The sequence below is a fragment of the Gordonia jacobaea genome (genome assembly GCF_965344965.1).
GTDB lineage: Bacteria > Actinomycetota > Actinomycetes > Mycobacteriales > Mycobacteriaceae > Gordonia > Gordonia jacobaea.
This window is the reverse complement of sequence record NZ_CBDRLS010000004.1, coordinates 519,045-575,722: the sequence shown is the minus strand read 5'-3', so window position 1 is coordinate 575,722 and position 56,678 is coordinate 519,045. Positions and strand designations below refer to the sequence as shown.

Here is a 56,678-nt window from a genome sequence, read left to right as displayed (position 1 = left end):
TCGGCGAGCGATCTCGAGTCGGCATTGACCGCCCTTGCACAGTCGGCCATCGACCACCGCAGGACCGGCGGCCTCTATCGCTGGGATCAGCGCTACCTTGACGGCGACGACGCCACAAAGGTGAAAACCGTTTTGGTGAACCAGCATCGGCGAATCCGCGCAGCACTTCTCGATACGCGTCCGAGCATCCCCCGTCCCCACGCCGACCTTCTCGTCGCGGCGATGATCAGTGTGGTGGCGAGTCCCACCACGCATCGAACTACGTTGGCAGACCGCGACATTCGCCGACTTCTCGTCACCAGCGCGCTCTCTTTGGCCGACATCGCGCCGACAAGCGTCACCGACTCACCCGACCATCCCCCGCAGCGCGGGTTGGCACCGGCTTCCAAACGCGAACTCGTACTCTCCGAATCGATCTCGCTCTTCGCCACCAAAGGCTTCCGAGACGTCACGATCGACGAGATCGCTTCTGCTGCAGGCATTCCCGCATCCGGCGTCTACCGCCACTTCGAGAGCAAGGCCGCGATCCTCTCGGCAGCATTCTGGCGAGCTTCCGACCGCGTCAGCGCCGCCAATTCCGACGCACTTGCGGCGTCGACGACCAATCGCGCCGCGCTCGAGTCGCTCGTCGCACGGTATGTCCGACTCTTCGTGCACGACAACGCACTTCTGACGGTGTACCTGAGCGAATTCGGACACCTGGCCCCGGCCGAACGCAGCGCGTTGCGCCGCCAACAACGCGCCAACGTCGACGAGTGGGCCGCATGGGTCACCCGCGATCGCGGCGATGCGATCACTCGCGGACAGGCGCGCTTCCTCGTGCACGCGGCGCTGAGTGTCATCTCGGATCTGCTCCGACTACGCCGCCCGCCAACCGCCGAGCAGGTCACCGCGATCGGCTGCGCCATCCTCGTAGGCTCCCAGCAGCGGCGTTGACGTGCCGGCTGCCTGATGTCAGACGGTCGCCAGATCGTCGAGCAACCAGGTGCCGTTCCTCTTGGCGAGCGTGACCTCGACACGCGATTGGTACGGGATGCCGTCGGGAACCTGCGCGGCGATTTCCGTCGACTTCACCGTCTGGTCCAACGCCACGAGAACCACCGCACGGTCGGCGGTCATGGATTCGATCCCCGCGCGCTGCGCCTTCGCCGTCGACACTCCCTTGGCGTTCGCGTTGCCCTCACGCGCGTCCTGCGACGACGCTATGTAGGTCTTACTGAACTCGGGAGTGGATATCTTGCTGATCCGACGATCGAGATCGGCATAGTCGGCGGGATCGTAGGTGGTCAGCTCGACGGCGTAGCGACGCGCGGTGTCGAGCACCGTAGTGCGATCGGCCTCCGACGGCCCGGCGTCGGACACTCGGCGATCTGCCTGCGCGTACAGGTACGCGAGAACTCCGGTCGAGATCGCGAGAACCACCACGAGCGCTGCCAGTACTCCGACGAGTACCCGTCCACGACCCGGTCGCTTCACTCGTCCGGCGGCCTCCTCTGCATCGGCTCGCGCGCCGCCTCTCTTCGTGGTGTCGAGTTTGCGCGGCACCCGGTCGGCGGCCTCGGCGCGCAACTGCTCACGCTTACTGCGATTCGCCGCGAGGAACTCATCGCCGTCGAGCGGCGAAACGTCGGCGCCCGACGTGCGCGCCACGTCGGTCTGCACGCCGTCGTCGGACGGGATACGCGATTTGGGCATGGCAACCAATCTAGCCATCGATTATGTGGTCCAGACCACGGCCCGACATATCACATATATGATCTTGCCCAGGCCGCCTACAGGCTTCGCCAATCGAGAGGACAGCAGTGAACTTCACTGAGGAACAGCGCGCATTCGCAACGTCGGTCGCCGATTTCTGCCAGCGCGAGGTCGGGACCCGCGACCAGCGCAATCGCTACACCAAGGTCGGGACGGAGTTGCACTCGCGCGAGCTCTACCAGAAGATGGCCGACCTCGGCTGGGCGGGCATCATGCTGCCCGAAACCTACGGCGGGTCGGGCGCGGGCAACGTCGAGATGTGCATCCTGCTCGAAGAAGCGATGCGTGGCATGGCACCCATCGGCGGGATCGGCCCCACCTTCATCACCGCCCTGGCCTACAACCGGTTCGCCGACGACCAGCTCAAGAAGGAAGTGCTGACCGGCGTCGTCAACGGTGACGCGCTCTCGATCTCGATGTCGGAGCCCGAGGCGGGTTCCGACGTTGCCAACCTCACCTGCCGTGCCGAGAAGGTCGACGGTGGGTGGGTCATCAACGGACAGAAGACCTGGTGCTCCAATGCGCACTTCGCGCGATCGATCTTGCTGATTGCCCGTACGTCGACCACCGGCAAGAAGCACGAGGGAATCACGCAGTTCCACATCCCCGCCAACACACCGGGTTTGGAGATCAAGGGCATCGACACGCTCGGCGGTCGCGAGGTCAACGACCTCTACTTCACGGACTGTCGGGTGCCCGACTCCGCGGTCGTCGGCGAGGTTGGCAATGGCTGGAATCAACTGATGGCCGGACTCAACACCGAGCGGCTCATCCTCGCAGCCATGCAACTCGGTGTGGCCGAGCGCTCATTCGCCGACACCCTGGCGTTCATCACCGAGCGCAAACAGTTCGGACGTCCCATCGGGTCGTTCCAGGTTCTGCGGCATCGCATGGCCGATCTCGCGACCGAGATCGAGTGCACCAAGCAACTCGTCTATTCGGTGGCTCAACTCGCGGACGACAACCCCACAAAACTCTTCCCCCGCGAGGCGTCGATGGCGAAACTCAAAGCCACCGAAACCTCCAAGCGCATGACCATCGATGCCATGCAGATGATGGGCGGCTACGGCTACGCAACGGAATTCGACGCCGAGCGCTTGATGCGTGGTGCGATCATCTCGACGGTCTACGGTGGCACGAATGAGATCCAGCGCGACATCATCGGCAAGACCTTCGGACTCTGACGGGTCGAGGGCGCCGCGGCGGATTCCTCGGCGCCCTCAACTGTCCGAAGAGGTCGCCGCACACCTGCGCCACCGCATCATGACGGCCGACATCAGGCCGGGTGAGTTCATCAGACTCGACGACGTCGCGGCCGAGTTGGGTGTCAGCGTGACCCCCGTGCGCGAGGCGCTGCTGACCCTGCGTGGCGAGGGCATGGTCGACCTCGAGCCGCATCGCGGATATCGCGTGGGCCCGCTGGACCGCGTCGACGTCGACGACCTGTTCTGGTTGCAGGGCGAGATTGCGGTGCGGCTCGCGCTGCGCACCGCGTCCGCCGTTACATCCGACGATCTCGACGAATTGCAGTGGTGGACCCGACGACTGCGCGCGGCTGTCGCGAGTGGCGACGACGACGGCGTCATCGAGGCCGAGTTCGAATTCCACCGCGCGCACAACGTCATCGCGGGAGGCACCAAGTTGGCATGGTTCCTCCTCGCGGCCACTCGTTACACACCGGCGCGGCTTTATGCCAACGACCCCGAGTGGGGCCACACAGCGGTCGACAGCCATGAACGGCTGGTCGACGCCTACCGTTCGGTCGACATCGACGAGGCAGTGGTGCAGACGCGTCGCCAGTTCATTGATGGCGCAGCACGTTTGACGCACCACCTCGAACAGAGCGGCATCTGGGGTACGACCGACTCAGATCGAACCCAGGTCTGAAGCGACCCACTGCTGCGGCCGCACAACGACTTTCGTTTGTGAACCATGCTCGGAGGAGGCGAACTCGACGTAGCCCGCGACTTTGTCGGCAGGCAGATACCGCGCGGCCATCTCGGTGAGATCGTCCTTGGTTCCGTCGACGATATCGATCACCGGACCCGACGCCGCGGCGTACGCGATCGTCGGAGACAGCACCTCGGCCATCACCGTGCAGCGCCCCGCAGCACGCAGTAGCGAGATCTTGCGTGACTCCGCACCTGTCAGGAACCACAGGTCGCCGCCGGGACTGTACTGGTACCAGATCGGCACCACGAGAGGCGCGCGGTCGGCACCCGCCTCGATCGAGAGCGCGCCGATGTGCGGCTGCGCGAGAAATGCTTGCCGTTCTTCTTTGTTCATCGCCATGAACCCGAGGCTAGTGATTTCCTTCGCCGAGCGTCGGCACCCAGCTTTGCGGACCAGCACTCAGTGGGCGAGCTTGAGCCCGACCACTGCGACGATGATGAGAAAGATCAAGCCCGCCTTGACAAGTGACGCCGATTCCGCGCCGGTCACCATCGCGTATGTCACGGTCAACGCGGCACCGATACCCACCCAGATCGCGTAGGCGGTGCCAGTTGGCAACTCCCGCAACGCATAAGCCAGACCGGCCATCGATCCGATCAGCGCAACGGCAAAAGTAATTGTGGGAACAATTTGGGTGAACCCCTGGGACTTGCCGAGAGCAGTAGCCCAGACAGCTTCCAGCACACCAGAAATGATCAACACGATCCACGACACGAGACGTCGAACCTCCGAGCGCCGTCTTGTCGCTGGCCGGGTACGGCGCGCCTCGTCCGGGTGTCAGCATTGACTATGTCAATAGTAGCAAATCGGACACCCGCAAAATTCCCGCCGGGCGGGACGCTACTCCGACGAACCGCCCTTGCCGACTGCGACCACGCCGGCCCCGACGACCACGACCGCCAAGCCGAAGATCGTGTACAGCCATGCGGCGACCCCGCCACCATAGTTGGCGATGTCGCCGATACCTGCCGCGGCGAAGATGAGTCCCATTGCGATTGCCAAACCGGGAAGGACATAGAAGAGCGGTGAATGCGCTGACATGGCGTTGACCTCCTCGACAGTTCCGTCGCGCTTCGACGGAAGCTTGGTCGCGATCTACGTTAGAACGAGCACAACGCCGGTGCCAGGGTCTTTGGTCGAATCCGGCGATACCGGAGGAAAACAAGAAAGTCCCGGCGGATGCCGGGCATTTCCGGCTCTACCTCTGTTCGCCAACTGGACTCAGACCGCTGCGCGACCGAGATGAGTATTGAAGCGGTGTGGCCTTCGCGTAGCCTGATCGGCCGACACCCAGACCGGGAACTCCTCGCGTATGCTCCGCGAATGACGCAGCAGCAGCCAATGCCGCCGGGTTGGTATCGCGACCCGCAGACGCCTCAAGTCGAGCGGTGGTGGGATGGCCATGCCTGGACCGCACAAACCCGTGCTGCGCCGGTACCGCCGGCGAAGCAGAAGCGCTCCACGGGCGTGGGCTGGTGGCTTGCGGGCGCCTTCGCCTTCCTGCTAGTCGCGCTGGTGGTCGCCGTGGTGATTACTTCGCAAGCGCCAGCGCCTGACAAGACGAACAGCGCGACGACCAAGTCCACGCCGGCGGAGCATGAGACTCCCACGACCAGCACCCCCGTCGACGCGGCCGAAGCCTCACGGTCATCGGCGGCGATGTCGTCGGCGATGGCCGAGGCCACCGCGCGAGAACAGGACAAGACTCAGTTCAAGAACATCGGCGATCGCGACTGGCAATTGATCGCGAAGAACCCCGACGCACACCTCGGCGAGAAGGTCGTCATCTACGGCAAAGTGACGCAAGCCGACTCGGTGACCGGCGACGACTACATCCGCGTTTCCACCGAGGCGCAGCCTGCCGATTACTACACGATCAACACCATTGCCAAGGAGGGCGTGAACGGCGTGTTCGCCAACGTCGTCGAGGGTGACATTGTCACCATGTGGGTGCGTGTGTGGGGAACAAAGACTTACGACACCACCCTCGGCGGATCGACGACCGCCCCCGAAGTCAAGGTCAACGTCATCGAGGTCACCGGGCACGAGTGAGCGTCTGACTGCGTGGGCCGGAGAATGAGTCCGTATCGCGCACTGGCGCTGCTGTCGTTCACCGCGACCGCGCTGCGCCGCCGGATTGGCCGCGGCCTGCCGACCAACAATGATCTCGTGTTCCCCTCCCGGGATTTCCGGTGGGTATTGGGTGGGTGCGGCCGGAACGAAAAATCCCGCCACCTGTTTGTGCAGGTGGCGGGCTCTTCAGTGCTCCCCCAACTGGACTCGAATTAGTTTCGACGCCGCGCCAGAATATCCCGCCTACCTGGCCATTCAACGCTCTGAACAGCCTAGACATGCCAGATCTCGTTCTAGCACTGGAGGTTTCGCGTGGGACTCCGGGGAGACGACAGCGGCGTCAGTATCGGCTGCGTGTTCGACAGCGAGATGACCTCGCACGGCTCGGGACTTGATCGTCTTTGCGTCCGTCGCACGCCTCACCGAATCTCGGTGGGGCGTTCGTCGTTTGGCTACTCGGTTTCGTTGTCCCCGATCGGATCATCGACGCCACTCTCCCGCACCTCAATGATGCGGAGCACGGCGCCGATAGGCCCGTAGATGTTCACCCGCACCACCGGGTCCTCGTCGTCGTGGAGGTCGTCCCCGCGCTCGTCGCGGTACCGTCGGATACGCTCCCGCGCCCACGCGATGGCCGCTCGGGCCGTGGCCTTGGTGCCGTCCCACACGGCCCCGCCAATGAACCCGGCTGCACCGCTGGTGACGACGAACAGTGCGATGGTTTCGAGACCGAAGCCCATTCCTCCGGGCTCTCGAAAATAGACGGCCTCAGTCCCGACGCCCTCCGCGTGGAGATAGGCGGGGAGCTCTTCAAGGATCGCGGCCTGTCCGGGCGTCAGGTAGTCGCTACGCCCGAGAACTTCCACACGGACGGTTCCCAGATCATTGGTCTGCGGGTCGGTCGTCATGTCCTCCAGCTTGATCGTGTCTGTCATCGCGACCACGGCCAGCGCAGCCACTTCGCCCCGGAACTGATCAGTTCCGGCATTCCGTCGTCAGTTCGTCGCCACTGAAAGCCCGCCTCATCCTCGAACGAGATTGTCACTGTCAGTGTGCGCACCGCCTCGACGGCCTGCACCGCCATCGAAACCTCACGGGTTGGTGTGAGTGTCGTCGGCCACTCAGAAGTGAAGATGGCGCCGATCGCCTGCTGTAGCTCGGCCTTGGGGTTGGGTTGCTGCTGGGCCGCGAGCATGTGCGCGGGAAATGGCCCTCGCCTCTGCATGGCGGCGAGCTGCTCCGAGCTGAGGACCCGGCTAGGGTCCATCGCCGGCATCGGGTTCAAGACCATATCCATCAGCTTGGCGAACCCTGGAGGCATTGCCTTGGAGAACGCTTGCGACAGATCCACCTTGTCGTCGGCCAGTTCGGTCGCGTTCTCTACGATCTGGCCCTCGGCGTCGTAACCAACGACCTCGACGCTCAAGTGGCGAACCATAGCCTCGGATCGGTTGAGGACCGCGAGGACCCACATTCTCGCCCCGAGGATCTCGGAGTGAGTAGCCGCCGGAACTACTTTGCGGGCCTGGGCCGCACGCAACTCCTCGCGCTCCCTCCGGTTCCTGCTGACATTCCAAAAGGCGACGAATAACGCCACGAGCACGCCGACCGTCGTCGCCAAGGCAACTGAATAGGCCAGCCAATCCGGGAGTTGGAAAGCGTGCTCGGCGGCGACGGGGCTCTCGTTGGTCATGAGCCGCAGCATAGGACTGGGGACCGACATTCTGGACCCTCCCAGGAGCCTCGGAAGGGCACCCCAGGGCATGAAACAGGAAAAGCGCCCTAAAAGGGCGCTTGACCTGCATATTTTCTGCTCCCCCAACTGGACTCGAACCAGTAACCGTTCGATTAACAGTCGAATGCTCTGCCAATTGAGCTATGGGGGATTGCTCGTGATCCGGGCGCCGCGAACAGCACCAGAACCGAACGCTGACTCTAGCGTATCGACTCGCGTCAGGACAAAACGACTGGTCACAGGGGTGCCGTGCAGGGCCGCCTTGCCACGCCTCAGGGCGTTTGCGGGTGCTTGAGCGAGGCGAGATGCTCGCTCACCGCGGCGCGGGTCTGATCTCGGGAATCGGTGCCCGCGAGCAGGAGGTGCATGGCGAGGCCATCGATGAGGGCGTGCAGTCGTAGGGCTTCGGCGTCCAGATCGCGATCGCCGTCGACGAGACCATGTTCGCGCAGATCTGAGAGCACCCGCACGCAGAGTGCGCGCAGACCCTCGTGTGCCTCCACCGCCGCAGTCGCCAGGCCGGGATGGGCCACGGACTCCGTCACCATCGCGAGGTTCACATGCATCTCGACGCGCCGATTGTCGTCGAACGGCAGTAGCTCGGCCAGGATGGCATCGGCACGGCGCAGCGGATCGCGGATGCGTGCCCGCTCCTGAATCCGTGCGGCGACACGGTCGTAGATCAACCGCATGGAGAATTCGAGCAACTCCTCCTTGTCGGCGAATACATGACGCAGCGAACCCGTAGAGATGCCCGCCTCGGCGGCAACCTCGCGAATCGAAACGCCAGATACCCCTTCCCGCAACGCAATCCGCCAGAGCGCCTCAGCTATTTCGGAGCGCCTCTCGGTGTGGTCGATCAGCTTGGGCATTGACTTATGCTAGCTCACTCGTGTTAGCTTATCCACCAAGCCTTGGTAGCACACTCGTATCACCTACTCCGACGACTGGAGCACAGCATGGGCGACACACGACGACACGTCTCCCTCGATGTCCTGCGCGGCATCGCGATCCTGGGAACCCTCGGCACGAACATCTGGATCTTCACCAATGTCGACGGCCTGATCGGCTACATCCTGGGCGCCAACGAGGCGTCGGGCACCTGGGGCACCGTGCAGTCCGTGCTGCAGCAGATCACCCAGGGCAAGTTCTTGGGATTACTCACCATCATGTTCGGCGTCGGGCTCGCCATCCAGCAACGCTCCGCCGTCAGACGCGGGCACAGGTGGCCCGGCAAGTACTACTGGCGCGCAATCTTGCTCTTCATCGACGGCACCGTGAACTACTTCCTCTTCACCGAGTTCGACGTGCTGACGGGATACGCGGTCACCGGGCTCATCGTCGCCTATCTCCTCGCGATGAGCATCCGTCGCCAACGGATCGCGCTCTTCACCGCAGCGGGCATACACGTTGTGCTACTGACGCTAGTGGTGTGGGCGCTCGCCACCACTACTCCTACTACCGTTGCGCAACAACAACTCTCACCGAATCCGTATGCCGATGGCTCCTTCTTCGAACTCGTCGCCTTCCGTGCCGAACACCTGGTGCTGTTCAGAAGCGAAGTGATCTTCATCCTGCCGATGTCCATCGCGCTGTTCCTTGCGGGAGCGGCACTACTGCGCGCAGGTGTGCTCGAACCGCATGGTGCCGCGCTCCGGAGTCGACTGATGATCGCAGGCGCGATCGCGTTGCCACTCGACTTTGCGGCAGGCCTCTTCGGAGGCGATGCCGGGCTCGTCCTCGGCCGCTACGGATTTGCCCCGATCGTTGCGTTCGGCATCCTGGCATGGGTGGCACAGTTCTACGTCGACGGACGTGCACCCGGTGCTATTGGTCGTGCACTCGCTCCCGTAGGACGCACAGCCCTGACGTGTTACGTCCTGCAGAACGCGCTCGCAGGCGCGGTCTGCTACGGATGGGGACTCGGCCTTGCGGCCAAACTCGACTCCACCACGGTTGTCCCGGTCACCGTGATGCTGTTCCTCGTGATCGCCGGACTGCTGATGGTGGGATCGCGCCTGTGGCTGGCACATCACGAGCGCGGGCCGCTCGAGTGGATGTGGCATCGCGGGTATGACGTTCTCAGTGGTGCTACGCGCGAGCGGGTGCGCAACTGAATCACCAAATGTGGTGGGGCGGGCGGGGCTCGAACCCGCGACCTACGGATTATGAGTCCGCGGCTCTAACCAACTGAGCTACCGCCCCGTTCGGGCACGTGCCCGGTGGCAGATTACCCCACGGCCTCCTCGCCCAGGCTCGCGCGGGTCGTCTCCGTCCCCCTGCTGCCGTTACCAGGAGGGGTTCTCTCCCCCACTTCCTGCGGGGCGCCCGGCGCCGAGCAGCACCGGCGCGGCGTCGAGCAGCTGAGGTCCCGGGGCGCAGAAACTAGGGGAAGCGTTCTTTCCGCGGGTCTCTTCGATTTCCCCGCGCAACTTCTGGCGCAAAGGTCAGCAACTGCGGGAAGAGTTCTTTCCCCTACTTTCTGCGCGCAGCCCAGCCTCAGCACCCCAACCGCCCGCCCGGTGACACGACCCACATTCGCGCAACCACGAGTGAAACCTCGCGTCAACTGGCCGACCGGTCAGGTGTCGCCCCATACTTTCGGTAGGCCATCGAGCCGAGAATCCCGGTCGCTTCGCTGTCGCAGCGCCGCCGTCGCCCACTGTCCGAGCCCGAGGAGGCGAGCCGATGAGTGCAGACCATATCTGGGGACGCCCGCGCCCAACACCCGACCGCTGCCAAGGCACCCACACGTACTCCGGTGGCTGCCGATACAACTCCGAGGACCCCCACCGGCCGATGTTCCCCGAGGAACTGCGACCCGGCGGCAGGCTCAACGCCGCCTGACCACCGTCATCCGACGTCGACGACAGGGTCGACGGCCTGCTCGAGCAGACTGCGTCGATACGCCTCCAACGCCACGAGATCGCCGAATACCGCGTGATATCCGTCGGGGTCATCGCCCGGGGCCATGCGTCGCAGGCGCGACTTGATGTCGGCGATCTGCGCGCCGACCCAGACCTCCTGCAGTCGGGCGAGCACGCTGCCGATGTAGCGCGAGATGTTCTGCTCGCTGACCGGCATCGGTTCGACGGCGAGTTCGGTCACCATCGGCCCGACCACGGGGTTGTCGACCTCGTGGTTGACGGCGTCGATCCACTCGGTGCCGCCCATCCCCGACGACGTGCCGCCCAACGCCGACATCGCATTTCGGACGACGGTGTACGCGGGTTCGGTGAAGCACTCCTCGGGCAGCGAATCGAAGACGGTGCCCGCGATGGCCGGGTATTGCAGTGCGGCCTTGAGCGCCTCGCGCTGCGGCCACAGGCGGGGGTCATCCGGGTTGGGTCGCCCGGGTCCCGGCGCCTTCTCCGCTTCGGGCCGATCACGACGCATCTGTCGTCCGCGCCCGGATGCCGTCGCACGTCCGTTCACCCGGGCGACGCGCGCGCCCTCCTCACGGACTCGCGCGAGCACCTGCCCGACTTCTTCCCAGCCAACCCAGCCTGCGAGCTGACGGGCGTACTCGTCGCGCAGCGCCACGTCTTTGATCCGGGCCACCACCGGCACCGTGTCGCGCAGGGCGTGAACGCGACCCTCCGCGGTGTTCAGATCGAACCCGGCCAGCAGTGCCTTGATCGCGAACTCGAACATCGGCACACGACGCGCGATCAGATCACGGACAGCGGCGTCTCCCCTGTTCTGCCGCAACTCGCACGGGTCCATCCCCTCCGGCGCGATGGCGACGAAGGTCTGGCCGGCGATGGACTGCTCGCCTTCAAAAGCCTTGAGCGCCGCGGCTTTTCCGGCCGCGTCGCCGTCGAACGTGTAGATCACCTCGCCGCGAAAGTACGAGTCGTCCATCATCAGTCGACGGATCAGCGCCAGGTGATCCTCACCGAACGCGGTGCCACACGATGCGACCGCCGTCGTCACCCCGGACAGATGCATCGCCATTACGTCGGTATATCCCTCGACCACGACGACCTGGTGACTCTTGGCGATGTTCTTCTTGGCGTGATCGAGTCCGAACAACACCTGAGACTTCTTGTACAACATGGTCTCCGGCGTGTTCATGTACTTGCCGAGGTTGTCGTCGTCGAACAGCTTGCGCGCGCCGAAACCGATGATGTCTCCGCCGAGATTGCGGATCGGCCACAGCAGACGGCGGTGGAATCTGTCGATGGGACCCTTGCGGCCCTGCTTCGACAGGCCGGCCGCCTCCAGCTCGGCGAACTCGAAGCCCTGCGCCAACAACGCCTTGGTCATCGTGTCCCAGCCTGCGGGTGCGTACCCGCAACCGAAGGTCGACGCCGCAGCGGCGTCGAAGTTCCGTTCGGTGAGGTAGTCGCGCGCGATCTGGGCGTCGGGGGTTCGCAACTGCTCGGCGTAGTACTTCTGCGCGGCGGCGTTGGCGGCCACCAGGCGTGCACGGGTACCGCGATCTCGTGCGACCGACGTCCCGCCACCCTCGTAGTGGATCTGATACCCGAGCCGGTCGGCGAGTTGCTCGACGGCCTCGACAAAGCTGACGTGCTCCTGCTTCTGCAAGAAGCTGTAGACGTCGCCGCCCTCGCCGCAGCCGAAGCAGTGGAAATGACCGTGATGCGGACGGACGTGGAACGACGGCGTCTTCTCGTCGTGGAAGGGACACAACCCCTTGAGCCGGTCCGCACCTGCCGGGCGCAACGCTACGTAGTCGCCGATGATCTCCTCGATACGTGTCTGTTCACGGATTGCCGTGATGTCACGATCGGGAATTCGGCCTGCCACGTCCCCAGTGTAGTGACCTCGGCGGTTCGGCCGTCCGCTACATCCACAAGCACGCGGACCGGCGCCAACCCGCCCGGCTTGCGACGACGGATCGGCTACGGTCGAGACCGGGGGGCACGAGTCGTCGCACCGAGGAGTACCTATGGCTACACCGTCGTTGTCCACAGCAGAGCAGGCCCGACTCACCAGCGGCAAGAACTTCTGGCAGACCAAGTCCGAAGGCGGCCTGCCGTCGATCGCGATGACCGACGGCCCGAACGGACTGCGTAAACAAGAGGGCTCGTCGGACGCCCTCGGGTTGTCGGAGAGCGTTCCCGCGACCTGCTTCCCGCCGGCTGTCGGACTCTCCCAAACCTGGAACCCCGACCTCGCCGCCCGCATCGGCAAAGCCATCGGCACCGAGGCACTCGCCCGCCAGGTCTCGGTTGTTCTCGGCCCCGGTATCAACCTCAAACGCTCCCCACTCGGCGGCCGCAACTTCGAGTACTACTCCGAGGATCCTGTTCTCTCGGCAGCATTCGGCGAAGCGTGGGTATGCGGCGTGCAGAGCGTCGACGTGGGTGCGTCGCTCAAGCACTTCGCGGCCAACAACCAGGAGACCGATCGCATGCGGGTGAGCGCCGCGATCGACGAGCGCACACTGCACGAGCTGTACCTTCGAGCGTTCGGCCACATCGTCCGCACCGCCCGACCGTGGACGGTGATGTGCTCGTACAACCGCATCAACGGCGTCCACGCGAGTGAGAGCCGCGAACTGCTCACCGACATCCTGCGAGACACATGGGGATTCGACGGCGTGGTGGTCAGCGACTGGGGCGCAGTTGTCGACCGTGTCCGCTCGGTGGCCGCCGGACTCGACCTGATGATGCCGTTCGGGGGCGACGAACTCGACGACGACGTCGCGGCTGCCGCAGACGACGGCCGCCTCGACCCGCAGGCACTGCGGGAGTCTGCCGACCGGATGATCGCGCTCGTCGAACGAGCAGCACCGCACATCCGTTCGGAGAACGGCACATTCGACGTCGACGCCCATCACGCGCTGGCACGCGAGGCCGCTGCCGAGGCAATCGTGTTGTTGCGCAACGACGACAATCTTCTCCCCTTCGACACCTCCGAATCGCTGGCTGTCATCGGCACGATGGCCTCGCAACCGCGCTATCAGGGCGGCGGGTCGTCGAAGGTCAACGCCACCAAGGTCGACATCCCGCTCGACGAGATCAAGAGCCATGCAGGCTCGGAAGTCGTCTACGCCGCCGGCTACACCACCGACGACAACGATTCCCAGAACCGCAGCGACCTCATTTCCGATGCCGTCGCCGCGGCGCGATCGGCCACCAACGTCGTGCTGTTCCTCGGGCTCGCCGAGCACCAGGAGTCAGAGGGATTCGACAGGACCACCATCGACCTACCCGCCGATCAACTCGAACTCGCCGAGGCGGTTCTGGCAGTGAATCCCCGTACGGCCGTTGTGCTCTCACGCGGCGGAGTGCTCCGCGTCGCGCCGCTCCTCGCACCCGCGATCCTCGACGGTGCGCTTCTCGGCCAGGCAGGCGGAGGCGCCATCGCCGACGTTCTGTTCGGTAGCGTCAATCCGTCCGGGCGACTGTCGGAGACCATCCCGCTGCGCCTCGAGGACAACCCGAGCTACCTGAACTTTCCTGGCGAATTCCAGCACGTCACCTACGGCGAGGGACTGTTCATCGGCTACCGCTGGTACGACGCACGCAAGATGAACCTCTCCTATCCGTTCGGACATGGCTTGTCCTACACCGACTTCGACTACCGCGACCTCGCGGTCACCGAGACCGCCGACGGCCTGGCCGTCGAGGTCACCGTCGCGAACGTCGGCAGCGTCGACGGACGCGAGGTCGTGCAGGTCTATTCCGGCATCGAGACCTCGTCCGTCTCGCGACCGGTGCGCGAACTGAAGGCCTTCGCCAGCGTTGACGTCAAGGCCGGCGAAGAGCAGCGCGTCACCATCAGCGTGCCGCGGGATGTGTTGGCGTACTGGGATATTCGCGTCCACGATTTCGTCGTCGAAGGCGCGACGTATCGGATCGACGTCGGAGCGTCGAGTCGCGATATCCGCCTGCACACCGATGTCGAGGTCAAGGGAGACGAGATCACCATCCCACTGACCACCAATTCGACCATCGCCGAGGTGGTTTCGGTCCCCAGCGGCAAGGATGCGTTGACCGACCTGGTCAAAAGCTCGTTCCCCGACGTCACCGAGGCCGACGGACCGGGACTGCTGGCCATGATCGGCTCGGTTCCTGTCGACAGACTGCCCGAATTCACCACGGGCGCGGTCACCAAGAGGGCGCTGGCCGAGAAGCTCGACGCCGTCAACGTCGACGCCGGAAACTCATCCGACGAGTAGTCGCCGATCGACGGCTACTCGCCACCTGTCGCTGAGGCATCCGCCGCACGGGCAGGAGCTTCGGACGGCGCCCCAGTCGTCGCGCCCTCAGTCGTCGCACCCTCGGAGCCGGTCGACCCCTCCGTTCCGCTCGGCACGGTCGGACTGCTCGGCACAGTGGGTTCGGTGGGCACCGCGGGTTCGGTGGGCACAGCGGGTTCGGTGGGCACCGGTGACGCGGGCGGCGACTCCACGACGCTCGATTCGGTTGCAGCTTCGGATGTTCCAGAGCTGTCCGAGGATTCGGTCGTGTCGACGGATTCGGGGGCAGTCGCTCGCGGTTCGGATGTGGCTGCGGCTCTCGACAGACCCGTGGTCGTGCGTGCCGCTGCAGTCGCGGCGCCAGAGTCCGCCGCGTCGGCCGCCGTGGCGGAAGGCGTTTGGGCTGCGACGTCGGAGGAGCTCTGCGGATGGTCGTAAGCGCTGTCGACGATCTTTTTGAGCGGATCGTTGAGCGCGTCTGCGACAAACCCGAGTCCGATGAATCGCAGCGGCTGCAGCAGCGGGAGGTCGTGGGACGGAATCATCACGTAGGTGGTGTTGCCGTCGGTCCACCTGACATTGTTCGGATCGTCGGGATCGGCGTCCACATAGGCGAACGGGTGGACGTACAACATGCCTGCGATGGCGTTCGCGTAGGCGATGAGGTTGAAGTGCGTCGGCCAATCCGCCCACCCGTCGTACTGCCGCCACAACTCGGTGACTTTGTAGCCGGTGTCAGTTGGCGTCTTCGGCAGCCAGGGCGGGCTGTAGGTGTTCTCCGGGTTGCCAACGAGCAGAAACGACGTCGTCGACGGCGGCGCGTACGAGGATGCGTTCTGGCTCAGGTTGCGCAACCAGAATGCGGCGACCTGTCCGCCCTGTGAGTACCCGAGAACCACGACATTCTTGTCGCCGTCGCTACGGAATGCAGCGTCGAGCGCAAAGGCGCCGATCGAGATCGGACCAACCTCGCCGAGCACTCCCCGCAGATGCGACGGGTCAAGCGCTGCCGGAGTCCAGATCTTCGTGCAGTTCGGTCCAGCTTTCAGACACGCTCCCCGCAACAGTGTTTTCATCACGGGAAAAAGGTTGTAGTCGAGTGGTTCGAGCGTGTAAATCGATGTGTCCGACGACGGGGCGGGCAGAACCGCCGCGGTCGCCCGCGGACTACCACTGAACAACGCGAGACTGACCATGCTGCAGGCGAAGAATGCAATGATTCCAGTGTTGCTCAATCGACTCCGGAGGCGGGCCATCCGCGTCATTCCTTTCGACAGCCCCCGAAGGTCTCCCAGAACAAACTGTACGCATAGATAGCTAACCAGACGCGCGTTAACCCGAATTGGAATTGCCTTTTACGTCAAATAGATTTGCCAAAATCAGATACCGTAAGAATCCGCTTGTACAAACCGCGGCGAATCACAATGCACACGCAACTAGTCGATACATTCTGAAACCCTGGCGTATCCCGATTCCGGGCGCATCCGAGTCCTGCCGCTCCCGAGTGCCGGTGCACGCCGAGGCCCGGCCAGTCTGAACCTCAGCCGAGGTGCGCCTGAGCTCCGGAGTTCTGCTTGTCCATGCGCTCGAGGCGCCCCTCGGTCATCGACGCGATCTGATCGACGATGACGCGCAGTCGCGCGGCGTCGGTATCGGCGGCCTGCCAGGTCGGGACGAAGATCGGATCGAGTCCGCCAGGAGCCGCGGCCATCAACCAGCCCGCGACCCGATGGATACGCTCGCGTTGGCGGGCCTGGTGCGACTTGTGGCGTTCGTTGGAGAAGATGAATCGCAGCGCCAAGGTCTTGAGGATCGCAACCTCGGCAGCGATCAGCGGCGGCACCGTCAGATCGGCGTCGTAGCGAGCGATCGAGCGCCCACCGACCTGCTCGCGGGTACCCGTGATGGCGGCGGACGCAAACCTGCCGATGAGTTCGCTCGTGAGTCTCTTGAGCCGCACCGACGCGTCGAGGCTGCCGTCGAACACCCCGACTGCACGCACGATGTCCATTTGCGAGAGCCTGCCCGCGGCGTCGATCAGCGGTTCCGGTTCCAACTCGGGAAACTCTGCGACGCCAATCTCCGCCAGCGTGCGTTGATCGTCAGGATCGCCGAGTGACCGGAGATCGATACGGTTGGCGATGACCCCGTCTTCAAGGTCGTGCACCGAGTATGCGACGTCGTCCGACCAGTCCATGACCTGTGCTTCGATGCACTGCCGATCGCCCGGCGCACCCTTGCGAACCCACGCGAGGGTGTCAGCGTCGTCGTCGTACGCACCGAACTTGCGGGCCGGTGGCCGGCGCAGCCACGGGTACTTGAGCGTGGCGTCCAGCGACGCGCGGGTCAGGTTCAACCCCGCGGAAGCACCGTCGGCGTCGAGCAGTTTCGGTTCGAGTCGAGTCAGGATGCGCAGGTTCTGCGCGTTGCCCTCGAACCCGCCGATGTCGACGGCAACCTCGTCGAGCGCTCGTTCGCCGTTGTGCCCGTACGGCGGATGCCCGATGTCGTGAGCGAGACCGGCGAGTTCGACGAGATCGGGCTCGCAGCCGAGACCGATCGCGATCCCGCGTCCGATCTGTCCCACCTCGAGCGAGTGCGTGAGGCGGGTGCGCGGAGTATCACCCTCGCGTGGTCCGACGACCTGGGTCTTGTCCGCAAGCCGACGCAATGCGGCCGAATGGAGTACGCGCGCACGGTCGCGCGCGTACTCACTGCGGTGATCTGTCCTGGTACCGGGCAGGCTGGCTGTCTTCGCGCCCTCACGAACGATGCGCTCGACAGCCTCCTCGCCGTACTCAGCAGTCGGAGGTATACCGGTCAGGCCAGAGAGCGGGGTACTAGTCAAGCACCCAGCCCCGACCGACCGCGAAGTCGGTGACGCGTTGACGGATGGCGACGATCTGCTTGGCAGTCAGGTCACCGGAGGCGTCGAGGAGCAGTTCGGTGATCTCCTCGGTGAACGCCGCTGCATCGAGTGACCCGCCGCCTCCACGGGGACGTCGACGGTCGGCTCCATGCGAGCGGTCGGAACCGTGCGACCGACCGTGGTGATCGTGTGAATCGCGACGATGTGGGCGCCCCGATCCCGACTCGTCGGCAGGCGCTTCTTCGGTGACCGCGACGTTGACCGCCTTGGCTCCGCGGTCGGTTTCCTCGATGTCGAACGAGACCTTGGCGCCCGGCTTCAGCGAATCCTCGTCGATATCGATGTCATTGATGTGCAAGAACACATCGGCACCGCCGGACTCCGGAGCCAAGAATCCGAAACCTCTGTTCGTGTCGTAATGAACAACTTTCCCGCTGACCGCCACGACTCCACTCACTCTCCTCGCCGCCCGGTCGGACCCCGTGTCCGACCGCGCACGGCAACTCTTCTCAATTGTGACAGACCACCGCAGGTCAGGCCTACCCAACGACCGACTGGCGAACCGTAGACGTCACGCCCCGAGCAGTTTGCTCCCCAGATATTCGACGACGCGATCGAGCGCGATCCGCTCCTGGCTCATCGTGTCGCGTTCGCGAATCGTCACGGCCTGATCGTCGAGGGTGTCGAAATCGACCGTTACGCAGAACGGCGTTCCGACCTCGTCCTGCCTGCGGTAACGCTTTCCGATCCCCTGGGCGTCGTCGAAGTCGACGTTCCAGTACTTGCGCAGTTCCGCGGCGAGGTCCTTGGCCTTCGGCGACAGCTTCTCGTTGCGCGAGAGCGGCAGGACCGCCACCTTCACCGGGGCGAGTCGACGATCGAGGCGGAGCACAGTACGAGTATCGGTGCCGCCCTTGGCATTCGGCACCTCTTCCTCGGTCAGCGCGTCACACAGGAACGCCATCACCGAACGTGTCAGACCGGCGGCGGGCTCGATCACGTAGGGGGTGTACCGCTCGCCCGTTGCCTGGTCGAAGAAGGACAGGTCTTCACCCGAATGCTTGGCGTGGGTGGACAGATCGAAGTCTGTGCGATTGGCAACGCCTTCGAGTTCGCCCCACGGGTTCCCCGAGAAGCCGAACTTGTACTCGACGTCGACGGTGCGCTTGGAATAGTGCGACAGCTTTTCCTTGGGATGGTCGTAGAGCCGCAGGTTCTCCGGATTGATACCGAGATCGGTGTACCAGGCGAAGCGTTGATCGATCCAGTACTGGTGCCATTCCTCGTCTTCACCCGGCTTGACGAAGAATTCCATCTCCATCTGCTCGAATTCGCGAGTGCGGAAGATGAAGTTGCCCGGGGTGATCTCGTTACGGAAGCTCTTGCCGATCTGTGCGATGCCGAACGGCGGCTTCTTGCGCGAGGTCGTCATGACGTTCTTGAAGTTGACGAAGATTCCCTGGGCGGTCTCCGGACGGAGGTAGTGCAGCCCCTCCTCGTCGTCGACCGGCCCGAGGTAGGTCTTCATCAATCCGCTGAACGCACGCGGCTCGGTCCAGTTGCCCGGCTGACCCGTCTCCGGGTCGTTGATGTCGGCGAGCCCGTTCTCCGGAGGATGTCCGTGCTTGAGTTCGTACGCCTCGATCAGGTGGTCGGCGCGGTAGCGCTTGTGGGTGTACAGCGATTCGACGAGCGGATCGGTGAACACCTCGACGTGGCCACTGGCTTCCCACACGGGCCGCGGGAGGATGACGGACGAATCGAGTCCGACGACGTCGTCGCGACTGGTGACCATGCTTCGCCACCACTGCCGCTTGATGTTCTCCTTGAGCTCCACTCCGAGCGGCCCGTAATCCCATGCCGACCGTGTTCCGCCGTAGATCTCGCCGCTCGGGTACACAAGACCCCGACGCTTGGCGAGGTTGACGACGGCTTCGACTTTGGCAGGGGCAGCATTCGACGGGCGGGAGGCCACAGGGATCTTTCTCCACGGACGTTGGGACAGGTCACAAACTTCTCGCCGGCACGCTGGCCGGCAACCCTTACAGCCTAGCCGTCCGCTGACGACGCCTGACCAGCGCCGTCGAGCATCCTCCGGTCCGAGCAGCGCGACCAGTGGGGCGTCGACCACAAATGACAACCACTTCCCTTAAGATGGAGAGATGGGAACTCGCGGCCAGTGTTCAGACGGCCTCGGCTCGCGCGGCGTCGGTGCCCGCGACGTCGCTGCGCGTGAGGCTGCCAGCGACCTGCTCCGGGCACTCGCATCGCCCATGCGGATCGCCATCGTGTTGGCACTGCAGGAAGACGCCCGCTGCGTGCACGAACTGGTGGGCTCGCTCGGCGTGAGCCAGCCATTGGTCAGCCAACACCTGCGCGTTTTGAAGGACGCCGGCGTCGTGAGCGGCGAACGCAATGGCCGCGAGATCATGTACTCGCTGATCGACGACCACCTTGCACACATCGTCACCGACGCCCTCACACACGCAACCGAACCTCGTCCGACGCCGCAGACAAGCGGCCCCGACGCGCCCGCCACGAACACCACGGCCGCAGCGACAACACAGCGATCGACCGCGCACAGCGACGAAACGAAACGATGAGCAGCACCGACACCACTGACAACGCCGCGACCACCGACACCACGGGCCGCGAGCGTCCCGTCACCGGAATCCGTTCCACGCGGCAACGCGCGGCAATCGCCGACGCACTGTCGGAGGGCGACGACTTCCGCTCGGCACAGGAGCTTCACGAGCAACTCAAAGCCCGTGGCGAATCGATCGGTTTGACCACCGTCTATCGCAACCTGCAGGCGCTGAGCCAGGCCGGGCAAATCGACGCCCTCTGGGACGGTTCGGGCGAGATGCGTTACCGCAACTGTTCGTCGGTGCATCACCACCACCTGGTGTGCCGGGTGTGCGGCACGACGGTCGAGGTGCAGGCAGATCCGGTGGAGCGCTGGGCGTCGAAGATCGCGGCAGAACACGGCTTCAGCGACATCCACCACACCGTCGAGGTGTTCGGGGTGTGTGCCGACTGCCGCGCCGCGCGCTGACTTGAGTCGGCGCGAGTATGTTCGGCGGGGTTCAGCTCGCGTCGACGAGCTTACGGGCGATGTCGTCGCCGCCGGACAGTACGATGTGCAGCACCGTCAGCAATGGGATGTCGGTGAGGCCGTCGGCCGGAAATGTGTAGTACTGCAACACATCTGTGGTCACGCCGGTCAGATCGGAACGTCGTAGGTTACCGAAGCTCAGCGTCGCGTCGAGTTCTTCGACGTCGGAACGGAGCGCGTCGGTGTTGGGAAGGTTGAGCGCGAGCAACTGTGTCACCGAGACCACCTGAAGGTCGTCGGCCAGCGCGATGACACGAACCGACGCCCGCGTCGAGCCGACAGCGACGACCACTGATTCGGCGTCGGCGTCGGTGACGTCGCCGATCTCGGTCAGGAGCGTGGCCACTCTTTCGAGTAGAACCTGTTGCGCGGCAGAGGAATTGGGGCCCGACTCATCACTCATCGACTCATCGCTCACCGACCACTCACGCTCACTCCGTCGTCATCACGCCGCCGAAGCGGCGGTCGCGTGATGCGTACTCGACGCACGCTGCCCACAGGTCGCGGCGATCGAAGTCGGGAAACAGCTTCTCCTGATAGACCATCTCGGCGTATGCCGACTGCCAGAGCAGGAAGTTCGAGATGCGCTGCTCCCCCGACGGACGCAGGAACAAATCGACGTCGGGCATGTCCGGCTCGTCGAGATACTTTGCGAACGACGCCTCGGTGATCCGCTCGGGATCGAGCTCGCCCGCCGCGGCGCGTCGAGCGATCTCCTTTGCCGCATCAGCGATTTCGGCCCGCCCACCATAGTTCACACACATGGTGAGGGTCATGACCGTGTTGTCCTTGGTCAGTTCCTCGGCCACTTCGAGTTCTTTGATCACGCTGCGCCACAGGCGTGGTCGGCGTCCGGCCCAGCGCACGCGCACACCCATCTCGTTCATCTCATCGCGACGGCGGCGGATCACGTCGCGGTTGAAGCCCATCAGGAACCGGACCTCATCCGGACTGCGAGACCAGTTCTCCGTCGAGAACGCGTACGCCGAGAGCCACGTGACGCCCATCTCGATGCAGCCGCAGACGGTGTCCATGAGCACCGCCTCGCCACGCTTGTGCCCCTCGGTGCGTGGCAGCCCTCGCTCGGTGGCCCACCGGCCGTTGCCGTCCATCACGAGCGCGACGTGGCGAGGGATCAGTTCGGCGGGCAATGCGGGTGGTGTGGCTCCGCTCGGATGCGGGTCGGGTGGACGAACCGCGCGTCGTTCCTGTGCTGCGGCTTGCTTTGCCCGTTCATCCCGAGCCGCGGACCGCGACCGTAGCGCCATCGCCGGCTCCTCTCACATTCGGTGAAACCAGACTATGAGGGGTTGCGCGTTCGATGAGCGGCAGGGTGCGCAATTGACGCTCGAGATGCCATTGCAGATGCGCGGCGACCAATCCGCTGGCTTGACGTCGTAGCGACTCGGTCGCGTCCGTGGTGTGCTCCCACTGCCCTCGGTACAGCGAGTCCATGAGATCGAGGACTCCGGGCGACGGGGTCGCGGCTCCCGGCGGACGACAGTGCAGGCATACCGCACCGCCGGCAGCGACGTGGAACGCCCGATGCGGGCCAGGCGAAGCGCAGCGTGCACAGACATCCAAGGCGGGCATCCAGCCGGCGCAGTGCATCGCCCTGAGCAGGAAGGCGTCGAGGATCAGCCCTCCCGGGCGCCGATCATCTGCCAGCGCCTCGAGGGCACCGACGGTGAGCCGGTGCAACTGTGGGGCGGGAGCGCGTTCCTCACCGGCAAGGCGTTCCGCGGTCTCGAGGACGGCGCACGCCGTGGTGTAGCGGGCGTAGTCGGCGACGATCGCGTCGGCGAACGCGTGGATCGAATGAACCTGTGTGACGACGTCGAGGTTGCGTCCCGGATAGAGGTGGATGTCGACGTGGGCGAACGGTTCCAGCCGGGCACCGAACTTCGACCTCGTCCGACGCACACCCTTGGCGACCGCACGCACCAATCCGTGCTCCGCGGTCAGCAATGTGATGATGCGGTCGGCCTCGCCGAGCTTGTGCTGACGCAGCACAACCGCTTCATCCTGGTAGAACCTCACCGTGCCATTGTTCCACCGGGCACCGACATGGTCCGTCGAGACATGCCGCTAACCGCTGCCACTTCCGGAGTCGTCCGGTTCGCGCTCGTGGGCACCGACGTGAGTACCGGTCGACGCCTCGCGCTTGCGCACGCTGGCGCCCGCGACCCCGGCCACATGCTGTGGTGCCGGCGTGGTGATCGTCGGGAGACTGCCGCTACCGCCGTCGAAGATCTTGGCCATCCGCGGCGAGAGCCGCATGCCACCGGGGAAGCGATGCCAGCCCTTGTGGTCGTAGTACTTGGTTCCCACCCAGCCCAGCAGTCCGCCCACGATCAGTCCGACGATCGTCTGGATCACGGCGCGGCCGAGGCCCGCATCCCAGTCGGCATCGAAGTACAGAATCGACCGAACCCCGAGGTACACCAGATGCATCGGCTCGACGGACGCGATCCAGGCGAACAGTCGCGGGCTGGCCTCCAGCGGCACGGTGCCGCCCGACGACGGCAGGCCGAGAATCACGAAGAACACCAGATTCAGGATCAGACCCGGGTTTCCGAAGACTGCCATCGCCGACGCCGCCGACACACCGACGGCGAAGATCACCAACACCGAATACGTCCACAACACAAACGCATTCGGTAACGAGGTCCCCACCGCCGTACACACCCCGACATACAGCGCCGACTGGATGAACGCGATCAGCAACATGATCGTCCACTTGGCGGCGAGAGTTCCCCAGCGCGAGATCGGCAGTCGCAGACGCAGTTGGTAGAACGGGCCGAACTCGATGGGCGTCTGGCCGAGCGCGGCGTCGACCACGATGCTCACCATCATCGCACCGGTGAAGCCGGCGAGAATCAACAGAAGTGTGTAGTAGAAGGCCGACAAGCCGTTCCCGGAGCCCTCGGGCAGCGGATTGGGTTCGACGGTCCGCACGTCCACCGGCTGCGAGAGAGCAAGCTGAGCCGCACCACTGAATGGCACGTTTGCCTTCGCGAGTTGTTCACTCACCGACTGCGTGAGTTGGTCACCCACCTGCTTGTTGACCTGCGTCGACACGCGTTCGGAGAACTGTGTCGTGATGGCTGAGGCGAACGTTCCCGAGCCGCGATTGATGTAGATGTCGATCGGCAGCTTCTCGGGCTTGGCCTGCAGCACCGCCGATTGGCCAAGTGCCACAGCCCGATTGGTGAAGTTCGGGCTGATGATCACGACGCCGTAGACCTTGCCCGTGTTCAACTCGTTCAGCGCGGTGGTGCGGTCGGTCTTGTGCACCGCGATCCCGCTCTTCGCCGCCTCGTCGATGATGCCCTTGGCGATCTGGTCGCCGTAGTTCTGCTTGTCCGTCCCGCCGTCGGCGTTGGGAACCTCGCCACCGTTGTCCTGGTTGGCCAATGCGATCGGGAAGTCGTGCAGATTGCGTTCCGGATCGGCGATAGCGCCCATGTACAACGCCGCCATGAACGACATGATGACGACGACGAGCAACACCGGTAGGACCCAGAACTTGGGCGCACCCAGCACCTCTGAGATCGTGCTGACCGCCTGCTCCTCGTGCGGGTATCCGTCAGCGCCGGTCTGCGCGGACCCACTCTCGTCGGTGAGAGTCTCCGTGCTGTGACCGTCTTGATCGTGACCGTCTTGATCGTGACTGTCGTGATCGTGACCGTCTTGATCGTGACTGTCGTGATCGTGACCGTCTTGATCGTGACTGTCTTGCGTCGAATCGACCGCGTCGGCTGGTGCCGATTCGTCCGATCCCTCGTGCTTGCCCACCGTCGTACCTCCTGAAGAGATCGGCCGTCAGAAGCCCATTCGTCCCAGCTGTTTGGGGTCTCGCTGCCAGTCCTTTGCCACTTTCACGTGCAGATCCAGGTAGACCTTCACGCCGAGCAGGTTCTCGATCTGCGCCCGAGCAGTGGTACCCACCTGCTTGAGGCGCGAACCCTTGTGTCCGATGATGATGCCCTTCTGGCTGTCGCGCTCCACGTAGAGAATCGCGTGGACGTCGACCATCGGTGCCTGATCGGGGCGTCGGTCCTCGCGCGGGATGACCTCCTCGATCACGACCGCCAGCGAGTGCGGCAACTCGTCGTGCACACCCTCGAGGGCGGCCTCGCGGATGAACTCCGCCATCAGGACCTGCTCGGGTTCGTCGGTCAGCTCTCCGTCGGGGTAGAACGCGGGGCCCGGTTCCATCAGCGAGACGAGGACGTCTGTGAGTACGTCGAGCTGCGCGCCGCTGGTCGCCGACACCGGAACCACCTCGGACTCGCTGCCGAGCAGGTTGCTCAGTGCGAGCAGTTGGGCCGCGACCTTGTCGGGTGTGACACGGTCGATCTTTGTCACGACGCCGAGAACCGTCGTCTTGGGTGCCATCTGTCGCACCTGCGACACGATCCACCGGTCACCGGGACCGATCGCCTCGTCGGCCGGGATGCAGATCCCGATGACATCGACCTCCGAGTAGGTGTCGCGGACGAGATCGTTGAGTCGTTGCCCGAGGAGTGTGCGCGGTCGGTGCAGACCGGGGGTGTCGACGATGATCAGCTGAGCGTCCGGCCGGTTCACGATTCCACGAATGGTGTGCCGTGTGGTCTGAGGACGATTCGACGTGATCGCGATCTTCTCGCCGACGAGGGCGTTCGTGAGCGTCGACTTTCCCGTGTTGGGCCTGCCGACGAAACAGACGAATCCTGAGCGGAACTCGTCGCTCATGAGTCGACGCGATCGACGACGGCGCCGCTTCCGTCGGCGACGATCAGAGGCGCCGACGGGCTGATCTCGTGCAGCGTCGCCAGGCCGGGATCGTCTGCGCGGCCGCCGACGACGACGGCACCCTCGAACTCGGCCGCTCCGCTGCCGAGTGCCGTCGCGAGCGCGACCTGAAGACCCGTCAACTGCAGCGAGCGCGTCTCGACGTCTGCCCCGGCGTAGGTACGCCCGTCACCGTCGCGGACTGCCGCCCCCGATGCGGTCTCCGCGCGGGCGCGCGCTCCCCTGGCGAGCACGACGAGTTTGTTGTCCTCGTCGTCGAGTGTCTGGGTCACCTGTGATCCTTGCCGTTGCGTGCGTGAACCGACGTGCCGCGGTCCGAGCCGTTCCGCTCAGAGTATTCCCCATCGGTGTCGGTGTCGGCGTCACGCACTCGGCGCAGCGCGCCCGCGTCGGAATCCGCACGGGCGTCACCGCGTCGTCGATCACGCCGTGCGTCGTCGTCATCCCGCGAGGTAGCGTCTGCGTCGTCATCATCGGCAGATTCCAACTTGGTCACCAACACAGTGGTGATACGTTGACGCCCTTGCTGATTGGGGCCTCCCTCTGCGACCAGCCGCAGTCCGTGGGATTCGACGTCTGCACCTGGCAGCGGCACGCGGCCCAACTCCAGCCCGACGAGTCCACCGACGGTTTCCACCTCGTCGTCGTCGATCTCGATGTCGAAGAGTTCGCCGAGATCCTCGACGGGCAGCCGTGCCGACACCCGAACACGGCCATCACCCAGATCTTCGATCGGAGCGACCTCGTCGGTGTCGTACTCGTCGGTGATCTCACCCACGATCTCCTCGAGTACGTCCTCGATGGTGACCAGGCCTGCGATGCCCCCGTACTCGTCGACCAGGAGCGCCATGTGGTTGCGGGTGCGCTGCATGTCGGCGAGGACCTTGTCCAGTGGCTTCGAGTCGGGCATGAACTCGGCCGGACGCATGAGGTCTCGCACCCGGATGACCGTGATCGGTTCTCCCGCATTCAAAGTCGACGCGAGATCTTTGAGATATACGACGCCGAGCACGTCGTCGGGATTCTCACCGATCACGGGTATGCGCGAATGCCCGGACCGCAGTGCGAGATTCAGCGCCTGCGCGACGGTCTTGTCGTCCTCGATCCAGATCATCTCGGTGCGCGGGACCATCACCTCACGGGCGTTGGTGTCTCCGAGGTCGAACACGGATTGGATCATCCGGCGCTCATCTGCCGCGACCACACCGCTTGCCTCCGCGAGGTCGACGACCTCTCGCAACTCGACCTCGGTGGCGAACGGCCCGTTGCGGTAACCGCGTCCGGGGGTCAACGCGTTGCCGATGAGGATGAGAAGTCGGGTGACCGGTGTCAGCAGCACACCGAGGGCCTGCAGGAACACCGCCGAGGCCAGCGCGACGCTGTAGGCGTGTTGCCTGCCCAGCGTGCGAGGTCCGACGCCTGCCGCGATGTAGGAGAGCACGGTCATGCCCGCGATTGTGACGACGAGCCCCCAGCCGACCCCGAGCGCATCGACCGCGGCGACAGCGGCGAGTGCGACCGCCGCTGTCTCGCAGGCGACGCGAAGGAACACGGCGAGACCGACGTAGGTGGCGCGCGCATCCAACACCGACACGAGCCTGCGCGCACCGGCACGCTGCTCTTTGACCATGTCTTCGACACGAGCGATGGACACCGTCGACACCGCGGTGTCGACCGCGGCGAACACGCCTGCGAAAGCGAGCAGTACCAGAGCGACGATGAGGAACCAGATGTCTTGCGACAAGGTCACGTGTCCTTGGCCGGGGTCTGACCCGAGTCGGGGGCGTCGGGAGCCGCGTCGACCGACGCGACGTCGGAGAAGCCGATGTTGGTCAACAGCTTGGTGTCACGATCGGACTGTCGCTGCACCTGCGCGACGCGGTGACGTTCGGCGTAGAACTCCTCGAGGATGCTGTTCTGCAGCCCGAACATCTCCTTTTCCTCCTCCGGCTCGGCGTGGTCGTAGCCGAGCAGGTGCAGGACACCGTGGATCGTGAGCATCGCGAGTTCATGGTCGAAGGAGCGTCGTGCCTCCTTGGCTTGACGCTTCGCGAAAGCGGGACAGATCACGATGTCCCCGAGGATCGCCGGACCGGGTTCCGCGGCGTCGGGGCGGCCGCCGGGTACGAGTTCGTCCATCGGGAAGCTCATGACGTCGGTCGGGCCGGGCAGGTCCATCCACTGGACGTGCATGTCGGCCATTGTGTCCTCGTCGACGAGAAGCAGCGAGAGCTCGGCTGCCGGATTGACATCCATCGCCCCCACGGCGAACCGCGCGGCGCCGATGATCAGTTCCGCCGGGGCCTCGACGCCCGACTCGTTGGCGAGTTCGATACTCATGAGCGTCGTCCCTGTCCCGCGGCGCGTCGAGCCGCACGATTGCCACCTTGGGCGCCGGCGTCACGCAGCCGACCCGACGAACGATGTGCCTCGTCGTCGCGACCGTATGCATCGACGATGTCGGCCACCAGCCGATGACGCACGACGTCGGAGCTGTTCAGATGCGAGAAGTGGATGTCGTCGATGCCCTCGAGAATGCGCGTCGCGGCGTTGAGGCCGCTCTGCGCTCCGCCGGGCAGGTCGACCTGCGTGACGTCGCCGGTGACGACGACCTTCGACCCGAACCCGAGACGGGTCAGGAACATCTTCATCTGCTCGCTGGTCGTGTTCTGCGCCTCGTCGAGAATGATGAAGGCGTCGTTCAACGTGCGTCCACGCATATATGCCAGCGGCGCGACCTCGATGACGCCCGCCGCCATGAGTTTCGGTATCGACTCCGGATCGATCATGTCGTGCAGAGCGTCGTACAGCGGCCGCAGGTACGGGTCGATCTTCTCGCTGAGGGTTCCCGGAAGGAAGCCGAGCCGCTCCCCTGCCTCGACTGCCGGGCGCGTGAGGATGATGCGGTTGACCGCTTTGCCCTGCAGCGCCTGGACCGCCTTGGCCATCGCGAGGTACGTCTTGCCGGTTCCCGCTGGTCCGAGCCCGAACACAATGGTGTTGTTGTCGATGGCGTCGACATACTTCTTCTGGTTGAGCGTCTTGGGCCGGATCGTCTTTCCGCGGCGGGAGATGATGTCGAGCGACAGCACTTCTGCCGGCGACTCCGACGACCCTTCGCTCAACATCGACACGCTGTGCCGCACGAGATCGGGGGTGAGCGGAGTCCCGCGTCCCACCAGGTCGACCAGTTCGGCCACAACTCTTTCCGACGCCGCGACGTCGGTCTGCTGACCGCTGAGCGTTACCTGGTTGCCGCGAACATGGATATCGGCGGGGAGCAGCTTCTCGAGGGTGCGCAGGTTGATGTCACTGGCCCCGAGCAGGCCGAAAACCACCTCGGGAGAGATTTCCACGTTGGAGGTGACCACAGGTCTGCCCCCTGATGTTCCGCTGCTCGGCGCGTTCACGTCGGGGGTGCCGTCACTCACGTATGCAATCACTCCTGGTGTCTGGGGCTTTGGGCTCTATGCGTGCACTCGGATTCGGATCGAAACCGTGTCCGATACGAGTCTATCGCGCCACAACGGCCGATCAGCAGGCAATATTCCGGGCACGGTGGTGCCACGCAACACCGCTCCCGGCACTCAGATCCCGAGAACGCGCAGTGTCTGCCGGTTACACACGCTTCGCGGATCGACGAAGGCATCGTGCCCCTCGTCGGGCACCACGATGAGCTCCGCGGATTGCCCTCGCGCACAGACTGTTTCGACGTAATGCCTGCTGACGTCAACGGGGATCGCGGTGTCGAGGGTGCCGTGAATGGCGACGACGTGCGCGTCGAACGGCTCCTGTTCGATCGGCGACGCCTGCCGGTAGCGCTCTGGCATGGCGTCGTACGGGCCTCCCATCAACCCCTCGACGGAGGGTCGCGCGGCACGACCGGCACCCACGAGATCCAGTGCCGATGCCTGCGCGACGACCGTGGTGATCGTCGTCGACGCTGTCTTCGCTCCGAGCTGCGCCACCGACCAGAGCGCGAGTTGCCCACCTGCGGAATGCCCGACGACGGCCACGTCGGTCCAGTCGACGCACGCCCGCAGGTCGGGTTCGAGTGCGTCGGGAATCTCGGTATCGAGCGCCTCGATCGCGGAGCGGACGTCGGTTCCCGTCGCGGGCCACCCGGCACCCGCTTCACCGATACGTCGATACTCGACGTTCCACACCAGTGCGCCCCGCTCGGCGTACTGCCGCGCGATCGCCGATTCGATGGTCAGGCTGAACTCGGTTGTCCAGTAGCCACCGTGCACGAGGATCACCGGGCGCATCCGGTCCGGACGGTCGTCGGCGCTTGCGACGTGGTAGAGGTGACCGAACTGCGACGGCTCGGGTCCGTACGCGATCTTCGTGCGGTGCACCGCGCACCGCTTCACCGCTCCCACCTATCGGTGAGAACGCCGATCGCTCCGAGCGCGACAGCGGCGGCGGCCGACGTCCGCAGAACCTCGGGACCCAGGACCACCGAGGTCGCCCCCAGCGCCGTCAGATCGGCGATCTCGGCGTCGTCGAGTCCACCTTCCGGCCCCACCACGAGGGCGATCTCGGAGGCACCTGCCAGCGGTAGCGACCGCAGCGGCACTGCGCCGTCCTCGTGCAGCACCGCGACCGCGCCACCGTCTGCCGCGACGCCCGCGCAGATCGCGCGCACATCCATCGTCGTCGCGAGGTCGCCGATGTCGGGAATCCATGGGCGTCGACTCTGCTTTGCCGCCGCGGACGCCGCAGCCTTCCACTTCGCAATTCCCTTGTCCGCCTTGCCAGTCCATCGCGCGACGCACCGCGCGGACTGCCAGGGCACGATGCGATCCGCACCCGCCTCCGTCGCAAGGTCGACGGCGAGCTCCGAACGCTCGGCTTTCGGAAGCGCCTGGATGACCGTGACGGTCGGGCGCGGACGGTCGATGAAGGTGTATCCATGAGCGCGCGCGACAAGCGTGTCCTTCGAGCGGATCGCCTCGACAGCGCAGTCGGCGACAGAACCCCGGCCATCACCGACGAGAAGTTGCTCGCCGACTCCGAGGCGCGTCACGGTCACGGCGTGCCTTCCCTCGCTACCGGCGAGCACGACTTCACCGCCCACGCGAGGCACCTCGTCGACCCAGAACAGCGGAGGACTCACCGACGTCGACCCTTCAGCTCACGATCCACTCGTCGCGCCACTCCGCTGTGACCTGTCAGCGTCCGGCGAAGGCGTTACGAAGCCGCGAGAACAGACCGCCAGGCGCTGCGGCGGCAGTGGTGGTGACCAGATCGATCTGCTCCCCCGACGTCTCGCGATACGCCGAGAGCGCCGCCGACTGTCCGGCGTCGAGCTTCGTCGGTACATGCACGTCGAGGTGCACGTGCAAGGTGCCACGCACACCGCTGTTCACATGCGGCATACCCTGCCCGCGAACCTTGACCACCTGGCCGGGCTGAGTACCCGGCTCGATGGCGACGGTGATGTCGTCGCCGAGGATCGATGCAACCGTGAACTCCGCACCGAGCGCGGCGTCGGCCATCGGCACCCGCAGCGTGCAGTGCAGATCGTCCTTGTCGCGGATGAAGACGTCGTGCGGACGCTCGGAGACCTCGACATACAGGTCGCCTGCGGGTCCACCACCCATACCGACCTCGCCCTGACCTGCCAGGCGGACCCGCATACCGCTCTCGATACCCGCGGGGATGCGCACCGTCATGGTGCGGCGCGAACGCACGCGGCCATCGCCACCGCACTTGTGGCACGGATCCGGGATGACCTCACCCGTGCCGTGGCAGGTCGGGCATTCGCGGACGGTCATGACCTGGCCGAGGATCGAGCGCTGCACGGCCTGGATCTCGCCCGCACCCCTACAGGTGTCGCACGTGACGGGCTTGGAGTCGCCGTTGGTGCCCGAACCCTGGCACACGTCGCAGAGGATGGCCGTGTCGACGGTGATCTCTTTGTTGACACCGGACGCGCACTCTTCGAGCGTCAGCTCCACCGACACGAGGGCCGGTTCGCCGGGCTGCACGCGTCCCTTGGGTCCGCGACTTCCGCCGAAGCCGCCGCCCCCACCGAAGAACGCCTCGAAGACGTCGCCGAGGCCGCCCCCACCGAAGCCTCCGGCGAATCCTCCAGCGCCGGGCCCGGCCAACGGATCGCCGCCCGCGTCGACGATTCGACGCTTCTCCGGGTCACTGAGCACCTCGTAGGCGGTGGTGACCTCTTTGAAGCGCTCCTCCTCGTTGGGGTTCACGTCGGGATGCAGTTCTCGGGCCTTCTTGCGATATGCCCGCTTGATCTCCTGGTCGCTGGCACCCTTCGCCACGCCAAGAACTCCGTAGTAGTCAGTTGCCACGCTGTCGTCCGGTCCTCTGTGTCCGGGCCGGTCTATCCGGCCCCGCTATGTACGGTCTCGATTCCCAGCATGCGCCGGGGGTCGATTCCCAGCATGCGCCGGGACTGGGCAGTCCGGCTCGGTGCCGGGAATGTGACGGGATGGTTCGCTGCGCGTCGCGCCGATCAGCGCTCGGCGAGGACCTCACCCACATACTTCGCAACGGCCGCCACCGAGGCGATTGTTCCCGGGTAGTCCATGCGGGTCGGGCCAACCACGCCAACGCTGCCGAATATCGTTCCCGATGCACCGTACCCTGTGGAGACCACCGAGGTTCCACGGAGGTTCTCGGTTTGCGTCTCCTCGCCGATCTGCACGGTGACGCGGCCCATCCGCTGTGTCGTCGCCAACAACTTGAGCACGACGACCTGCTCCTCGAGCGCTTCGAGCACCGTGTCCATGCCGCCGTTCATCGGAGCAAAATCGGCGGCAGAGCGCGCCAGATTCGACGTTCCGCCGAGCACAAGACGGTCGACGCCGCGTTCGACGAGGGTCTCGACCAGGACGGTCGCGAGCCGGATGACCTCGTCGCGAATGTCGCCGGGGGCCTCGTTGGCGAGTTCGGCGACTGCCGCGGACGCCTCCTCGAGACGCTTGCCGTGGAGTGCCGCCGAGAACATGTCACGCAGCCGTGAGATGTCGTCCTCGGAACGGTCGGCACCGAGCGCCACCATCCGCTGCTCGACGCGACCGGTATCGGTGATGACCACCAGCAGCAGACGCGACGGCGACAACGTGACCACCTCGAGGTGGCGGACCGTCGCCGTCGACAACACGGGATATTGGATGACCGCGACCTGCCTGGTCAACTGTGCGAGCAGGCGCACAGACCTCCGCAGCACGTCGTCGAGGTCGACGCCGCGGTCGAGGACGGACAGGATGGCCCGACGTTCCGCCGCCGACAGCGGCTTGACCTCGCTGATCCGGTCGACGAACATCCGGTAGCCCTTGTCGGTGGGAACACGACCCGAGCTGGTGTGCGGCTGCGCGATGTAGCCCTCCGCCTCGAGCACGGCCATGTCGTTTCGGACCGTCGCACTCGACACACCGAGATGGTGTCGTTCGACCAAGGCCTTGGAACCGATGGGTTCCTGCGTGTCCACGTAGTCGGTCACGATGGCACGCAGCACCTCGAACCGCCGATCGTCGGTCGCCGACACGTCCGCCACACCTCCTCGGGGCCTACTGTGCAATAAGCTTCAGGGCAAATGAGCTCTGGGCAATAAACTCAGGGCACATACAGTCTGGTCAATCCAGTTCGCAGACTCCATCCTAAGCGACGGCCGACGACGAACCGGGGCCATCGCGCGGGCGTAAGTCGCCGTGAGCCGGCCCGGACTACTCAGGAGCCGGGACGACTCGAAAGAGAAAGACAGTGAGAGCGTCGGGATGATTTTCAAGGGTGTGCGGGAGGGGAAGCCCTACCCCGACCACGGATTGTCGGTCCGCGGGTGGGCCAAGATACCTCCTCGCCAGCTACGACTCGACGAACTCGTCACCGTCACCACAGTGCTGGCTCTCGACAAACTCCTCAGCGAGGACTCCACGTTCTACGGCGACCTGTTCTCCCATGTCGTGCGCTGGCAGGGCGACCTCTATCTCGAGGACGGCCTGCACCGCGCGGTGCGTTCGGCGCTCCGGAACCGGCACATCATCCACGCGCGGCTACTCGACCTCGACGCCTACGACCTCTCACCTGGCGCTCTACCCCTCGAGGAACAACTCGACGACACCGCCGAGATTCCGACGACGTCGAGCCGTCCGACCCGACCGGTCGAGCCACCTCGAAGCCCCTCCGGCCAGGGCGGCGCGCATCGTCGACCGACCCGCGGCACGGGCTGGTCGACGCCGCCGCGCCGGCCCTGATCCGACGCTCCCCTACCTACCAGCCCTCACACCTCCATCGTCTTCTCGGTCGGCAGGTCGTAGACGGGACACTCCGCGACTCCGATCGTGTCGCGGGTGATCGCCTCCACGGCCGCCTGCGTTGCCTCGGCGTCGTTGACCCAGTTCTTGTAGAAGTCGAACGGGCAGTCGGCAACCCCCTTGTCGCCGTCACCACCGGCGAGCACACCGGTGTAGCCGCGATGGAGAAGTTTGAAGAGGTGATTCTGCGACTGGTCGTATTTGCGGGCATCCCGGATGGTCGACAGTGACAGTTGCGCGAACTGGATGCCGTAGTCCTCCTCGCCGCACTCGCCGAGTGTCCGACCGTCGAATCCGATGATCGAGCTGTGACCGAAGTAGGTGTAGACGCCGTCCCATCCGGTGGCGTTCGCGACCGCGACGTAGCAGTTGTTCGCCCACGCCATCGCCTTCGCCATCAACACCTGCTGGTCCTTGGCGGGGTACATGTATCCCTGGGGACGCACGATGAGTTCCGCACCCTTCATCGCGCAATCGCGCCAGATCTCCGGGTAGTTGCCGTCGTCGCAGATGATCAACGAGATCTTCATGCCCTTGGGTCCGTCGGTCACATACGTCTGACCACCGGGGTACCAGCCCTCGATGGGCGTCCACGGCAGAATCTTTCGATACTTCTGCACGATCTCACCCTCGTCATTGATCAGGACGAGGGTGTTGTACGGCGGCTTGTTCGGGTGATCTTCATGGCGCTCACCGGTGATCGAGAAGACACCCCAGGTCTTTGCATCACGACACGCCTTGGCGAAGATGTCGGTCTCGTCGCCCGGGATGCTCGCGGCCGTCGCGTACATCTCGTCGTTGTCGTACATGATGCCCATCGTCGAATACTCCGGGAACACAACGAGATCCATGCCCGGGAGGCCGGTCTTCATCCCGACCACCATGTCGGCGATCTTGTGTGCGTTCTCGAGAACCTCGGCCTTCGTGTGTAGGCGCGGCATCTTGTAGTTCACCACCGCGACGCCGACCGTGTCCGGACTCGATGAGATGTCTCCGTGCCGCATGTTGCCTCCTCCAGCCGCGTGGGCTTCGACTTTTCGCTTCCACTTGGAAGTACTATCACCGCCAGAGTAGGAGGCAGGGCATTACCGTCGGATTGCGTCGATGTTCGAAGATGGTTACCCGGCAACAGTTGTGGGCTGTCTTCGACAGCAACACACTGCACGACGCCCGCACATCTGCTTTCATTCGAAAGTAGGTGTGGATCTACGAGACCGAGCGAAGCGACGAACGACGAAGGGACCAACAGTGTCGGGATACCTGTCGCAGAAGGTCGACGACCTCAACTCCGGTCACCTCACCACGGGACGCGCGCGATCGTTCCGCATGGGCCGAGCGTCGTCGCCCGAGCAACTCTCGGCGTCGCTGCGAGCCGCGATCATCGGCCAGGATCACGCCATCGACGCCGTCGTCCGTGGATTGACGATCGCCGCCGCGGGAATCCGGGATCCCCACCGGCCCATCGCCTCCCTGCTCTTCGTCGGACCGACGGGAGTCGGGAAGACAGAGCTCGCCCGCCGACTCGCCGCCGAGATAGCAGGCGATCCGGACCGACTGTGCCGCATCGACATGAATTCGCTTGCCCAGGAGCACTACGCCGCGTCGCTGTCGGGCGCACCGCCCGGATACGCGGGCGCCAAGGAGGGTTTCACGCTCTTCGACCGAGAGCTGGTGGAGGGCAACATCTCCCGACCGGGCATCGTGCTGTTCGACGAGGTCGAGAAAGCGCACACCACCGTGTTGCGCTCGCTACTGCAGATACTCGACAGCGGCACACTGCGATTGACCGCGGGCACGTCGAGCATCAGCTTTCGCAACAGCGTGGTGCTGCTGACGTCCAATCTCGGATCCGCGGAACTCGCAGCGAAGACCCGCACCCAGAATCCCTCGACATTGCGACGTTTCCTGTCCGGCGTCGGCCGGTCTCCCGACACGACGCACTCCGACGGTGAGCTCGTCGATCGAGCCGTCGAGGAGTTCTTCGATCCCGAGCTCTACAACCGATTCGACGAGATCGTCCGGTTCACCCCGCTCGACGAAGAAAACGCGGGAGCCATCGTCGACCTCGAGCTGCGGCGACTGACCGAGACGCTCGGCGACCGCGGAATCACTTGGGCAGCAGATGATTCCGTGCGCCGCCATCTGCTCGCGCACGGCTTCGACAGGGTGTACGGCGCGCGCAATCTCAAGCGCGTGATCCGACGTGAACTGCACGCGTCGGTCGCGCAGGTCATCGTTCATCACGACGCCGACGGTCCACTCTCGATGAGCAGTACGGTTCGTGGCGGCTCGATCATCACGTCGCAGCAATGACGACGCAGAGACGACAACGCGGGAATCACGCAACGTGGATACGTTCGAGCACGTCGAGGTCGAGATGACGCGCCGCGGCCACGTAGACGTCCTGATCCGTATGACCGGCGCCGAGGCGCAGGGCACCGCGCGAGCCGTCGATCGTCGCACCGCGAGCCGCGGCCTCGAGCGCCGGAACCGCGAGCGAGCCGGCACGCGTGGCGATTTCGCCGAGCACGTTGATCGCCTCGTAGCAGGACTGACCAATGCTGTTGAGCATCGGTGCGTCGACACCGTGGAATCGGTGGTAGCGGGCACCGAAGTCGAGCGTCGACGTGGTGGCGAGCGAATCGAAATAGCCTGCGGCAGAGTACATGTTGGCAGTTGCCGACGCCCCCATGCCGAGTACCTGGTTCTCCTCGAGAATGGGACTGAATCGCAGACTGATCTCGTCGAGGCCGCGACGAGCGAACGCGCGGCCGAACCGGACGGCGTCGTCGCCGATCAGCAGTACGAGCACCGCGTCGGGACCATGCACCTCCAGCCAGTCGAGTGTCTCGGTGAAGTCCGACGTTCCCAGCGGCGTGAAGGTCGATCCCAGGTGCGACATGCCCGCACCGGCCAGGTGCGCCTCGGCGCGCGCCGCGATCTGCCTCGGCCACACGTAGTCGTTGCCGACGACGCACCACGTGTGCGCTCCGAATTGGCGGCGCAACCAGTCGAGTGCCGGCAATACCTGTGCGCCCGGCGACTCGCCGGTCATGAACAAACCCGGTGTGCGAAACTCGCCTTCATGCAGTGCCGCATACACGTAGGGCAACTCGCCGCCGACGTACCGGAGGATCTCCTTGCGCACCGCGGAGATGTGCCAGCCGACGACGGCGTCGATCGCACCTGCTCGCCACAGAGTCGCCACCTCCTGCGCGACGACTGCGGGACGTCGGCCCCCATCGACGATCACCAGTTGGATTTCACGGCCCAGAACTCCTCCGCCGCAGCTCAATTCGGCGACGGCGAGATCACCGCAGGCCTCACACGACGGCCCGAAGATGCCCGCGGATCCCTGCACGGGAACTACATAGGCGATGCGTATCGGCAACTCGCGATGGGTCATTGGACTCCCCTGACATCCGCGATCGCGGCCTGCGTATGAGCGGCAAGACTACACGCGCATCGACGCAGCGGCGCGCGAACGAAGCCGAGCTCCCGCTACTCCTACGCCTGCTCAGCGCGGCGCGCAGCGTCGAATCCGGCATCTCGGAGGCGCTGGCGGCGGCGGGTGTGACGCCCGAGCAGTGGCGCGTCCTCAGCGTCCTCGAGGCGGGTGGGGGCCGCACCATGAGCGATCTCGCGCAGACCGCGGTGGTGCCGGCGGCCACCGCGACGCGCATCGTCGATCAGTTGGTCTCGAAGGGCCTGGTCTATCGCCGCGCCGATCCCGCCGATCGACGTCGGGTCGTCGTGCATCTCAGTGCTCGGGGACGTCGCACGGTGGCGCCGATCCTCGACGCCGAGGCCACGCTCGAGCGTGCGGTTGTCGAGGAATTGGGACCTCGTGGGTACCTCGGCGTTGCGACGTCACTCGACCTGATCGCTCACATTCGACCCGACGACCACGCGGGCACCCCTGATGCGGCCGTCGCACCCCCGGGTTCGCTCAACCGTCCATGAGCAGGATGTCGCGAATCACGCCGTCGGCGAGGAGCCTGCCGCGGTCGGTCAGCACCAGTCGCTCTGCGTCGTCGTCGCGCAACAGCCCCGCCGCGCGTGCGCGCTCCGCCGCCACCAACTCGCCCTCGCTGAGGGCCTCGGTGGGCAGTCCCTCACGGCAGCGCAGCGCGAGCATGACCTGCTCTTCGTGCCTATCGGTCGCCGTGAGCGTCTCGGAGTCGTCGACGGCAAGACCACCCATCTCCAGGGCCCGCGCATAGCGCGCGGGATGCTTGACGTTCCACCAGCGCACACCGTTGACGTGCGAGTGGGCGCCGGGACCGATTCCCCACCAGTCGTCGCTGCGCCAGTAGCCGAGGTTGTGTCGGCACTCGCCCGCCGGTGTGCGCGACCAGTTGGAGACCTCGTACCAGTCGAACCCGGCGTCGTGCAGTCGTTGATCGAGCAGAACGTAGCGGTCGGCGAGCACGTCGTCGTCGGGCGCGGGCAGTTCGCCGCGGCGGATTCGACGTGCGAGCGCTGTGCCGTCCTCCACGATCAGCGCGTACGCCGAGACGTGGTCGACAGGGGTGTCGAGGACGGCGTCGACGCTGCGATGCAGGTCGGCGTCCGTCTCACCGGGCGTGCCGTAGATGAGGTCGAGGTTGAGGTGCTCGAACCCCGCTGCCGACGCCTCGCGCGCGGCTGCGACCGCCCGTCCCGGCGTGTGGGTGCGATCGAGTGTCGCGAGCACGTGCGGAGCGGCCGACTGCATGCCCAGCGAGATCCGGGTGAATCCCGCCTCGAGCAGACCGTCGAAGAACGCAGGCGACGTCGACTCCGGGTTGGACTCCGTCGTGATCTCGGCGTCGGCATCGAGGTCGAAGCGTCCGCGCACCGCGTCGAGCAATCGACGCAGACCGTCGGCTCCGAGAAGCGACGGCGTCCCACCGCCGACGAAGATCGTCGAGACGGGGCGCCGGGGACTCAGCAGAGCAGCCGCCGTGTCGAGTTCGCGGCCCACCGCCGCGAGCCACGATTCCGGCGACGACGACGAGCCGAGCTCCCCCGCCGTGTAGGTGTTGAAATCGCAATACCCGCAGCGCGTGGCACAGAACGGCACATGCAGGTACAGGCCGAATCCGGTATCCGGATCGACCCGAGAACACGCATCGACGATCGGTTCGGTCACGCGAGCGGGCGCATCGCCCCGCAGCTCGACAATCGTCTCGACATCCACCCGTCCATGATGCGCGTCGCCTCACGTCGACTTCTGTGCGGGGCAGGCCGTCGGCCGACTTTGCCTCAGCATGACGCAAAATAAGTGCAAGTAGACGACGGGTGCCCTCCCGTGGCACTATGGATGGCGTGAATTTCCCCGGGGTGTGGCTCGCAGCACGACGCCACGTCGATTTCAAGCGCGTCTGTAGCGCTAGCTGTCGTCCTTAGACGACGACCGGCCCCGAGAGTTCCCCGCACGCTGCGGGAATGCCGGCAGATACCCGGTGGAACACCGACGGTGTCGCCCGACGGAACACCACCGTTGCGCCCACACGGAACCGCCCAGTCACAGCCAAGACCGCGCGAAAGCCGGTGCCCGTGCGCCCGGCATCAGGAGACTTCATGACGTCCACGACAGACATCACGCCCGACAGCGGTGCAGGCTCGAACGAGCAGCCCGGTGACGGCGCGTCGGGTCAGAACGGCGATCGCCGCACGACCCGCGAACGTCCTGCCCGCACCCCCCGTGCGCAGAACGGCGACCGCCCAGCTCGCAAGCCTCGCCCGACCAAGCGTCGCGCGGAGGGCCAGTGGAAGCTCGGGTATCGCGAGCCGCTGAACCCCAACGAGCAGGTCAAGAAGGACGACAACCCGCTCAACGTGCGTGCCCGCATCGAGAACATCTACTCCAAGCAGGGCTTCGACTCGATCGACAAACAGGATCTGCGCGGCCGGATGCGCTGGTGGGGCCTCTACACGCAGCGCGCGCAGGGCTACGACGGCACCTGGACCGGCGACGAGAACATCGACATCCTCGAAGACAGCCACTTCATGATGCGCATCCGGTGCGACGCAGGCGCGCTCAACGTCGAACAGCTCCGCACGCTGGGCCGGATCTCCACCGAGTTCGCCCGCGACACCGCCGATCTGTCCGACCGTGAGAACGTCCAGTACCACTGGATTCGCATCGAGGACGTCCCGACGATCTGGGAGCGCATCGAGGGCGTCGGCCTCAAGACCACCGAGGCGTGCGGCGACTGCCCGCGCATCATCCTCGGGTCCCCGCTGGCGGGCGAGGCCATCGACGAGGTCCTCGACCCGACCCCCGCGATCGACGAGATCGTGCGCCGCTACATCGGCGATCCGCAGTATTCCAACCTGCCCCGCAAGTTCAAGACGGCCATCTCAGGTCTGCAGGACGTCAGCCACGAGACCAACGACATCGCATTCATCGGTGTCGAGCATCCCGAGCACGGCCCCGGCCTCGACCTCTGGGTCGGCGGCGGACTGTCGACGAACCCGATGCTGGCCCAGCGTGTCGGCGCCTGGATTCCGCTCGACGAGGTCCCCGACGTCTGGGAAGGCGTCGTGTCGATCTTCCGCGACTACGGCTACCGCCGTCTGCGCGCCAAGGCCAGGCTGAAGTTCCTCATCAAGGACTGGGGCATCGAGAAGTTCCGCCAGGTGCTCGAGGACGAGTACCTGCACCGCAAGCTGATCGACGGCCCCGCCCCCACCCCGCTCACGCAGCCGCGTGACCACGTCGGCGTGCAGAAGCTCAAGAACGGCCTCAACGCAGTCGGGTTCGCCGCCATCGCCGGGCGCGTGACCGGCACCAAACTCACCGCCGTCGCCGACGCCGCCGAGCGCGTCGGCTCCGACCGCATCCGGTTCACGCCTTACCAGAAGCTCGTCGTGCTCGACGTCGCCGACGACAAGGTCGAGGAGCTCATCAGTGATCTCGCCAAGCTCGGACTCGTCGCCCGTGCGTCGAACTGGCGTCGAAACCTGATGGCGTGCAGTGGAATCGAGTTCTGCAAGCTCTCGTTCACCGAGACGCGCAAGCGCTCGCAGGTCCTCGTTCCCGAACTCGAGGAACGCCTGGCAGACATCAACTCCGAGCTCGACGTCCCCATCACCGTGAACATCAACGGCTGCCCCAACTCGTGCGCGCGTTCACAGATCGCCGACATCGGGTTCAAGGGCCAGCTCGTCGAGGACGCCGACGGCGGACAGACCGAGGGCTTCCAGGTACACCTGGGCGGCAGCCTCGGCCAGGATGCGGGCTTCGGCCGAAAACTGCGCCAGCACAAGGTGACATCCACCGAGCTCGGCGACTACATCGAACGCGTGGTCCGCAACTTCGTCGACCAACGCGAAGAAGGAGAGCGGTTCGCACAGTGGGCAGTGCGGGCCGACGAGGAGGCATTGCGATGACGACGAGCACCCAGAGCAGAACCGGACGGCGGTTCAACGAGGACGAGTTGCGTGAGATCGCTGCGCGCGGCGCAGCCGAACTCGGCGACAGCGCGACTCCCGAGGAGTTGCTGCGCTGGACGGCAGAGACGTTCGGCGACAACTTCGTCGTCGCGTCGAACATGCAGGATGCCGCGCTGGTCGATCTCGCCGTCAAGCACGTCGACCGCGCCCTGCTCGACGGCGACCCGGTGAAGGTGCTGTTCCTCGACACGGGCTACCACTTCGCCGAGACCATCGGCACGCGCGACGCCGTCGAGCAGGTCTATGGCGTCGACATGATCAACCTGACACCACAGCACAGCGTCGCCGAACAGGATGAACTGCTGGGCCGCAACCTTTTCGCCCGCAATCCCGGCGAGTGCTGCAGGCTGCGCAAGGTGGTTCCGCTGAAGGCAGGCCTGGGCAACTACGACGCGTGGGTCACGGGCATCCGACGCGTCGAGGCTCCGACACGCGCCAACGCGCCGCTCATCTCGTTCGACGAGGGATTCGGTCTCGTCAAGATCAACCCGATCGCCGCGTGGTCGGACGAGCAGATGCAGGACTACATCGACGCCAACGGCGTCCTGGTCAATCCCCTTGTCGACGAGGGCTATCCGTCGATCGGCTGCGCTCCGTGCACCGCGAAACCCGAACCCGGATCCGATCCGCGCAGCGGCCGCTGGGCCGGTCGCGCCAAGACAGAATGTGGGCTCCACGCATGACCATCACCGAACCCTCAGCGAGCGCAGGACGTGCTGTGACCGAACCGGACGATTTCACCACTCTCGACGCACTCGAGTCCGAGGCCATCCACATCTTCCGCGAGGTGGCAGGCGAGTTCGAGCGCCCGGTGATCCTGTTCTCCGGCGGCAAGGATTCGACGGTGCTGCTGCATGTGGCACTCAAGGCCTTCTGGCCTGCGCCACTTCCGTTTTCGCTGCTCCACGTCGACACCGGCCACAACCTCCCCGAGGTTCTCGAGTTCCGCGACCAGGTCGTCGAGCGGCACAATCTGCGACTGCACGTCGCCAAGGTCGAGGACTACCTCGCAGACGGCAGGCTCACCGAGCGCCCCGACGGCGTGCGTAACCCGTTGCAGACCATTCCCCTGCTCGACGCCATCACCGAGAACCGATTCGACGCGGTGTTCGGCGGAGGCCGTCGCGACGAGGAGCGTTCGCGCGCCAAGGAGCGGATCTTCTCCCTGCGCAACGCATTCGGCCAGTGGGACCCCAAGCGTCAGCGCCCCGAACTATGGAACCTCTACAACGGTCGCCACGCTCCGGGCGAGCATGTGCGCGTCTTCCCGCTCTCCAACTGGACCGAGCTCGACGTGTGGCGCTACATCACGCGTGAGCAGGTCCTGCTCCCACCGATCTACTACGCACACGAGCGTGAAGTCTTCAATCGCGATGGCATGTGGATGACATCCGGCTCGTGGGGCGGTCCGCGCGAAGGTGAAGAGGTGCAACGACTCTCGGTGCGTTACCGCACCGTCGGCGACGGCTCGACGACCGGCGCGGTGCTCTCCGATGCCGCAACCAACGACGCGGTCCTCGCAGAGGTCGCCGCCTCCCGACTGACCGAACGCGGCGCAACCCGTGGCGACGATCGCGTCTCCGAAGCCGCCATGGAAGACCGCAAGCGCGAAGGATATTTCTGATGGCATCGACCACCCAGCACGTCCCCGACCTGCTCCGCATCGCGACCGCGGGCAGCGTCGACGACGGCAAGTCCACGCTCGTCGGCCGGCTCCTCTACGACACGAAGTCTGTGCTGGCAGACCAGATCGACGCGGTGACCAAGGCATCGGTCGACCGCGGCCTCGAAGGACCCGACCTCTCGCTGCTCGTCGACGGACTGCGCGCAGAGCGCGAGCAGGGCATCACCATCGACGTCGCGTATCGCTACTTCGCCACGCCGGCACGGTCTTTCGTGTTGGCCGACACCCCGGGCCACGTCCAGTACACCCGCAACACGGTGTCCGGCGCGTCCACAGCACAGCTCGTCATGCTGCTCGTCGACGCCCGCAACGGGGTCGTCTCCCAGACGCGCCGTCACGCCGCGGTCATGGCGTTGCTCGGTGTGCCGCAGCTCGTGTTGGCGGTCAACAAGATCGACCTCGTCGACGACGCCGCGTCGGTGTTCGCCGAGATCTCCGCCGAGTTCGGTGAGCTGACCCGCACGCTCGGCTGGTCGCCCGAGCAGGTGACCTCGATTCCCGTGTCGGCACTGCACGGCGACAACGTCGCCATCCGTTCGGAGAACACGCCGTTCTACGACGGCCCCACGCTGATCGAGCATCTCGAGACCGTGCCGAACGCCGTCGAACGCCACGACGAGGTCGGACTCCGCTTCCCGGTGCAGTACGTCATCCGACCGCGCACCCCCGAGTACCCCGACTACCGCGGTTACGCCGGACAGATTGCTGCCGGGCGTGTGTCCGTCGGCGACGAGGTCACCGTTCTGCCCTCCGGCGTGCGCACCACCGTGACCCAGATCGACACCGCCGACGGCCAATTGGCAACGGCACACACCGGCCGCAGCGTCACCCTGCTGCTCGCAGACGACGTCGACATCTCGCGCGGCGACCTCATCGCCGCCGTTGCCGACGCCCCGGAGCCGATCGCTCAGTTCACCGCGACGGTGTGCTGGCTGGCCGAGAAGCCACTGCGTCCCGGCGCGCGGCTGCTCCTCAAGCACGGCACCAAGACCACGCAGGCCATTGTCGGTGGGCTCGACGCCCTGTTCGACGAGCAGAACCTCACACTCGTCGACGCCCCGGACACCGTGGAGCTCAACCAGATCGGCCGCATCACGGTGCAGACCGCGGAGCCGATCCCAGCGGACGACTACCAGGTGAGTCGCGAATCGGGCAGCTTCCTGCTGATCGATCCGCAGGGCGGCAACACCCTCGCGGCAGGCCTGGTGGGCGACGCGCTGTCGACGCTGCACCTCAAAGAGTTGGTGTGACAACGACACTGCTTCTCGTCGCGCACGGTAGCCGCGATCCACGCTTCGGCGACACCGCACAGCGCGTGCGGTCAGTCGTGGCACGCAGACTACCGTGCGTCGACGTCCGGCTCGGCTTCCTCGATCTCGATACCCCTTCTGTCGCAGCACAACTCGCGGCACTGCGGGGCGAGTGCGTCGTCGTGCCGCTACTTCTCGCGCCCGGCTACCACAGCGAAGTCGACCTGCCTGCCCTGGTGGCCGAGCACCGTCGGGCGAGTGTGACGACCACACAGGTCGTCGGATCGTACCGACTGACCGACGCACTCGCGGATCGACTCGACGAGGCGGGCGCACAACCCGGCGACGGCATCGTCGTAACGGCGGTCGGTTCGACGAATCCCACTGCCGCGCATGTGGTTCGACGCCGCGCCATCGAGTTGTCGACACGCCTGCACCGTCCGGTCGACGTGGTGTTCGCGACGAAGCTGGGCACCGGAGACATCATGCTGCGCAACGCGATTCGACGACTCCGGACTGCCGGAGCGGAACGCATCGCGCTGAGTCCGTACTTCTTGTCGGCGGGACTGCTCACCGAACGCGTGGAGACCGCGCTCGATCGGCTGGTCTCCGACGCCGTCGTCGCAGGTCCGATCGGAACGCATCCGGTGCTTGTCGACGCGGTCGTCGACAGCTATCGCCGCGCATGCGCCGACGCGGCGGTCGACATGGACTCTGCCGCAAGCTGAGTCGCCAGCCGCCGCGCGCTCACGCTCTCACACCTCGCTGAGTGCAGGCACTTTCGTCGCACGGGCGTAGATGGTCTCCCCCTGCTGCAGGTGCAGCGCGTTGGCGTCGCCGCGGGTGATCTGCGCCTGGAACTCGTCACCGGTCGCAGCGGCGACCAGCTCCACCCTGGTCTCGAATCCGAGGTTCACCACGCGCTGAACCGTCGCCTTGATGACGCCGGTGTCGAGTGAGGCATCGGCCGCGGGAAGCGCGAGTTCGGGGTTGCGTCCGATACGAATGTCGTGCGGGCGCACCAGTTCTCCGTTGAGTCGCACGGTAGAGCCGAGGAACGACGCAACGAACGGGTTGATCGGGCGGTCATAGAGATCATCGGGTGCGCCGATCTGCTCGATCTTGCCCTTGTTGAGGACCGCGATCCGGTCGCTCACGTCGAGCGCCTCCTGCTGGTCGTGCGTGACGAGGACCGTCGTCACCTGCATGTCCTCATGCAAGCGGCGCAACCACTTTCGCAGATCCTCGCGCACCTTGGCGTCGAGCGCGCCGAACGGCTCGTCGAGCAGCAGCACCTTGGGGTCGACGGCCAGCGCGCGCGCGAGCGCCATGCGCTGACGCTGTCCGCCGGACAACTGCGCGGGAAAACGCTTCTGGAAGACCGTGAGTCCGACGATGTCGAGCAGTTCGTCGACCTTGGCGTCGATGTCCTTCTTGGCACGCTTACGGATCTTGAGTCCGAACGCGATGTTGTCGCGCACCGTCAGGTGCTTGAACGCCGCGTAGTGCTGGAACACGAAGCCGATGTCGCGCTTCTGCGGCGACGCGCCGGAGACATCGTCACCGTTGATGACGATGGTCCCCGAGTCGAGGTCGTCGAGACCTGCGATCGCGCGCAGGAGCGTCGACTTACCGCTGCCGGACGGACCGAGCAGTGAGGTGAGAGAACCGGCCGGGATCTCGATCGAGACATCGTCGAGTGCGGCGAAATCGCCGTATCGCTTATTGGCACCAACCACCGAGATGGACATGTCAGACTCTTTCTTTCTCGTGAAGCACCTGTTGCGAATCGATGGACTCGGGAGCATACGGCGGGGTCAGGTGGATGTCGTCGGGTTCGACCTCGTCGTCGCCGGTGGTCGTACTCGCCTCCGCGTAGCGGTTCCGTGCGCGTCGATCGACGAACGACATCGCGACCAGCACGAGCACCGCGACCAGCATCAGGAGTGTCGCGGCGGCGTAAGCGCCGTACTCGTTGTAGTCGTCGGTGTAGCGGGAATGCACGAGCAGCGTCAGCGTCTGCGAGATGCCGGGGTAGTTCGACGACACCATCGTCACGGCGCCGTACTCGCCGAGCGAGCGTGCGACCGTCAGCACGATGCCGTAGGTCAGTCCCCAGCGGATCGCGGGAAGCGTGATCCGCCAGAAGGTCTGCCACCCGCTCGCGCCCAGGGTCGCGGCCGCCTGTTCCTGCTCGGTACCGATCTCACGGAGGACCGGCTCCACCTCACGCGCAACGAATGGCAGTGTGACGAAGAGCGTCGCCAGAACAAGGCCGGGGAAGCCGAAGATGACGCGGAAGCCCAAGCTCTCGACACCGCCGAACCACCCCCCATATCCCCACAGCAGGATCAGCGCGACACCGGCGACCACGGGTGACACCGCGAACGGGAGGTCGACGACGGCCTGCAGAACGCCCTTGCCGGGGAATCGTCCTCGGGCGAGCGCCAACGCGATGATGATGCCGAAGATGACGTTCAACGGCACGACGATCACCACGATGAGCAGGCTCAGCTGCAACGCCGAGATCGCGGCCGGCGTGGTGATCCATTCCCAGAACTGGCCGAGGCCGTGTTCGAAGGACCGCCAGAAGATCAGTGCCACGGGAACGATCAGGAGAACGAACAGGTACACGAGCGCGATGGTGCGGAGCCCGTAGCGGGTCGTCGCCGATAGTTTCATCGGTCCAGTTCCTCACGCTTGGTCTGGCGCCGACCGACGATACGCAGCACCAGAAGTGCGACGAAGGCGATCAGCAGGAGTACGACCGAGATGGCTGCGGCGTTGACCGGCTCGTCGATCTCGATCTGCTGCTGGATGTACTGCGAGGCGACCTGGGTGTCGCCGGGGATGTTTCCGCCGATGAGGACGACAGAACCGAACTCACCGATCGCACGGGTGAATGCGAGGCCCGCACCCGTGAGGATCGCGGGAAGCAGCGAGGGCAGCACGATCTTGCGGAAGATGGTGCCGTTCCGTGCCCCGAGAACCGCCGCGGCCTCTTCGACGTCGGTGTCGAGTTCGATCAACACCGGCTGCACCTGGCGGACGACGAACGGCAACGTGACGAACGTCAGCGCGATGATCAACGCGGGCTTCGTCGCCGCGAGATGGATGTCGATAGGACTGTTCGGCCCGTACAGCGAGAGCAGCACGAGGCTGGCGACGATGGTCGGCAGTGCGAACGGTAGATCGATGATCGCGTTGACAAAGCCCTTGCCGCGGAAGTCATCTCGCACCAGCACCCAGGCGATGATGGTGCCGAACACGACGTTGATGAGAGCGGCAACGATGGAGACGAGGACGGTGATCCAGATCGCGTCGATCGCGTTTTCGGCGGTGACCGCATCCCAGAAGCCGCTCCAGCCGTCGTCGAAGGACTGAACGGTGATGGCGGCCAGCGGCAGCAGGACGATGATGCTCAGCCAGAGCCACGCCGTACCGATTGCCGCGGGACTCACACCCGCGAAGGTCCGTGAGCGACCGAGAAATCCCTTGGGCGGCTGCGAATTCGACGACGCTGCGTGCTGCACCGACGCGTTGTCGGGAGCGCTCGCGACCTCTCCCGCGGCGGTCATTGCTTGCCACCTTCGTTGTAGATCTTGGTGATCGAGCCCTTGGTACCGAAGAGTGCGTTGTCCACGGCTTTCCACCCCTTCAGGTCTTTGCCCTTATTCTTGGCCGCGGTGCCTTTACCCAGGGTCTTACCGAGTTCGTCGATTGTCCATAGTTTCGTGATGTCGCCGGGAAAAAGGGGTTTCGTCTCGGCGATCACCGAAGGCACGACCGGACGGAACCCCTGCTTTGCCCAGATCTGTTGTGCCTCATCGGTGAACAGGAAGTCGACGAAAGCCTTGGCCGCCGGCAGGTCCTTCGACGTGTTGACCACGGCGACAGGATTTTCGATCTTGAACGTCTGTGGCGGAATCAGGTACTCGACCTGTGAACTCTCCACCGCTCCGGCGTTCTTGCGCTGCAGCATGATCGCTTCGTTCTCGTAGCTGATCAGCACGTCGCCCTGGCCCTGCTGGAACGTGGTGGTCGCCTCACGTCCCGACTTCGGGCGCACCTTGACGTGGTCGCGCACGAGGTCGCCGACGTAGTCGAGTCCGGCCTGCGGATTCTTGCCGCCCTCGCTCTTCGCCGCATACGGCGCGAGCAGGTTCCATTTCGCCGAGCCGGAACTGCCCGGGTCGGGGGTGATCACCTGAACACCCGGCTTGAGCAGGTCGTCCCAGTCGTGGATGTTCTTGGGATTGCCCTTGCGAACCACGAGTGCGACGACCGAGCCGAACGGGATGCTGTTGTGCGGTTCGGCCTTCTTCCAGTCCTCGTCGACGAGTCCCGCCTTGACCAGGCGCGTCACGTCGGGTTCGACGGAGAAGTTGACGACGTCCGCCGGCACGTGCCGAGCGACCTTGCGCGACTGGTCACCCGATGCCCCGTACGACGCCGAGAAGCCGATGTCCTTGCCCTCGGGAGTTGCGCGGAAGGCCGGGATGATCTTGTCGAATCCAGGCTTGGGAGTCGCGTAGGCGACGAGATCGAGGTGACGGCTTCCGCTGGAGATGTCGACACCGTCAGGCGTGTCCGTCGAGCCGCCACCACACCCGGCGACCAGTGCAACAGTTAGCGTTAGTAAGCACGCCACAACTGGTAGGCGCCATCTGCGGGCCAGACTTGGACTCACGGATCCTCCACGATGATTCCCGGCTTCGCGGGACGTCGCGGCCGGAGCAGGATCACGCTAGCAACGCCGAGCGCCTCCCCCAAGACGAGATCCGACGCCTCGCAGTCGGTCCGGGCCGATCAGCGCGTGAGGAGCCAGGCGAGCACGACGAGAACGATGAGCGCCAGCAGCGCCCAGGTCACCCGTGACTTCATCATTGCGGTCACAGCCCCTTTCCGTCGTCGTCGGCGAACCGTCGACGATCGAACACGTTCATCACCGCTTCGACCAGCACATTCAGGATGAGTGCGATGCCGATTGCGACTGGGACCACCACTGCGAGAGTGACCAGGAGCTGCGGGACGAACGACAATCCGGTGAGCCACTCCTCCACCGAATCCCACCACGCGAGGAAGCTGTCCATGCCTGTCTCCTCGCGTCTGCCCGGCCTCCGCCGAGTTTGGATCAGTGTGATTCGAATTCCGCGCTCGAGGCTTCACCATCGCATCGCGAAACCAGCTCGAGTCGAGAGCCGCGTTCACGCGGCCACTCGATCGTATCGAAATGCGCCGGACCGGCTCGCTCCCCCTCTGCCCGAGTGGGTCAGCTCGCGGCCGCGGCGTCGGCGTCACCAGACGCAGGCGCGGCCTCCAGGCGCAAGCTCCGGTGCGTCACCTTCCGATACACGATCTCCACGACGAAGCTCGCAATCAGTACGACGATGAGGGTGATCCACGTACTCGCGGGTCCGGTGTGGATCGCGTATCCGAGCAGAAGGCAGAACAACGCGAGATTGAGGGTGACCGCCGCGATCAACAGCCATGCCTTTGCGCCCGTCTGGTGCCGGACCCGCATGTGACCGGCGCTGACTGCCCCGTACACGATCAAGAAGGCAAGACTCGCCATCTGCCCGACCGACGACAGCGGAAAGAAGACGACGAATGCGCAGGTGAGCGCACCAGCCATCAAGAGTCCCCACGTACCGCTCCGCCACACCCCACGCGCGAAGTCGGCAGGCATCTCACCGGACTTGGCGACGGTGAAGGCAAGGTTGGCGTCTCCGAACAACGTGGCGTTGACGCCGGACGCGGTGGCGAGCAGCGCTGCGGCACCGATCACGATGAACCCGACCTGTCCGAGCACCGCGCGCCCGGCGTCGGAAAGCACATGGCCCTGGTTCGCCTCGATCTCGGGGAGCGTCATCACCATGACGATCAGCGAGCTGATCACGACATAGATGACGATCACAATGAACAGCGCCTGATACATGGCACGCGGAAGCTCTTTGGCGGGGTTCTTCATGTCGCCTGCGGAGTTCGTCACGACGCCGAATCCCTCGTAGGTGACGTAGAGCAGACCGGCAGCGAAGAAGATGCCGATCACACCTTCTCCACCGCTCTGCTCGAAGTTCGACCCGTCTGCCTTGAACGACGCCGCGACCACAAATGCTACGAGGATGGCCACCTCGATCGCCACGACGAGCATCTCAGATCTGCCAACGAGTTTTGACCCGATTGCGTTCACACCGATCAGCACGATGACCAGCCCGACGCCGATGGCCTTGCCCGACCAGTCCGGGGTATCGAAGGGCAGTAGGTGCCGTGCATAGCCCGCGAACCCGGAGGCGTACAGGGCCATCGCGATGATCCAGCCGAGGAACTGAAAGATGTTGAGCCCGCCCGCGATGACACCGTCGCCGAAACAGCGGATCAGGAATTGCGCCGCGCCGCCGCGACTCGGAAACCGAGCGCCCAGTTTGGCATACGAGTACACGCTGAACAGTGAGACCAGACCACCGACGAGGAATGCCACCGGAATCCACACGCCCGCTGTGGTCGCGGCGAGTCCGACGAGTGTGTAGAGACCGGCACCCATCATCCCGCCAACGCCGATGGCCGTCGCCGACGCGACCGTGATGGACGCCTTCTGCGAGGAGCGGTTCTGTGACGAACCTTTTTGGGAGGAATCCTTGTGGGTCATCGACGTAGGTCCCGCCGCCGATCAGCAGTGACGCGGGCAACACTGCGAGTCATGCGATGCAGTATTGCACAGCTTATTCTCACTGGCAGGGCCTTGCGGGAACGGTTGCGCTAGTGGGGGTTTGAGTCCAACCTCCACGACTCATATGCGCGCGGATCCTCGATCGGCTCGATATGAATGCTCACCCGCAGATGATCGAGAGCCGCGTGCAGTTCGTCTTCGACGCGCTCGGATACGTCGTGGGCACGGTCGACGCTCCACACCCCCGGCACCAGCATGTGCATCTGGACGTACCGCTCGTGTCCCGATTCGCGTGTGCGCACATCGTGAAATGCCACCTCGTCGGTACGGAACCGGTCGAGGACGTCGTTGACCGTCGTGAGGTCGACGGCGGGAAGCGCGGCGTCGAGAAGCCCGTCACCCGAGCGCCAGATGAGTCGCGCCCCGACGACGATGATGTTCACCGCCACGAGGATGGCAACGATGGAGTCGAGCGGCAGCCAGCCGGTGACAGCAACAAGGAACACGCCAACGATGACGCCGACAGTGGTCCAGACATCGGTGAGGAGATGCTTGCCGTCGGCTTCGAGCGTCATCGAGCGATACCGCCTACCCGCCCGGAGCAGGATCACCGCCACGGCACCGTTCAGCACGGTTGCGGCGACGGAGATGGCGAGTCCGAGTCCTACCGCCTCCAGTTCGGCGGGATGCAGGAGCCGGTCCACCGCAGCCACGATGATCGCGATGGCCGCCACGACGATCAGGATGCCTTCGAACACCGCGGAGAAGTACTCGGCCTTCGCGTGCCCGAAATTGTGTTCTGCGTCAGCGGGTTTCGCGACCACCCGCAGTGCAAAGAACGCGGCAATCGCGGCAGCGAGGTTGACCACCGATTCGAGTGCGTCGGAGAGCAGACCAACCGACCCGCTGACGCGCCATGCGATCAGCTTCATCACGATCACGACCAAAGCCGTGACAATACTCAGGAGCGCGTACCGCGTCAGATCGGGACGCGAAGTCGCGGATGCATTCGCCACTGACCAATTGCACCACAGGACGGGTGACTCGCGCCGCCATTGAATCGGGCAGCGACGTCAGATCTCCGCAGCGACCATCCCGTCGAGGGCGCCGTAGTACGCCGACGTCAGCAGACGCATCGTCTGGTCCAGCGACAGGCCGCTGGCCAAGAGATCGAGTACCTCGCGTGGATCGAACATCTGGTTGTAGAGAAACAACGCGTGATCGAAGTGGGAGTCGTCGATTCCCTTGCTGCGCAATACCGCCCGAATCGGACGCTCCCAGGCGTCACGTACCGTCTGGATCGTCGGGTCGCCCTCGCGAAGTCGGGTGAGGAAGCCCACCGGCCGACGCAACCGGACCATTGCAGGACCGTTGATCACAAGAAGCCGACCGAGTTGAGCGACGACGTCCTCGAACAGCGCCGTGCCGGTTTTCGTCGAATCCTGGCTGTAGTCACGCAGTTCGACGATCACGCCCTGCAGATACTCACGGACGAGCGTCTCCAACGAGGGAAAGTAGCGGTAGACCGTCGCGGTGCCGACCCCGGCGCGCTCCGCGATCACCGGAATGCTGACGTTCTCATAGTCGTCGCGCAGCACTTCTCCCGTTGCGACAAGAATTTTCTTACGATTCCGTACGGCGTCTTTGCGCGTCGGCATGGGAGCAGCGGTCGCCATCGCGATACACCTCCCGCCGCATCAACACCCGTCGAACCCCAACCTACCCCAGCTCACGCAACCGATTCTCCGGGTCAGATCAGTCGGCGAGCAAGCGCCGTCACAGCCCACGCCGCGCCAACAACGGCTCGATATACGGCTTGCGTCCGATCAATTCCTCGTGCGCGACAAGCGGGTCGACGCTGTCTCCCCGAGACAGCGTCGACTGTGCAAATCGTCGACCGTTCTCGCGCTGCAGGCCACCCTCGGACAGGAACCACTGCTCGGTGTCGGCGTCGAGGACCTCCGACCAGATGTACGAGTAGTAGCCGGCCGAGTAGCCGCCGCCGAAGATGTGGTTGAAGTAGGTGCTCCGGTAGCGCGGCGGGATCAAGTCGGTCCCGATGCCCGCCGCACGAAGCGCCTGCGCCTCGAAGCCTGCGACGTCGGTGATCGCCTCGGCCTGCGCGGTGTCGAGTTGGTGCCACGCGAGGTCGAGGACTGATGCCGCAAGGTATTCGATTGTGCCGTGGGCAGATTCGGTTCCCGCCGACTCGCGTGCCGCCGTGGCGAGCTCCGCGGGAATGGGTTCGCCGGTCTCATGGTGGCGCGCGTAGTTGGCCAGGACAGACGGGTGCAGCGCCCACATCTCGTTGACCTGCGACGGGAATTCGACGAAGTCGCGCGGTACCGACGTACCCGACTGCGACGGATAGTCGACGGCCGAGAGCAACCCGTGCAGGGCATGACCGAACTCATGGAACAGGGTGGTGAGCTGATCGACGGTCAGCAGGCACTTCTCACCGTCATCGGGCTTCGTCAGGTTCAATACGTTGACCACGACGGGCTGTGTCTGCAGCATCGTCGACTGGTCGACGATGCTGTTCATCCATGCCCCACCGCGTTTGGACGGGCGTGCGAAGTAGTCGCCGAGGAACAGGCCGATGCTGCGCCCGCTCTCGTCGAGTACGTCCCACACACGAACGTCGGGGTGGTAGGCGGGCAGTTCAGGACGCTCGACGAAACGCAGCCCGTAGAGCACGTTGGCCGCGTAGAACACCCCACGGGTCAGGACCGTCTCGAGTTCGCAGTAGTCCGCGAAATCATCAAGCGGGACATCGGATTTCGACCGCGCCGCACGCGCGAGCCAGTACGTGTAGTCCGCGGCACCGATCTCGGCGTCACCCGCGAGGACCCGCAAGTCGTCGAGTTCGCGCTCCCCCGCTCGCATCGCCGACTCACTGAGTTCCCGCAATAGGTCGTCGACGGCCTCGGCCGACGGTGCGGTCTGTTCCGCGATCACGTAGTCGGCGTGATCGCTGTATCCGAGCAACTCCGCACGCCTGGCGCGCAGCCGCACGATCTCCAACACCAATTCGGTTGTGTCGTTGTCGTTTCCGCGAGCGCAGCGGTTGATCGATGCCTCGAAGACGCGGCGTCGAACAGCGCCGTCGGTCAGTTCGGTGAGGACACTCTGACTGGTCGGCAGTTCGAGGGCGATCAGATATCCACTGTCGTGTCCCGCTTCGGTGGCGGCGCGACGCGCGGCGGCGATCTCACCGGCCGACATACCGTCGAGCGCGGATGCGTCGTCGACGAACACGGCCGAATCGTTCGAGTCGTCGAGGATCTTCTGCGAGAAGGTCGTGGTGAGGAGGGCCAGTCGCGACGAGATCTCGCGCATCTCCTGTTGTTGATCGGGCGACAGACCCGCACCGGCGCGCACCGCGCCGCGATAGTGCTTGTCGAGTAGCCGACGCCGCGGCTCGTCGAGGTCGAGGTCGTCGGCGTCGCCGTGGACCTTCGAAATACGCTCGAAGAGAAGGGGGTTCATCGCGATGGTGTTCTGGTGATCGGTCAGCAGCGTCGAGAGCTCGCGGCTGATCTCGTTGCGTTTCGGGTTGGTGTCCGGACCGACGAGGTTGAAGAAGATGCCAGCGGCGCGAGCGAGATCGCGTCCGGAGAACTCGACCGCTTCGACGGTGTTGCCATACGTCGGCGGCTCCGCGTTGTTCGCGATCTCGTCGATCTCCGCCAACTGCGATGCCATCGCGTCGGTGAACGCGGGCAGGAAGTCGTCGTCGGAGATCGAGGCGAAGTCGGGCAGGCCGTGCGGTAGATCGCTCTGCGCGAGAACGGGATTCACGTTGTCTGTACCCATGACCTCACTTGCCCTTCGGTTTGTCGCCCATCGAGTCGGTGGAGAGTGCGGCGACGAACGCCTCCTGCGGGACGTCGACCCGACCGATGGTCTTCATCCGCTTCTTGCCCTCCTTCTGCTTTTCGAGCAGCTTGCGCTTTCGGCTGATATCGCCGCCATAGCACTTGGCGAGCACGTCCTTGCGGATCGCCCGGATATTCTCGCGCGCAATGATTTTCGATCCGATGGCCGCCTGCACGGGCACCTCGAACTGCTGCCGCGGGATGAGTTCCTTGAGCTTGGTGGCCATCTTGTTGCCGTAGCCGAATGCGGCGTCGCGGTGCACGATCGCGCTGAAGGCGTCGACCGCCTCGCCCTGGAGGAGGATGTCGACTTTCACGAGGTCGGCTTCCTGCTCGCCCGCCTCCTCATAATCGAGGCTGGCGTAGCCGCGGGTGCGCGACTTCAAGGAGTCGAAGAAGTCGAAGATGATCTCGGCCATCGGCATGGTGTAGCGCATCTCGACGCGTGTCTCCGAGAGGTAGTCCATGCCGCCGAGCTCACCGCGCCGTGACTGACACAGCTCCATGATCGCGCCGATGAACTCGCTCGGCGCGATGATCGTCGTCTTGACGATCGGCTCGTAGATGTGGCGTGCCTTGCCCTCCGGCCAGTCGGACGGGTTGGTGACGATCGACTCGGAGCCGTCTTCCATGACCACCCGATAGACGACGTTCGGTGCGGTGGAGATCAGGTTCAGGTCGAACTCGCGCTCGAGCCGCTCACGGGTGATCTCCATGTGCAGCAGTCCGAGGAAGCCGCAGCGGAAACCGAAGCCGAGCGCGACAGACGTCTCCGGCTCGTAGGTGAGCGCGGCGTCGTTGAGTTGCAGTTTGTCGAGAGCGTCGCGCAGCACCGGATAGTCGGAGCCGTCGAGCGGGTAGAGACCGGAGTAGACCATCGGACGCGGTTCGCGATAGCCGGTCAGCGGCTCGGTGGCGCCGTGGCGCGCGGTCGTGACGGTGTCGCCGACCTTCGACTGCCGCACGTCTTTCACGCCGGTGATGAGGTAGCCGACCTCGCCGACGCCGAGCCCCTTGGTCGGCTTCGGTTCCGGCGAGACGATGCCGACCTCGAGCAGCTCGTGCGTCGCCCCGGTCGACATCATGGCGATCTTCTCGCGCGGGACGATCTTGCCGTCGACCACGCGGACGTAGGTGACCACTCCGCGGTAGGTGTCGTAGACGGAGTCGAAGATCATGGCGCGGGCGGGCGCATCGGGGTCGCCCTGCGGCGCGGGCACCAGCTTGATCACCTCGTCGAGCAGTTCCGTGACGCCCGCACCCGTCTTGCCGGACACGCGCAGCACGTCGTCGGGCTCGCAGCCGATGATGTGCGCGATCTCCTCGGCATAGCGGTCGGGGTCGGCGGCGGGGAGGTCGATCTTGTTGAGCACCGGGATGATGGTCAGGTCCTTGTCCATCGCCAGGTACAGGTTTGCCAGGGTCTGCGCTTCGATGCCCTGCGCGGCGTCGACGAGTAGAACGGCACCCTCGCACGCTTCGAGCGCACGCGACACCTCGTAGGTGAAGTCGACGTGGCCCGGAGTGTCGATGAGGTGCAGCACGTAGTCGGTCTGCGGGCCGTCGGGACCGTCGGACTTCCAGGGCAGGCGCACGTTCTGCGCCTTGATCGTGATGCCACGCTCGCGCTCGATGTCCATGCGGTCGAGGTACTGGGCGCGCATGTCCCGCTCGGCGACCACGCCCGTGAGCTGCAGCATCCGGTCGGCCAGCGTCGATTTGCCGTGGTCGATGTGCGCGATGATGCAGAAGTTCCGGATCCGGCTGGGATCGGTGAACGTGGTGTCGGCGAAGGTGGGAATCGAACTGCTCCTACAGGTGCGCACCAATACTCGAGTGCGATGCGGGTGTGGGTCGTCGTATCCAGTTTCTCACGGCGGGCCGTCGGCGGGTCGGGGCCGGGTTGCGAGAGAAGTGTCGGAGCGAGCCAGTCCACTCGATCCGGTCAGCTCGCGCTGGTCGGATTCGGTCACATACCCGCTGCGGCGCCCCGA

General features: G+C 65.0%; 57 protein-coding genes, 2 tRNA genes and 1 riboswitch (2 of these 60 cut by a window edge). Of the genes, 17 read left to right on the top strand and 42 right to left on the bottom strand.

Going from position 1 to position 56,678, the window contains the following annotated elements:
* Nucleotides 1-936, top strand: the 3' portion of a protein-coding gene (locus tag ACRVY7_RS16860) for a TetR/AcrR family transcriptional regulator (protein ID WP_431817855.1). Its footprint begins 267 nt before the window's first position; only the last 936 of its 1,203 coding nucleotides appear in the window; the start codon falls outside the window, past its left edge; it ends in the stop codon at nt 934-936.
* A gap of 18 nt (nt 937-954) precedes the next feature.
* On the opposite strand, the gene ACRVY7_RS16855 is transcribed toward ACRVY7_RS16860, so the two are convergent.
* On the bottom strand, nt 955-1,695 hold the full coding sequence (locus ACRVY7_RS16855) for an Rv1363c family protein (RefSeq protein ID WP_431817854.1): 741 nt from the start codon (nt 1,693-1,695) through the stop codon (nt 955-957).
* Nucleotides 1,696-1,802: 107 nt separating this feature from the next.
* Between ACRVY7_RS16855 and ACRVY7_RS16850 the strand changes: the two genes are divergently transcribed.
* Together ACRVY7_RS16850 and ACRVY7_RS16845 are read left to right on the top strand one after the other, a co-directional pair.
* Nucleotides 1,803-2,939, top strand: a complete 1,137-nt coding sequence (locus ACRVY7_RS16850) for an acyl-CoA dehydrogenase family protein (protein WP_431817853.1) — start codon at nt 1,803-1,805, stop codon at nt 2,937-2,939.
* Entirely contained in the window at nt 2,896-3,642 is a 747-nt protein-coding gene (locus ACRVY7_RS16845; protein WP_431817852.1) for a GntR family transcriptional regulator, read from the top strand. Before ACRVY7_RS16850 ends, ACRVY7_RS16845 begins: the two co-directional genes overlap by 44 nt.
* Here ACRVY7_RS16845 and ACRVY7_RS16840 read toward each other — a convergent pair.
* From ACRVY7_RS16840 to ACRVY7_RS16830, 3 genes are all read right to left on the bottom strand, one after another.
* Nucleotides 3,622-4,047 carry a pyridoxamine 5'-phosphate oxidase family protein gene (locus tag ACRVY7_RS16840; protein ID WP_064868010.1) on the bottom strand — a complete coding sequence of 142 codons (426 nt, stop codon included), beginning with the start codon at nt 4,045-4,047 and terminating at the stop codon, nt 3,622-3,624. The two genes, ACRVY7_RS16845 and ACRVY7_RS16840, sit on opposite strands and share 21 nt — an antisense overlap.
* A gap of 60 nt (nt 4,048-4,107) precedes the next feature.
* On the bottom strand, nt 4,108-4,422 hold the full coding sequence (locus ACRVY7_RS16835) for a DMT family transporter (RefSeq protein ID WP_049698321.1): 315 nt from the start codon (nt 4,420-4,422) through the stop codon (nt 4,108-4,110).
* Between the two features lie 15 nt (nt 4,423-4,437).
* A riboswitch (guanidine-III (ykkC-III) riboswitch) is annotated at nt 4,438-4,501 on the bottom strand.
* Between the two features lie 47 nt (nt 4,502-4,548).
* The gene (locus tag ACRVY7_RS16830) at nt 4,549-4,749 is read right to left on the bottom strand and encodes a hypothetical protein (RefSeq protein ID WP_049698322.1); all 201 of its coding nucleotides are present in this window, start codon (nt 4,747-4,749) and stop codon (nt 4,549-4,551) included.
* A gap of 138 nt (nt 4,750-4,887) precedes the next feature.
* Here ACRVY7_RS16830 and ACRVY7_RS16825 point away from each other — a divergent pair, with 138 nt between their 5' ends.
* The gene (locus ACRVY7_RS16825) at nt 4,888-5,760 is read left to right on the top strand and encodes a DUF2510 domain-containing protein (protein ID WP_431817851.1); all 873 of its coding nucleotides are present in this window, start codon (nt 4,888-4,890) and stop codon (nt 5,758-5,760) included.
* Nucleotides 5,761-6,233: 473 nt separating this feature from the next.
* Here ACRVY7_RS16825 and ACRVY7_RS16820 read toward each other — a convergent pair whose 3' ends face one another.
* From ACRVY7_RS16820 to ACRVY7_RS16805, 4 genes are all read right to left on the bottom strand, one after another.
* Complete coding sequence (locus ACRVY7_RS16820; protein ID WP_431817850.1) at nt 6,234-6,716, bottom strand: hypothetical protein; 483 nt, start codon at nt 6,714-6,716, stop codon at nt 6,234-6,236.
* A complete protein-coding gene (locus ACRVY7_RS16815; RefSeq protein ID WP_431817849.1) occupies nt 6,713-7,474 on the bottom strand; it encodes a hypothetical protein in 762 nt (253 codons plus the stop codon). The genes ACRVY7_RS16820 and ACRVY7_RS16815 overlap by 4 nt, the downstream gene beginning before the upstream one ends.
* Nucleotides 7,475-7,594: 120 nt before the next feature.
* Nucleotides 7,595-7,667: transfer RNA gene (locus ACRVY7_RS16810), tRNA-Asn, on the bottom strand.
* Between the two features lie 121 nt (nt 7,668-7,788).
* Nucleotides 7,789-8,388, bottom strand: a complete 600-nt coding sequence (locus tag ACRVY7_RS16805; RefSeq protein ID WP_431817848.1) for a TetR/AcrR family transcriptional regulator — start codon at nt 8,386-8,388, stop codon at nt 7,789-7,791.
* Between the two features lie 87 nt (nt 8,389-8,475).
* Here ACRVY7_RS16805 and ACRVY7_RS16800 point away from each other — a divergent pair, with 87 nt between their 5' ends.
* Nucleotides 8,476-9,633, top strand: a complete 1,158-nt coding sequence (locus ACRVY7_RS16800; protein ID WP_431817847.1) for a DUF418 domain-containing protein — start codon at nt 8,476-8,478, stop codon at nt 9,631-9,633.
* A gap of 11 nt (nt 9,634-9,644) precedes the next feature.
* Here the strand turns inward: ACRVY7_RS16800 and ACRVY7_RS16795 are convergent.
* Nucleotides 9,645-9,721: transfer RNA gene (locus ACRVY7_RS16795), tRNA-Ile, on the bottom strand.
* Between the two features lie 483 nt (nt 9,722-10,204).
* Here ACRVY7_RS16795 and ACRVY7_RS16790 point away from each other — a divergent pair.
* The gene (locus tag ACRVY7_RS16790) at nt 10,205-10,363 is read left to right on the top strand and encodes a hypothetical protein (protein ID WP_431817846.1); all 159 of its coding nucleotides are present in this window, start codon (nt 10,205-10,207) and stop codon (nt 10,361-10,363) included.
* Nucleotides 10,364-10,369: 6 nt separating this feature from the next.
* Here ACRVY7_RS16790 and dnaG read toward each other — a convergent pair whose 3' ends face one another.
* Nucleotides 10,370-12,289, bottom strand: coding sequence for a DNA primase (dnaG, locus tag ACRVY7_RS16785; RefSeq protein ID WP_431817845.1), 1,920 nt, complete (start codon nt 12,287-12,289; stop codon nt 10,370-10,372).
* A gap of 142 nt (nt 12,290-12,431) precedes the next feature.
* Here dnaG and ACRVY7_RS16780 point away from each other — a divergent pair, with 142 nt between their 5' ends.
* Complete coding sequence (locus ACRVY7_RS16780; RefSeq protein ID WP_431817844.1) at nt 12,432-14,669, top strand: glycoside hydrolase family 3 C-terminal domain-containing protein; 2,238 nt, start codon at nt 12,432-12,434, stop codon at nt 14,667-14,669.
* A gap of 14 nt (nt 14,670-14,683) precedes the next feature.
* On the opposite strand, the gene ACRVY7_RS16775 is transcribed toward ACRVY7_RS16780, so the two are convergent.
* From ACRVY7_RS16775 to ACRVY7_RS16760, 4 genes are all read right to left on the bottom strand, one after another.
* Nucleotides 14,684-15,925 (bottom strand): PE-PPE domain-containing protein, encoded by a 1,242-nt coding sequence (locus ACRVY7_RS16775; RefSeq protein ID WP_431817843.1) that lies wholly within the window; start codon nt 15,923-15,925, stop codon nt 14,684-14,686.
* 305 nt (nt 15,926-16,230) lie between these two features.
* Nucleotides 16,231-17,538 carry a deoxyguanosinetriphosphate triphosphohydrolase gene (locus ACRVY7_RS16770; RefSeq protein WP_431817842.1) on the bottom strand — a complete coding sequence of 436 codons (1,308 nt, stop codon included), beginning with the start codon at nt 17,536-17,538 and terminating at the stop codon, nt 16,231-16,233.
* Nucleotides 17,531-18,004, bottom strand: a complete 474-nt coding sequence (locus tag ACRVY7_RS16765; protein ID WP_064864654.1) for a cold-shock protein — start codon at nt 18,002-18,004, stop codon at nt 17,531-17,533. The genes ACRVY7_RS16770 and ACRVY7_RS16765 overlap by 8 nt, the downstream gene beginning before the upstream one ends.
* Before the next feature lie 126 nt (nt 18,005-18,130).
* Complete coding sequence (locus ACRVY7_RS16760; RefSeq protein WP_005206493.1) at nt 18,131-19,534, bottom strand: glycine--tRNA ligase; 1,404 nt, start codon at nt 19,532-19,534, stop codon at nt 18,131-18,133.
* 187 nt (nt 19,535-19,721) lie between these two features.
* On the opposite strand from ACRVY7_RS16760, the gene ACRVY7_RS16755 reads away from it, so the two are divergent.
* Both ACRVY7_RS16755 and ACRVY7_RS16750 read left to right on the top strand, forming a co-directional pair.
* Nucleotides 19,722-20,162, top strand: coding sequence for an ArsR/SmtB family transcription factor (locus ACRVY7_RS16755; protein WP_431817841.1), 441 nt, complete (start codon nt 19,722-19,724; stop codon nt 20,160-20,162).
* Nucleotides 20,159-20,614: a Fur family transcriptional regulator gene (locus ACRVY7_RS16750; RefSeq protein WP_049698331.1), complete on the top strand. Its 456-nt coding sequence runs from the start codon at nt 20,159-20,161 to the stop codon at nt 20,612-20,614. Before ACRVY7_RS16755 ends, ACRVY7_RS16750 begins: the two co-directional genes overlap by 4 nt.
* A gap of 31 nt (nt 20,615-20,645) precedes the next feature.
* On the opposite strand, the gene ACRVY7_RS16745 is transcribed toward ACRVY7_RS16750, so the two are convergent.
* The 13 genes from ACRVY7_RS16745 to hrcA form a co-directional block, all read right to left on the bottom strand.
* Nucleotides 20,646-21,077, bottom strand: coding sequence for a hypothetical protein (locus ACRVY7_RS16745; RefSeq protein WP_431817840.1), 432 nt, complete (start codon nt 21,075-21,077; stop codon nt 20,646-20,648).
* A gap of 28 nt (nt 21,078-21,105) precedes the next feature.
* Entirely contained in the window at nt 21,106-21,942 is an 837-nt protein-coding gene (locus ACRVY7_RS16740) for an isoprenyl transferase (protein WP_005206497.1), read from the bottom strand.
* A complete protein-coding gene (gene recO, locus ACRVY7_RS16735; protein ID WP_049698332.1) occupies nt 21,908-22,714 on the bottom strand; it encodes a DNA repair protein RecO in 807 nt (268 codons plus the stop codon). The genes ACRVY7_RS16740 and recO overlap by 35 nt, the downstream gene beginning before the upstream one ends.
* 48 nt (nt 22,715-22,762) lie before the next feature.
* The gene (locus ACRVY7_RS16730) at nt 22,763-24,472 is read right to left on the bottom strand and encodes a YhgE/Pip domain-containing protein (RefSeq protein WP_431817839.1); all 1,710 of its coding nucleotides are present in this window, start codon (nt 24,470-24,472) and stop codon (nt 22,763-22,765) included.
* A gap of 27 nt (nt 24,473-24,499) precedes the next feature.
* Nucleotides 24,500-25,414 (bottom strand): GTPase Era, encoded by a 915-nt coding sequence (gene era, locus ACRVY7_RS16725; protein ID WP_049698334.1) that lies wholly within the window; start codon nt 25,412-25,414, stop codon nt 24,500-24,502.
* Nucleotides 25,411-25,746 (bottom strand): cytidine deaminase, encoded by a 336-nt coding sequence (locus tag ACRVY7_RS16720; protein WP_431817838.1) that lies wholly within the window; start codon nt 25,744-25,746, stop codon nt 25,411-25,413. The genes era and ACRVY7_RS16720 overlap by 4 nt, the downstream gene beginning before the upstream one ends.
* Nucleotides 25,743-27,218, bottom strand: a complete 1,476-nt coding sequence (locus ACRVY7_RS16715; protein WP_431817890.1) for a hemolysin family protein — start codon at nt 27,216-27,218, stop codon at nt 25,743-25,745. The genes ACRVY7_RS16720 and ACRVY7_RS16715 overlap by 4 nt, the downstream gene beginning before the upstream one ends.
* A 2-nt stretch (nt 27,219-27,220) precedes the next feature.
* Nucleotides 27,221-27,814, bottom strand: coding sequence for an rRNA maturation RNase YbeY (gene ybeY / locus ACRVY7_RS16710; protein ID WP_049698337.1), 594 nt, complete (start codon nt 27,812-27,814; stop codon nt 27,221-27,223).
* A complete protein-coding gene (locus ACRVY7_RS16705; protein ID WP_431817837.1) occupies nt 27,811-28,905 on the bottom strand; it encodes a PhoH family protein in 1,095 nt (364 codons plus the stop codon). The genes ybeY and ACRVY7_RS16705 overlap by 4 nt, the downstream gene beginning before the upstream one ends.
* Nucleotides 28,906-29,061: 156 nt before the next feature.
* Entirely contained in the window at nt 29,062-29,832 is a 771-nt protein-coding gene (locus tag ACRVY7_RS16700) for an alpha/beta hydrolase family protein (RefSeq protein WP_431817889.1), read from the bottom strand.
* An 11-nt stretch (nt 29,833-29,843) separates the two neighbouring features.
* Complete coding sequence (locus tag ACRVY7_RS16695) at nt 29,844-30,593, bottom strand: 16S rRNA (uracil(1498)-N(3))-methyltransferase (RefSeq protein WP_431817836.1); 750 nt, start codon at nt 30,591-30,593, stop codon at nt 29,844-29,846.
* Between the two features lie 55 nt (nt 30,594-30,648).
* Nucleotides 30,649-31,794: a molecular chaperone DnaJ gene (gene dnaJ / locus ACRVY7_RS16690; protein WP_049698339.1), complete on the bottom strand. Its 1,146-nt coding sequence runs from the start codon at nt 31,792-31,794 to the stop codon at nt 30,649-30,651.
* Between the two features lie 164 nt (nt 31,795-31,958).
* A complete protein-coding gene (hrcA, locus tag ACRVY7_RS16685; protein ID WP_049698605.1) occupies nt 31,959-32,993 on the bottom strand; it encodes a heat-inducible transcriptional repressor HrcA in 1,035 nt (344 codons plus the stop codon).
* 229 nt (nt 32,994-33,222) lie between these two features.
* Between hrcA and ACRVY7_RS16680 the strand changes: the two genes are divergently transcribed.
* On the top strand, nt 33,223-33,699 hold the full coding sequence (locus ACRVY7_RS16680; protein WP_049698340.1) for a type II toxin-antitoxin system VapB family antitoxin: 477 nt from the start codon (nt 33,223-33,225) through the stop codon (nt 33,697-33,699).
* 26 nt (nt 33,700-33,725) lie between these two features.
* Here ACRVY7_RS16680 and ACRVY7_RS16675 read toward each other — a convergent pair whose 3' ends face one another.
* Nucleotides 33,726-34,763 (bottom strand): aliphatic amidase, encoded by a 1,038-nt coding sequence (locus ACRVY7_RS16675; RefSeq protein ID WP_049698341.1) that lies wholly within the window; start codon nt 34,761-34,763, stop codon nt 33,726-33,728.
* 244 nt (nt 34,764-35,007) lie between these two features.
* Between ACRVY7_RS16675 and ACRVY7_RS16670 the strand changes: the two genes are divergently transcribed.
* Nucleotides 35,008-36,072: an AAA family ATPase gene (locus tag ACRVY7_RS16670; protein ID WP_431817835.1), complete on the top strand. Its 1,065-nt coding sequence runs from the start codon at nt 35,008-35,010 to the stop codon at nt 36,070-36,072.
* A 25-nt stretch (nt 36,073-36,097) separates the two neighbouring features.
* Here ACRVY7_RS16670 and ACRVY7_RS16665 read toward each other — a convergent pair whose 3' ends face one another.
* Nucleotides 36,098-37,165, bottom strand: a complete 1,068-nt coding sequence (locus ACRVY7_RS16665) for a substrate-binding domain-containing protein (protein ID WP_431817834.1) — start codon at nt 37,163-37,165, stop codon at nt 36,098-36,100.
* Between the two features lie 35 nt (nt 37,166-37,200).
* Between ACRVY7_RS16665 and ACRVY7_RS16660 the strand changes: the two genes are divergently transcribed.
* Nucleotides 37,201-37,722, top strand: coding sequence for a MarR family winged helix-turn-helix transcriptional regulator (locus ACRVY7_RS16660; RefSeq protein WP_431817833.1), 522 nt, complete (start codon nt 37,201-37,203; stop codon nt 37,720-37,722).
* Here ACRVY7_RS16660 and hemW read toward each other — a convergent pair.
* On the bottom strand, nt 37,709-38,917 hold the full coding sequence (hemW, locus tag ACRVY7_RS16655) for a radical SAM family heme chaperone HemW (RefSeq protein WP_431817888.1): 1,209 nt from the start codon (nt 38,915-38,917) through the stop codon (nt 37,709-37,711). The genes ACRVY7_RS16660 and hemW overlap by 14 nt on opposite strands.
* A 229-nt stretch (nt 38,918-39,146) precedes the next feature.
* On the bottom strand, nt 39,147-39,326 hold the full coding sequence (locus ACRVY7_RS16650) for a hypothetical protein (RefSeq protein WP_431817832.1): 180 nt from the start codon (nt 39,324-39,326) through the stop codon (nt 39,147-39,149).
* Here ACRVY7_RS16650 and ACRVY7_RS16645 point away from each other — a divergent pair.
* Genes ACRVY7_RS16645 through ACRVY7_RS16625 form a run of 5 tightly spaced genes read left to right on the top strand, consistent with a single transcriptional unit; the run spans nt 39,325 to nt 44,864 of the window.
* Nucleotides 39,325-41,139 carry a nitrite/sulfite reductase gene (locus ACRVY7_RS16645; protein ID WP_431817831.1) on the top strand — a complete coding sequence of 605 codons (1,815 nt, stop codon included), beginning with the start codon at nt 39,325-39,327 and terminating at the stop codon, nt 41,137-41,139. The genes ACRVY7_RS16650 and ACRVY7_RS16645 overlap by 2 nt on opposite strands.
* Nucleotides 41,136-41,885, top strand: coding sequence for a phosphoadenylyl-sulfate reductase (locus tag ACRVY7_RS16640; protein ID WP_431817830.1), 750 nt, complete (start codon nt 41,136-41,138; stop codon nt 41,883-41,885). The genes ACRVY7_RS16645 and ACRVY7_RS16640 overlap by 4 nt, the downstream gene beginning before the upstream one ends.
* Entirely contained in the window at nt 41,882-42,826 is a 945-nt protein-coding gene (gene cysD, locus ACRVY7_RS16635) for a sulfate adenylyltransferase subunit CysD (protein ID WP_064864626.1), read from the top strand. The genes ACRVY7_RS16640 and cysD overlap by 4 nt, the downstream gene beginning before the upstream one ends.
* Nucleotides 42,826-44,136, top strand: coding sequence for a sulfate adenylyltransferase subunit 1 (locus ACRVY7_RS16630; RefSeq protein ID WP_049698348.1), 1,311 nt, complete (start codon nt 42,826-42,828; stop codon nt 44,134-44,136). The genes cysD and ACRVY7_RS16630 overlap by 1 nt, the downstream gene beginning before the upstream one ends.
* The gene (locus ACRVY7_RS16625) at nt 44,133-44,864 is read left to right on the top strand and encodes a sirohydrochlorin chelatase (protein WP_431817829.1); all 732 of its coding nucleotides are present in this window, start codon (nt 44,133-44,135) and stop codon (nt 44,862-44,864) included. The genes ACRVY7_RS16630 and ACRVY7_RS16625 overlap by 4 nt, the downstream gene beginning before the upstream one ends.
* 27 nt (nt 44,865-44,891) lie before the next feature.
* Here ACRVY7_RS16625 and ACRVY7_RS16620 read toward each other — a convergent pair whose 3' ends face one another.
* The 11 genes from ACRVY7_RS16620 to ACRVY7_RS16570 all read right to left on the bottom strand — a co-directional run.
* Nucleotides 44,892-45,887: a sulfate/molybdate ABC transporter ATP-binding protein gene (locus ACRVY7_RS16620; RefSeq protein ID WP_005205094.1), complete on the bottom strand. Its 996-nt coding sequence runs from the start codon at nt 45,885-45,887 to the stop codon at nt 44,892-44,894.
* A gap of 1 nt (nt 45,888) precedes the next feature.
* Nucleotides 45,889-46,818, bottom strand: coding sequence for a sulfate ABC transporter permease subunit CysW (gene cysW / locus ACRVY7_RS16615; RefSeq protein ID WP_049698350.1), 930 nt, complete (start codon nt 46,816-46,818; stop codon nt 45,889-45,891).
* Entirely contained in the window at nt 46,815-47,714 is a 900-nt protein-coding gene (gene cysT, locus ACRVY7_RS16610; protein ID WP_431817828.1) for a sulfate ABC transporter permease subunit CysT, read from the bottom strand. The genes cysW and cysT overlap by 4 nt, the downstream gene beginning before the upstream one ends.
* Nucleotides 47,711-48,787: a sulfate ABC transporter substrate-binding protein gene (locus tag ACRVY7_RS16605; protein ID WP_431817887.1), complete on the bottom strand. Its 1,077-nt coding sequence runs from the start codon at nt 48,785-48,787 to the stop codon at nt 47,711-47,713. The genes cysT and ACRVY7_RS16605 overlap by 4 nt, the downstream gene beginning before the upstream one ends.
* A gap of 241 nt (nt 48,788-49,028) precedes the next feature.
* Complete coding sequence (locus tag ACRVY7_RS16600; protein ID WP_049698351.1) at nt 49,029-49,229, bottom strand: hypothetical protein; 201 nt, start codon at nt 49,227-49,229, stop codon at nt 49,029-49,031.
* Between the two features lie 179 nt (nt 49,230-49,408).
* Entirely contained in the window at nt 49,409-50,785 is a 1,377-nt protein-coding gene (locus tag ACRVY7_RS16595) for an APC family permease (RefSeq protein ID WP_431817827.1), read from the bottom strand.
* A gap of 110 nt (nt 50,786-50,895) precedes the next feature.
* A complete protein-coding gene (locus tag ACRVY7_RS16590; RefSeq protein ID WP_064864618.1) occupies nt 50,896-51,822 on the bottom strand; it encodes a cation diffusion facilitator family transporter in 927 nt (308 codons plus the stop codon).
* Between the two features lie 57 nt (nt 51,823-51,879).
* Nucleotides 51,880-52,482: a TetR/AcrR family transcriptional regulator gene (locus ACRVY7_RS16585; protein ID WP_431817826.1), complete on the bottom strand. Its 603-nt coding sequence runs from the start codon at nt 52,480-52,482 to the stop codon at nt 51,880-51,882.
* A gap of 100 nt (nt 52,483-52,582) precedes the next feature.
* Complete coding sequence (locus ACRVY7_RS16580) at nt 52,583-54,622, bottom strand: M3 family metallopeptidase (RefSeq protein WP_431817825.1); 2,040 nt, start codon at nt 54,620-54,622, stop codon at nt 52,583-52,585.
* 4 nt (nt 54,623-54,626) lie between these two features.
* On the bottom strand, nt 54,627-56,510 hold the full coding sequence (gene lepA, locus ACRVY7_RS16575) for a translation elongation factor 4 (RefSeq protein WP_039855239.1): 1,884 nt from the start codon (nt 56,508-56,510) through the stop codon (nt 54,627-54,629).
* A gap of 143 nt (nt 56,511-56,653) precedes the next feature.
* A protein-coding gene (locus tag ACRVY7_RS16570; protein WP_431817824.1) for a hypothetical protein crosses the window boundary here: on the bottom strand, nt 56,654-56,678 show its end. 425 nt of this gene lie beyond the right edge of the window; only the last 25 of its 450 coding nucleotides appear in the window; its start codon lies off the right edge, out of view; its stop codon occupies nt 56,654-56,656.

Excerpts from the sequence above, each read along its gene's own strand:
- ACRVY7_RS16600 (WP_049698351.1), bottom strand. The coding sequence starts at position 49,229 with ATGGACAGCTTCCTCGCGTGGTGGGATTCGGTGGAGGAGTGGCTCACC.
- ACRVY7_RS16585 (WP_431817826.1), bottom strand. The coding sequence starts at position 52,482 with ATGGCGACCGCTGCTCCCATGCCGACGCGCAAAGACGCCGTACGGAAT.
- ACRVY7_RS16845 (WP_431817852.1), top strand. The coding sequence starts at position 2,896 with ATGAGATCCAGCGCGACATCATCGGCAAGACCTTCGGACTCTGACGGG.
- ACRVY7_RS16825 (WP_431817851.1), top strand. The coding sequence starts at position 4,888 with ATGCCGGGCATTTCCGGCTCTACCTCTGTTCGCCAACTGGACTCAGAC.
- ACRVY7_RS16640 (WP_431817830.1), top strand. The coding sequence starts at position 41,136 with ATGACGACGAGCACCCAGAGCAGAACCGGACGGCGGTTCAACGAGGAC.
- ACRVY7_RS16645 (WP_431817831.1), top strand. The coding sequence starts at position 39,325 with ATGACGTCCACGACAGACATCACGCCCGACAGCGGTGCAGGCTCGAAC.
- ACRVY7_RS16800 (WP_431817847.1), top strand. The coding sequence starts at position 8,476 with ATGGGCGACACACGACGACACGTCTCCCTCGATGTCCTGCGCGGCATC.
- ACRVY7_RS16815 (WP_431817849.1), bottom strand. The coding sequence starts at position 7,474 with ATGACCAACGAGAGCCCCGTCGCCGCCGAGCACGCTTTCCAACTCCCG.
- ACRVY7_RS16675 (WP_049698341.1), bottom strand. The coding sequence starts at position 34,763 with ATGCGGCACGGAGACATCTCATCGAGTCCGGACACGGTCGGCGTCGCG.
- ACRVY7_RS16790 (WP_431817846.1), top strand. The coding sequence starts at position 10,205 with ATGAGTGCAGACCATATCTGGGGACGCCCGCGCCCAACACCCGACCGC.
- ACRVY7_RS16595 (WP_431817827.1), bottom strand. The coding sequence starts at position 50,785 with ATGACCCACAAGGATTCCTCCCAAAAAGGTTCGTCACAGAACCGCTCC.
- ACRVY7_RS16680 (WP_049698340.1), top strand. The coding sequence starts at position 33,223 with ATGATTTTCAAGGGTGTGCGGGAGGGGAAGCCCTACCCCGACCACGGA.
- ACRVY7_RS16650 (WP_431817832.1), bottom strand. The coding sequence starts at position 39,326 with ATGAAGTCTCCTGATGCCGGGCGCACGGGCACCGGCTTTCGCGCGGTC.
- ACRVY7_RS16620 (WP_005205094.1), bottom strand. The coding sequence starts at position 45,887 with ATGTCCATCTCGGTGGTTGGTGCCAATAAGCGATACGGCGATTTCGCC.
- ACRVY7_RS16805 (WP_431817848.1), bottom strand. The coding sequence starts at position 8,388 with ATGCCCAAGCTGATCGACCACACCGAGAGGCGCTCCGAAATAGCTGAG.
- ybeY (WP_049698337.1), bottom strand. The coding sequence starts at position 27,814 with ATGAGTATCGAACTCGCCAACGAGTCGGGCGTCGAGGCCCCGGCGGAA.
- ACRVY7_RS16780 (WP_431817844.1), top strand. The coding sequence starts at position 12,432 with ATGGCTACACCGTCGTTGTCCACAGCAGAGCAGGCCCGACTCACCAGC.
- ACRVY7_RS16740 (WP_005206497.1), bottom strand. The coding sequence starts at position 21,942 with ATGGCGCTACGGTCGCGGTCCGCGGCTCGGGATGAACGGGCAAAGCAA.
- era (WP_049698334.1), bottom strand. The coding sequence starts at position 25,414 with ATGAGCGACGAGTTCCGCTCAGGATTCGTCTGTTTCGTCGGCAGGCCC.
- ACRVY7_RS16820 (WP_431817850.1), bottom strand. The coding sequence starts at position 6,716 with ATGACAGACACGATCAAGCTGGAGGACATGACGACCGACCCGCAGACC.
- ACRVY7_RS16665 (WP_431817834.1), bottom strand. The coding sequence starts at position 37,165 with ATGACCCATCGCGAGTTGCCGATACGCATCGCCTATGTAGTTCCCGTG.
- ACRVY7_RS16755 (WP_431817841.1), top strand. The coding sequence starts at position 19,722 with ATGGGAACTCGCGGCCAGTGTTCAGACGGCCTCGGCTCGCGCGGCGTC.
- ACRVY7_RS16840 (WP_064868010.1), bottom strand. The coding sequence starts at position 4,047 with ATGGCGATGAACAAAGAAGAACGGCAAGCATTTCTCGCGCAGCCGCAC.
- ACRVY7_RS16630 (WP_049698348.1), top strand. The coding sequence starts at position 42,826 with ATGGCATCGACCACCCAGCACGTCCCCGACCTGCTCCGCATCGCGACC.
- ACRVY7_RS16580 (WP_431817825.1), bottom strand. The coding sequence starts at position 54,622 with ATGGGTACAGACAACGTGAATCCCGTTCTCGCGCAGAGCGATCTACCG.
- ACRVY7_RS16750 (WP_049698331.1), top strand. The coding sequence starts at position 20,159 with ATGAGCAGCACCGACACCACTGACAACGCCGCGACCACCGACACCACG.
- ACRVY7_RS16855 (WP_431817854.1), bottom strand. The coding sequence starts at position 1,695 with ATGCCCAAATCGCGTATCCCGTCCGACGACGGCGTGCAGACCGACGTG.
- cysD (WP_064864626.1), top strand. The coding sequence starts at position 41,882 with ATGACCATCACCGAACCCTCAGCGAGCGCAGGACGTGCTGTGACCGAA.
- ACRVY7_RS16660 (WP_431817833.1), top strand. The coding sequence starts at position 37,201 with ATGAGCGGCAAGACTACACGCGCATCGACGCAGCGGCGCGCGAACGAA.
- ACRVY7_RS16830 (WP_049698322.1), bottom strand. The coding sequence starts at position 4,749 with ATGTCAGCGCATTCACCGCTCTTCTATGTCCTTCCCGGTTTGGCAATC.
- ACRVY7_RS16745 (WP_431817840.1), bottom strand. The coding sequence starts at position 21,077 with ATGAGTGATGAGTCGGGCCCCAATTCCTCTGCCGCGCAACAGGTTCTA.
- cysW (WP_049698350.1), bottom strand. The coding sequence starts at position 46,818 with ATGAAACTATCGGCGACGACCCGCTACGGGCTCCGCACCATCGCGCTC.
- cysT (WP_431817828.1), bottom strand. The coding sequence starts at position 47,714 with ATGACCGCCGCGGGAGAGGTCGCGAGCGCTCCCGACAACGCGTCGGTG.